General features: G+C 35.7%; 37 protein-coding genes and 1 riboswitch (2 of these 38 cut by a window edge). Of the genes, 5 read left to right on the forward strand and 32 right to left on the reverse strand.

The genetic code is table 11. The features are described from left to right. Window positions 1-439 carry the 3' portion of a hypothetical protein gene (locus tag BLQ56_RS03040; RefSeq protein WP_090849751.1) on the forward strand. It extends 629 nt beyond the left edge of the window, so 439 of the gene's 1,068 nt are visible here — the last part of the coding sequence; the start codon falls outside the window, past its left edge; it ends in the stop codon at window positions 437-439. Between the two features lie 74 nt (window positions 440-513). Here the strand turns inward: BLQ56_RS03040 and BLQ56_RS23310 are convergent, their stop codons facing one another. Beyond that, on the reverse strand, window positions 514-666 hold the full coding sequence (locus BLQ56_RS23310; protein ID WP_175490169.1) for a hypothetical protein: 153 nt from the start codon (window positions 664-666) through the stop codon (window positions 514-516). Window positions 667-868: 202 nt separating this feature from the next. Between BLQ56_RS23310 and BLQ56_RS03045 the strand changes: the two genes are divergently transcribed. Continuing rightward, entirely contained in the window at window positions 869-1,939 is a 1,071-nt protein-coding gene (locus BLQ56_RS03045; RefSeq protein WP_090849753.1) for an AI-2E family transporter, read from the forward strand. A 98-nt stretch (window positions 1,940-2,037) separates the two neighbouring features. On the opposite strand, the gene BLQ56_RS03050 is transcribed toward BLQ56_RS03045, so the two are convergent. From BLQ56_RS03050 to BLQ56_RS03060, 4 genes are all read right to left on the reverse strand, one after another. After that, a complete protein-coding gene (locus tag BLQ56_RS03050; RefSeq protein WP_090849755.1) occupies window positions 2,038-8,043 on the reverse strand; it encodes a lamin tail domain-containing protein in 6,006 nt (2,001 codons plus the stop codon). A gap of 257 nt (window positions 8,044-8,300) precedes the next feature. Continuing rightward, window positions 8,301-8,615, reverse strand: a complete 315-nt coding sequence (gene ppnP, locus BLQ56_RS03055) for a pyrimidine/purine nucleoside phosphorylase (protein ID WP_090849757.1) — start codon at window positions 8,613-8,615, stop codon at window positions 8,301-8,303. Between the two features lie 230 nt (window positions 8,616-8,845). Further along, complete coding sequence (locus BLQ56_RS23315) at window positions 8,846-8,995, reverse strand: hypothetical protein (protein ID WP_175490170.1); 150 nt, start codon at window positions 8,993-8,995, stop codon at window positions 8,846-8,848. Window positions 8,996-9,202: 207 nt separating this feature from the next. Next, window positions 9,203-10,294: a GGDEF domain-containing protein gene (locus BLQ56_RS03060; RefSeq protein WP_090849759.1), complete on the reverse strand. Its 1,092-nt coding sequence runs from the start codon at window positions 10,292-10,294 to the stop codon at window positions 9,203-9,205. Between the two features lie 327 nt (window positions 10,295-10,621). Between BLQ56_RS03060 and BLQ56_RS03065 the strand changes: the two genes are divergently transcribed. From BLQ56_RS03065 to BLQ56_RS03075, 3 genes are all read left to right on the forward strand, one after another. Continuing rightward, a complete protein-coding gene (locus tag BLQ56_RS03065; RefSeq protein WP_090849761.1) occupies window positions 10,622-11,122 on the forward strand; it encodes a hypothetical protein in 501 nt (166 codons plus the stop codon). A gap of 145 nt (window positions 11,123-11,267) precedes the next feature. Continuing rightward, window positions 11,268-11,912: a TetR/AcrR family transcriptional regulator gene (locus BLQ56_RS03070; RefSeq protein ID WP_090849763.1), complete on the forward strand. Its 645-nt coding sequence runs from the start codon at window positions 11,268-11,270 to the stop codon at window positions 11,910-11,912. A gap of 81 nt (window positions 11,913-11,993) precedes the next feature. After that, entirely contained in the window at window positions 11,994-12,683 is a 690-nt protein-coding gene (locus tag BLQ56_RS03075) for a GTP pyrophosphokinase (RefSeq protein WP_090850113.1), read from the forward strand. 132 nt (window positions 12,684-12,815) lie between these two features. On the opposite strand, the gene BLQ56_RS03080 is transcribed toward BLQ56_RS03075, so the two are convergent. The 27 genes from BLQ56_RS03080 to BLQ56_RS03210 form a co-directional block, all read right to left on the reverse strand. Next, window positions 12,816-13,379 (reverse strand): hypothetical protein, encoded by a 564-nt coding sequence (locus BLQ56_RS03080; protein ID WP_090849765.1) that lies wholly within the window; start codon window positions 13,377-13,379, stop codon window positions 12,816-12,818. A 417-nt stretch (window positions 13,380-13,796) separates the two neighbouring features. Continuing rightward, window positions 13,797-17,606: an S-layer protein gene (locus BLQ56_RS03085; protein WP_090849767.1), complete on the reverse strand. Its 3,810-nt coding sequence runs from the start codon at window positions 17,604-17,606 to the stop codon at window positions 13,797-13,799. 406 nt (window positions 17,607-18,012) lie between these two features. Further along, a complete protein-coding gene (locus BLQ56_RS03090; protein ID WP_090849769.1) occupies window positions 18,013-19,851 on the reverse strand; it encodes a heparinase II/III domain-containing protein in 1,839 nt (612 codons plus the stop codon). Between the two features lie 21 nt (window positions 19,852-19,872). Next, window positions 19,873-21,729, reverse strand: a complete 1,857-nt coding sequence (locus BLQ56_RS03095; RefSeq protein WP_090849771.1) for a DUF2264 domain-containing protein — start codon at window positions 21,727-21,729, stop codon at window positions 19,873-19,875. Between the two features lie 28 nt (window positions 21,730-21,757). Next, the gene (locus BLQ56_RS03100) at window positions 21,758-22,882 is read right to left on the reverse strand and encodes a glycoside hydrolase family 88 protein (protein WP_090850115.1); all 1,125 of its coding nucleotides are present in this window, start codon (window positions 22,880-22,882) and stop codon (window positions 21,758-21,760) included. Window positions 22,883-22,913: 31 nt separating this feature from the next. Beyond that, window positions 22,914-24,527 carry a response regulator transcription factor gene (locus tag BLQ56_RS03105; protein ID WP_175490171.1) on the reverse strand — a complete coding sequence of 538 codons (1,614 nt, stop codon included), beginning with the start codon at window positions 24,525-24,527 and terminating at the stop codon, window positions 22,914-22,916. After that, window positions 24,520-26,349 carry a sensor histidine kinase gene (locus BLQ56_RS03110; RefSeq protein ID WP_090849775.1) on the reverse strand — a complete coding sequence of 610 codons (1,830 nt, stop codon included), beginning with the start codon at window positions 26,347-26,349 and terminating at the stop codon, window positions 24,520-24,522. The genes BLQ56_RS03105 and BLQ56_RS03110 overlap by 8 nt, the downstream gene beginning before the upstream one ends. Window positions 26,350-26,505: 156 nt before the next feature. Next, window positions 26,506-27,864, reverse strand: coding sequence for an extracellular solute-binding protein (locus tag BLQ56_RS03115; protein WP_090849776.1), 1,359 nt, complete (start codon window positions 27,862-27,864; stop codon window positions 26,506-26,508). Window positions 27,865-28,002: 138 nt separating this feature from the next. Further along, window positions 28,003-28,836, reverse strand: a complete 834-nt coding sequence (locus BLQ56_RS03120) for a carbohydrate ABC transporter permease (RefSeq protein ID WP_090849778.1) — start codon at window positions 28,834-28,836, stop codon at window positions 28,003-28,005. A 14-nt stretch (window positions 28,837-28,850) separates the two neighbouring features. After that, a complete protein-coding gene (locus BLQ56_RS03125; RefSeq protein ID WP_090849780.1) occupies window positions 28,851-29,792 on the reverse strand; it encodes a carbohydrate ABC transporter permease in 942 nt (313 codons plus the stop codon). Window positions 29,793-30,039: 247 nt separating this feature from the next. Further along, window positions 30,040-32,355 (reverse strand): alpha-xylosidase, encoded by a 2,316-nt coding sequence (yicI, locus tag BLQ56_RS03130; RefSeq protein WP_090849782.1) that lies wholly within the window; start codon window positions 32,353-32,355, stop codon window positions 30,040-30,042. A gap of 29 nt (window positions 32,356-32,384) precedes the next feature. Then, window positions 32,385-34,412 (reverse strand): beta-galactosidase, encoded by a 2,028-nt coding sequence (locus tag BLQ56_RS03135; RefSeq protein ID WP_090849784.1) that lies wholly within the window; start codon window positions 34,410-34,412, stop codon window positions 32,385-32,387. A gap of 354 nt (window positions 34,413-34,766) precedes the next feature. Further along, window positions 34,767-36,440 carry an ABC transporter substrate-binding protein gene (locus BLQ56_RS03140; RefSeq protein ID WP_090849786.1) on the reverse strand — a complete coding sequence of 558 codons (1,674 nt, stop codon included), beginning with the start codon at window positions 36,438-36,440 and terminating at the stop codon, window positions 34,767-34,769. Window positions 36,441-36,493: 53 nt separating this feature from the next. Continuing rightward, the gene (locus BLQ56_RS03145) at window positions 36,494-37,384 is read right to left on the reverse strand and encodes a carbohydrate ABC transporter permease (protein WP_090849788.1); all 891 of its coding nucleotides are present in this window, start codon (window positions 37,382-37,384) and stop codon (window positions 36,494-36,496) included. A 38-nt stretch (window positions 37,385-37,422) separates the two neighbouring features. Next, the gene (locus BLQ56_RS03150) at window positions 37,423-38,433 is read right to left on the reverse strand and encodes an ABC transporter permease (protein WP_090849790.1); all 1,011 of its coding nucleotides are present in this window, start codon (window positions 38,431-38,433) and stop codon (window positions 37,423-37,425) included. A gap of 274 nt (window positions 38,434-38,707) precedes the next feature. Continuing rightward, complete coding sequence (locus BLQ56_RS03155; protein ID WP_090849792.1) at window positions 38,708-40,096, reverse strand: DUF4340 domain-containing protein; 1,389 nt, start codon at window positions 40,094-40,096, stop codon at window positions 38,708-38,710. A 19-nt stretch (window positions 40,097-40,115) separates the two neighbouring features. Then, window positions 40,116-40,790 (reverse strand): YesL family protein, encoded by a 675-nt coding sequence (locus BLQ56_RS03160; protein WP_090849794.1) that lies wholly within the window; start codon window positions 40,788-40,790, stop codon window positions 40,116-40,118. Between the two features lie 81 nt (window positions 40,791-40,871). After that, window positions 40,872-42,386 carry a response regulator transcription factor gene (locus BLQ56_RS03165; protein WP_090849795.1) on the reverse strand — a complete coding sequence of 505 codons (1,515 nt, stop codon included), beginning with the start codon at window positions 42,384-42,386 and terminating at the stop codon, window positions 40,872-40,874. After that, window positions 42,364-44,184 carry a sensor histidine kinase gene (locus tag BLQ56_RS03170; protein WP_090849797.1) on the reverse strand — a complete coding sequence of 607 codons (1,821 nt, stop codon included), beginning with the start codon at window positions 44,182-44,184 and terminating at the stop codon, window positions 42,364-42,366. Before BLQ56_RS03170 ends, BLQ56_RS03165 begins: the two co-directional genes overlap by 23 nt. Window positions 44,185-44,470: 286 nt before the next feature. Next, entirely contained in the window at window positions 44,471-46,783 is a 2,313-nt protein-coding gene (locus BLQ56_RS03175) for a glycosyl hydrolase family 95 catalytic domain-containing protein (protein ID WP_238457171.1), read from the reverse strand. A 23-nt stretch (window positions 46,784-46,806) separates the two neighbouring features. Continuing rightward, complete coding sequence (locus BLQ56_RS03180) at window positions 46,807-49,623, reverse strand: glycoside hydrolase family 3 C-terminal domain-containing protein (protein ID WP_090849801.1); 2,817 nt, start codon at window positions 49,621-49,623, stop codon at window positions 46,807-46,809. A gap of 261 nt (window positions 49,624-49,884) precedes the next feature. Then, window positions 49,885-51,606 carry a cellulase family glycosylhydrolase gene (locus tag BLQ56_RS03185; RefSeq protein ID WP_238457151.1) on the reverse strand — a complete coding sequence of 574 codons (1,722 nt, stop codon included), beginning with the start codon at window positions 51,604-51,606 and terminating at the stop codon, window positions 49,885-49,887. 228 nt (window positions 51,607-51,834) lie between these two features. Further along, the gene (locus tag BLQ56_RS03190; protein WP_090849803.1) at window positions 51,835-52,470 is read right to left on the reverse strand and encodes a pentapeptide repeat-containing protein; all 636 of its coding nucleotides are present in this window, start codon (window positions 52,468-52,470) and stop codon (window positions 51,835-51,837) included. Between the two features lie 321 nt (window positions 52,471-52,791). Continuing rightward, window positions 52,792-55,578, reverse strand: a complete 2,787-nt coding sequence (locus BLQ56_RS03195) for a glycoside hydrolase family 3 protein (protein WP_090849805.1) — start codon at window positions 55,576-55,578, stop codon at window positions 52,792-52,794. Window positions 55,579-55,850: 272 nt separating this feature from the next. After that, complete coding sequence (locus BLQ56_RS03200) at window positions 55,851-56,165, reverse strand: hypothetical protein (RefSeq protein WP_090849807.1); 315 nt, start codon at window positions 56,163-56,165, stop codon at window positions 55,851-55,853. Window positions 56,166-56,208: 43 nt separating this feature from the next. Beyond that, window positions 56,209-56,299: riboswitch (cyclic di-GMP riboswitch) on the reverse strand. Between the two features lie 123 nt (window positions 56,300-56,422). Further along, window positions 56,423-57,079, reverse strand: a complete 657-nt coding sequence (locus BLQ56_RS03205; protein ID WP_090849809.1) for a DUF421 domain-containing protein — start codon at window positions 57,077-57,079, stop codon at window positions 56,423-56,425. A gap of 117 nt (window positions 57,080-57,196) precedes the next feature. Next, on the reverse strand, window positions 57,197-57,671 hold the 3' portion of the coding sequence (locus tag BLQ56_RS03210; RefSeq protein ID WP_090849811.1) for an iron-containing alcohol dehydrogenase. The gene runs 674 nt beyond the window's last position; only the last 475 of its 1,149 coding nucleotides appear in the window; the start codon falls outside the window, past its right edge; its stop codon occupies window positions 57,197-57,199.

The following is a 57,671-nucleotide window of genomic DNA, read 5'->3' on the forward strand; positions in this document are numbered from 1 at the left end:
TTGTTTGCTTGAATCAAACTTCCCTAACTACCTCAGTAAATATAAAAGTAAAATGACTAAAATTAAAAGCAAACTTACAGCTGCTATTAATGAAACACAAAGTAATATAGCGACAATTCAAACAATAGTAGACACTATAAAAAGTACATTTGACTTAGATACACTTCCTTCATCATTTGAGGAACTCGTTGAACAACCTGATACTTTAAGACATTTCTACTATCATTTACTTCATCAAGTGATGGAAAATGGCGATGCAGTAGAATTCTTGGATAATCTTTACGAACTTATATTAGATAACACTTGCAATATAACTAATGAACTTAACCTAAACGAACTCACTCCAGAAGAACAAGGTTATCTTTTCGCTACTCTCCTTGAAAGTCTAAACCAATATCCCATTTTTATCTTACTAGAATATTTACAACTTCAATTGTAAAACACCTATCCCCAACGAATGAAGCACCGTTACTTTGAGGATAGGTCCTGTTAGTAAAGGATGGCCTTTGTTCCTTACTTTAAATCCGAAGAATCATCATAATCATAACGGAAACCATCTTCTTGAACAGTTACACCTTCTTTTGATTCCAGAAGATCTGTATGACCTTGTAAATCTATTCCCTTATACTTCTTTCCACTAACCTGATCCTCAGTTTTCTTACTCATCAAAAATCTCCTCCTTATATTCATTTTGAACTCTTCATTATTATGACAATAAGCAGCATTGGTATTCACTAGGGTGAGGGGACGGTTCTCATGTCTCAAATGAGGCATGAGAACCGTCCCCTTGCACCACCACTACAACATGTTTCCTCTTTCATATATAGGGAAAAGAACTCTATAAGTCTTTTCCTGGGGGGATTATTATATGTGGATTAAGCATCCTTTCTTTAAATACATGTCAGGAATCACATTGGTTCTTTTCACTATCTATCTTTTGAGTAAGGTGCAATTTATTTTTGAACCTATCAATAGTTTTATTACCATTTTGTTTTTTCCTTTAATCTTATCTGGATTTTTATATTATCTTTTAAAACCGGTTGTCAATCTTCTATCTAAAGTGAAATTCATTCCGCGAACATTAGCTGTTGTTTTCGTATTTTTATCAATAATAGGAAGTTTAGTTTTTGGAGGATTTTCTATAGGAGATCAAATTGTTACTCAAGTCCAGCAATTCGAAGAAGATATTCCATCATTAATAGATCAAAACGAAGAAATGACTAAGGAATTAATTAATACTAACAGTTTCGGATTTTATTCATATGACGAAGGGAAGCAAACACTTCTTAACTACATAGAAAATCAAAGTAAACACTTGAGTGAAGATGTGACAAACATCTTAGCTTCACTAGCTAATTTTTTTACCGTACTATTAGTTGTTCCATTTATCTTGTTTTATTTTTTAAAGGATGGACATCAGTTACAGCCTTTTCTTTTACATTTTCTTCCTGATAAGCATAAGGAGGAAGGCAGGAGATTGCTCAATGATATCGATAAAACCTTATCGACTTATATAGGTGGACAAATGATGGTTGCTTTAGTTAATGGATTACTAATGTATATTGGCTATCTCATCATTGGTTTAGATTACGCGTTGGTCCTTGCAATAATTATCACCCTCACAGCAGTGATTCCAATTATTGGACCAGCCTTAGGCATACTTCCTGCAATATTGGTTGCATTAGTGATCGATCCATTCATGATCTTGCAAATATTAATATTATTATTGATTGTCCAACAATTAGAAGGAAACATAATAGCTCCTCTAATCATTGGAAACAAGTTATCTATCCATCCCTTAACCGTAATCCTGTTATTGTTGACTGCAGGAACCCTGTACGGATTTATTGGAATATTAATCGCAGTCCCATTCTACTCTGTAATCAAAGTAACCATTAAAAATATATACCGTTTCTACCACCTTCACTTTGCAGAATAGAACAGGGGACGGTTCTGATGTCTCATTTCTGAGCCCAAAACCATCCCCTTTTTCATATTTTCAGTTTAGGATATATAGAACGCCTTTAGTAGTTTACATCATCCTTTTGACACACGAGAACCGTCCCCACGTCTCATCCAAATTCCAAGGAGTGTGATTATTAACCCTGTTAATAAAAGGTTAAAGGCATTTGTTGCTGTTGTTGGAAGTGTCTTTCCTTTTTCATTTGATTTGTCTTTATGGGCTGTCTCTTCCCTGGTTTGTTCTTTATCTTCTTTTTCCGATGAGTTGTCATTTTCTGGTTTGTCTGCTCCAGAATCCTCACCATCATTTGGTGCTGGTTCAGTTGGTTGTGGATTTTCTCCATCACCTTGCCCAGGATCAGCCGGTTTAGGTTCTTCCCCGTTCCCCTGTCCTGGCTCGACTGGTTTTGGATTTACCTCATCACCTGGTACAGGCTTAGGTTCCACTTCGACATTTGCTCCCTTCACAAAGGACCAAATGTCAGAAACCGTCTTTCCTGTATGACCATCTTCTGAAACGGCATACCATGAATAAGTTTGGCCTTCAGTTAAGCCAGTCCAAGTGACTTCGGCAAAGTCTCCACTAGGAACATTCTCATCCTTACCAATCTCTGTATCTGTGAAAACATTAACGGTAAAATAATCAGTTGCTACACGTTTTTGCTTCGCTTCTAAATCGAGTTCCATTATGAACTCATCTTTTGCACCATACTTATCAGTATCATAATAGTTGTAATCATCCAAATATGGCGAATACGTGTTAACCATTACTCGATTTTGATCAGTATCAAAATGCAGCAATCTCATATATCCTTGTCCACCCTCAGGACCAGCCTGATAATCAGCAAGCATTTGATATACGGCTCTGTCTGGTGTCCCATCACCATTATCATCGATCCTATCAATCAGTGTTTGTGCTTCATGATAATGACCACTTAATACTGCAATGACATTCTCGTTTGGCACAACAATCTCATTATAGAGCTTTTCCCCAAGAGGATGTCTTGTGCCTGTTGATAATAAATATTCATGAAAGCTTAGAATTGCCTTACGATCTGGATGTGCAGCTAAAACTTCATTCATCCATGCAATACCTTCGTCAGTTACACCCCATCCAAGATAGGCCATAATATAATCATTACCATCTACTGAGATCAAATCATAATGTCCACGGTTGTTTAAGTAAGATCCTCCGTAATATGGCTTTTCCTTGAAACGATTTTCCCCAAAATATTGATAATATTGAGTATAATCATTGGTCACTTGATTTACATCATGATTACCCGCTAATACTCCATATGGGATCTCTTGATCATCAAGGACCTTCATGTAGTTATCCGCATGTAACCATTGATACTCCTTATCAGCCTCATCAACTAAATCACCTGTATGGAAAACATATTTAATCTTCATTTCTTCCTGCTTCTCGGCAATCCATTGTGTTTGTCTGTCAAAAATATACGGATAACTTTCAGAGTAGTATTGTGTATCAGACATCCATACAAAGGTGTAATCATACTCATCTGGTGTTGCTGGGATTTCGTCTTGAACAAGCACATTGATTTTTGCATCTTTTACATACTCAGAAACTTCAACCCTACCTTTTAGTTCAAAATCTTCAATTTCTGCAATCTTATAATCAATTAGATTCCAATTGTTCGTCTTGTGGCTCCAAGCGTACATCGATACCTTTCTTCCTTCTAGAGAATTTCCGCTCCACTCTAGTTCAACACGATCATTTTCATCAACAGCCTCATCAATCATTACATCAAATCGATGATAAGGAAATTCTGTCGTTGAATCTGTAATTGAATAGTTCCCATCTTTTTTCGCAACTAACGTCTTATTGTCCGTATTAAAAGATTGCTCACCTTGTGGCACCATCATTCTTGGTGGCTCCGTTTCAGACGTATTTGCGAATGCAGTCACGTTATTTGTAATATCATATTTAAAACCTTGATAAAAGGTAACATCCATATCATCACCAGTAGGGTCTGTCACTTTCACCCTTAGCTTTGGATCACCCGTTTCATCCTGAGAATCTAGTTCAGGATTCAAAGGATTTTCGTTTACAACTGAAAAATAAATGATTGTGTCTGACTGGTTTCCAATTTTATCTGTTGCAACAACAGAAAGTTTATGTTCACCAGGTGCCAAAGCCCCAGAAGAAGTTTGATAAGGAACCTCGATTTTTTTATCATCAAGCATCACTTCAACTGAATCGATCCCAGCGATTTCGTCTGTTGCATCTACCGTAATATCAATCGTACCTTTATACTCTTTACCCTCAACAACATTTGTATCGATGATAGGTGCAGTATTATCGACTAATACCGCTGCTGAGTGTTCTTCATCCTGATCTTGAACGGTAACAATATGCTCCCCGTCCTTATAACTAGACGTATCCCACTTATAAGTTTTAGAACGTGAATGATCTTCTGTGATTTCAAATTGAAAATCAACAAATGGATTAGCATCATTCATTTTGATTACTTGATTGGGGTCACTATATATTGCATCTCTTAGGACCGTTCCATCTGCTAAAATTAAACGCACATTTCGGAGGTCATAGTCATCCCGATTTTCTGCAGATTCTAAATCAAATGGTGAGGCTTTATTTCCTGAACGAACTGTTATCGTGTTGTTTCCAAGGACAATTCGTTCTGGCTCAATCGCCACTTTATACGTTTTCCATTCTGACAACCAATCCTTATCCATTAAGTAAAGAACATCGTCACCCATTGTAATCGCATTTTTAAAATACGTATTCAACCCATTTGCTTCAAGGGCAATATATACTTCATTTTCCACTGATTGATATTGACCTTCTATTAATTCTAACCCATCAATGCTTAGCTTCACATCTCCAGGTAAGCTATCCTTGGACGTACCTTTTAATACTTTCTCACCTTTAACAATTTCTCCATCCTTCACATTTAAACGAAGACTTGAATCATCAATCGTATTCGTAATCGAAATACGCTTTGTATCACTTGTCACTTCATTCTTTCCATCTGACACAACAAAATAATACTCAACATACTCTTTTCCTATTAAATTAGGAGAATAAATCACATGATGGTATAAAGAATCATCATAGTTTTCTTTTAAAATTGCCTCTGAAAATTCTAATCCGTTCGTTTTGTAAAACAAACGAACACTTTTCACTGACATATTGTCATCCGCTTTCGCAACAATCTCAATGTCATCCTCCTGGTCAACTGTTGATACAGTTGTTAAGTCCTGAACCGTTGGTTGTACCGTGTCTTCTTCAACCATAACCGATTTCACAGGCACTTGGTATTCCTCAAGAGATCCTGGTGTTGCTGGTAAAAGACCATTGCTCACCTTCAACATTTTCGTAGACTTATCAGTTGGATACTTATAAACGATTCCCTTATTTGGCATTGAATCGTCTACATTTGTCACATCATTATAGTAAGCGACCGCAACTTCTTTCCCTGTATTTGTTGCTACCACTAATCCACGCATACTTCCATTTGCCATTCCTGCACTGTGAATACGAACAATATCCTGATTTTCAACTAAGCTTGTCCCAAATACCGAGTTGAAATCAGCCACTGTTTGGTTTCCATTTTTAGCATTAATAATCCAAAACACCAAGGTTTCACCTGGTGGAACAATAATGTCATCGGGGACTGAAGCCCAAACAACATCTGAGTTCGGATCATCTCCATAACGGTAATTAATTTTATAGTCTTTAAAATTAATCTCTTTATTTGTGTTGTTAAAAATCTCAATGAACTCATACCCATCTGCACCGTCAACATTCGTAGAATCAGGAAGTACCTCTGTGACTAAAAACGATGGTAGTTGTTGAAAATCTACCTTTGACTGTTCAACTTCAATCTTCAATTCCTCTGTCTGTGCTTCATTTATCCCATCTGTTGCTGCGATATAGTAAACAAGGGTTTTCGTTACTTCAGTACCAGGAATTTCAACAGAATAATTACTCGGATCACTTCCAGCACTCATTGATACCGATTTAAAGCTAGCCGCTCCTTCCTCCTTATAAAACAGAGTGGCAAGTGGCACGGCTACATCATCCGTAATTCTTGCTTCTACTTTGACAGGTGAGAATGCAACAGCTGGATCATGTATAGCTTCATGTTCAATGATTGGTGCAGTTGAATCTGTCGGAGTACCCTCTAATTCAACAGGCTGGATTGGCACTTGGACAGAATCAATTAGCCCTGGGGTAGGAGTTGTTAACACTTGATATTTCAACATTTCTGTTCCTGTTGTAGGATACTTATATGAAATATCTGCACCCGTGTTATCATTTTCCGAACCTAAGTAACTAGCGGAAACAACTTCAGTACCTTCATTGTTTTTAATGACAATGGCACGGTTTCCTCCATTTGCGAAGCCAGGAAAAGCATCTCTATATTCAACCACTTGATCACTTGTTAGATTAGTAGCAAAATGATTGTTAAAGTCTGTTAAGCTTTTATCTCCGTTATTAAACCAAAGTACAAGCGTTTCTTGTGGTTCAATCGTTACCACAGGAATTTGAAACTGAACTTCTTTCCTAGTGTCAGTATACTTATAAACAAAAGCATAGTTTGTTAAAGTAAGAGGTTGATTACTATTATTATAGAGTTCAAAATACTCATAGTAATCTGTTCCACCACCTGCTGAATTTGGTGAAATCTCAGTAACTAATAGGTGTGGATAGGTATTATAATCAATCACCTCTGGGATAACCTGTTCAATTGTTACTTCAATTGTTTCCTCATTATTGCTAGGGTATGTTACACGATGATTCTGATCAGTAACCATAAGAAAGTATTCAACAGTCCCAATAGCTAAACTCTCTTTTGGAAAAACCTTTTGATATGTGGATTCTTCTATTTTCTCCATTGAAACTCTCTGAAACTCAGTCTCTTCATTCATTTTAAAATAAAGACTTACCGCTTCATCCTTGTGATCATCTGTAATAGTTGCAGAGATCACTAAATCATTTTCATTTGTTACAGCTGTAACTGGTGTATGGTCGATCGTTGGCACTTCATTTTTTTCAGAAATTACCGTTTGGGTTGGAACTTGTCCAGGCTTTGTTACTCCAGGTGTAGGCGTTACTTTAGTTTCAAACTTCTGCATTTCTATCCCATCTATTGGATATGAAAAATTAACTACTAATCCATCCCCAATATCCTCTTTAAGATAGTTAGCAAAAACAATATCTTCACTACTGTGGCTTTTAATTACGACTGCACGATTGCCACTATTGTAAAATCCAGGGGCACCACTATATTCTACAACTTGATCTTCTATTAATGATGTTTGGTAGTGAAGATTAAAATCAGATAGTGATTTATTTTTAACATTTAACCAAAATACTAGCGTTTCCTTTGAATCTATCACAACAGGTTCAAATACCATATTCACGTCGGCTTTGTTGCTACTGTCTGTATAGCGAACTGCAAAAGTATGATGGTCTAATACTAGTTGTTGATCTGAGTTATTATAGACCTCAAAGTATTCATATTCGTCTGCACCAAGATTATTTGGCATTATCTCTGTGACTAGTAGTTCTGGTAGATTATTATAATCAATAACAACTTCTTCCTTGGTTGTCTGTTCAGTAGATGGTTTGTCTGGCTCTATGGCAGGATTAATTTCTGATGTCTCTTGAGCCGTTTCAGTTGGTTGTCCTTCCACGGTCTCTTGAGTCGTTTCGGTTAGTGGTATTTCTACAGTCTCTGGAGTCATTTCATTCGTTGGTGGGGTTGTTGAGTCAGTTACATTGGGTTCAGTCTCTAGCTCAGTTTTGTTTTCATCTTCAGTAGGAACTGTGGGTTCAACTAGTTCCCCTTGTGCTTCAGCAGATTTTGTATCCTGCCCCTCTGTTTCTAAATCTATCGATTGTTTTAGTGTGCTACCTTTTCCTTCGGTAACGTTTGCATTTTGTTCTTCAGTGTATGTAATAATTGATTGATCAGAATCCACCCCCTCAGCAAAAATAATCTGTTGAGGTATGACTGAACTAAAGCTTGCAAATAACATACAAAAAACAACAGATATTACACTTAATTTCCTCGTATTGGTTCGTCTCATAACCTGCCTCCTTGAGGTTTCATCATTTTCGAGATTCACGGCAGTAGCTTTTACATTTCTGCTTCAATAAGCATGAAACTTATACATAAATCTACAAAACTACCTAAAAGAAATCCCGAATTTTGTACCTCTGTTCATCGTACAGGTTAATTATTAAGGCTATGTAAAAATATGGTAAACTTTCCTTTAAAAAGAAAAAGGAAAGAAAAAGGGACGGTTCTCATGTCTCAACGAAACATGAAAACCGCCCCCTTATTTTATTCTGCTAAGTATGAACAACAGTAATCAACAACTGAATATACTTTCAATTGAAACTTCTCATTAGCAGGGACATAAAAGACTCCGCTTCCGTTAATCTCTTTCCAATCCTCACCTGGCAATTTATATTCTAAGTGCCCAGCAACAATGTCCATTTCTTCTTTTAAATCAGTAGAAAACTCATATTCTCCAGGTAACATAATTCCTAAAGTCTTTTTTGTTCCATCTTCAAACAAAACCGTTCTACTAGATACTTTTCCATCTTGGTATGTATTTGCTTTTTTAATGATAGATACGTTATTAAATTGTTCCATCTGCGTAATCTCCCCTTCAATTCAAAGTAATCCTACTTTAACATAAATAGTAATCAGAATACATAAATAATTAAAACTATTTATATTATACACATTTATATAATCGTAACCTTAATCTTATTGAAAATAAATAAGAGCGCTAAACTGATAGCACTCTTATTTAACCTTATAAACTTCTTAATGACCTGATTGATTTCCCGTAGAATGAAATACGAGAACCGTCCAACAAGCTATTCTTTTGTTCTACTTTCAAACTTTTCTACTTTCGTTGATTCTAACCCGTAACCTGTCGAGCTAATTTCTAACACTTCCTTATCTTCTCCCATATTCAAACTCACTAAATCTGGCTCTTTTCTACCTCGTTCTTTTTTCTTATCCATATAAACCACCTGCTTTATATTTTTTCTAAAATTAACTTAATTAACATTTTTATTTTGCTCGTTTTTCCCAGATGAATACAAGATTATACTCAGTCAATTGAAATAACAGAAAAAAGGTGCACCTAATGGTACACCTTTTTCTAATCTCTATAGACTGTATCCTTTAACACAAGGGGCGAGCCAAAAATGATATATGAGAACCTCGTTTCATTCATAGATGACTTTATTTTTTCCACTGCGTTTTGCTTGGTAAAGAAGGGCATCTGTTTGTTGGAAAAACTCTACTTTCGTTAGGTTGTGATGATAGTTTTTCAAACCAATACTAATTGTCACTTTCCCATTTTCCATTTCAGCATGTTGTAAATTTTCAACATGTATTCTGATTGCCTCGACAGTATGGTAAGCTGTTTCAATATTTTTGTTAGTTAGTATAATTGTAAATTCTTCTCCACCATATCGAGCAACAATATCTTCCTCTGTAACTCTTTCTCGAATTGCGTCTGCTACACGCTTTAAAACTAGATCCCCTATATTATGTCCATAGGTATCATTAATATTTTTAAAGTTATCAATATCGATTATGGCTAGTTGAAGGGGCATATTGTAGTTCTTACTTTGTCCAACAAGGTGATCTAGATATTCTTGAAATGTTTTATGGTTATATAAATCTGTGAGTGCATCAATCTTCGACATCCGTTCCATCATCGTACTTTTGACAATTAACTCTTTTTCTTTTTCAGAAGATTGTCTAAGGGTTTGAAGTACTTCATTTCCCCTTTGTAGTACAGCTGAATAGATAAAATAACCGGCTAATAACGCAAATAAGTAGGAAATGTAATCATACTCTGTGGCCGCCATTCTTATAGATGGGAACAAATAAATGATTGTTAACGCAAACAAATTAATAGTTAAGCTAAAGCGCAATTTCCTTTTATCAAAATAGATTAATGACACAGCCATCGGAAGCAATAGAATGACTTGCAACCCTTGAACATTAGGGTGTATTAAAATAATAACGAGAGCCACTAATGTACCCGCCATTGTCAAAACCTTAGAACTATATACTTGTTTTACTTTTATAATGTACAAGCACACTAGTATGATAATCAATTGAATACCTGTCGGGAGTACAAGCTGCTTTACTAAAAATCCGCCTACGTATTCAGGATTATAGTAGACTGTTACAATTAGCCCAATAATCTGGCCAATAATCGACACTATAACCATCACCCAATAAAAATATAATATCTTCTCAGACCATAATTTATAATTCATCCTAGATCCATTATGATTTTCCATCGCTGCCTTCAGCTCTCATTCTATATTATTGTCAAAATTCACAAAAAACCTAGTAAATACTATCAAGGAGAGCAAAAAAGCGCCATCTCATAATAAGGTTCCACGACTTTATCTTATCAAATTATAACCCATTCATAATCAGATATTAAGTACCAAATCAAGTAATCTTAATTTTTTTATACCATTTATAAAAGTGACAATGAGAAAGTAAGATAAACTCGTCTGTAGAATTATTGAGTAAAATACTATTAAGTCTCCAACAACATTCTAAATAATGGTATAATTTACATTATAAGGTAATTACATATTGTTTAGGGGGAATAATATTTGAAACAGGTACTTATGGGGTTTATTTTTTTTAGTATGATTTTTTGGGTTTTAGGTTGTTCTACAAGTGACACTGTTGAAAGCAAGTTAACTTTACCTGATGATATACCCTCCTTTGTTAGAGAAAGCGATTTGGAGGCTGTTGATTGGGACCTAAAAGCTGTGACGTTCAATAACAATATTATCGGGAATGAATATAAATCAGGTGTTATTGGCGCTGATATGCCAAGTCTTAACACCAACCAAAAGTGGATGTGGCACCTTTGGGGCATTGAAAATCCGACAGAAACCCAACTAACTGTCGTGGGCCTTCACAAAGAAACGGGAACTATTCATCAACTCATAACAAGAGGTTGGACGATAGGCCTCGGAGGAAAGAATAATGGAGCAGATGCACACGCACCTTCTAGTGTAAACATTCCAAAGGCAGGAGAATGGGGAATATTGCTTTATACTAACGGAAAATTATTTGATACATTAGTTTACGAAATTAATGAATAACGACTAGGTCCAAATTGGACGGTTCTAGTGTTTCTTTTTTATATTTTAAATGAAACACAAGAACCGTCCCCGTACACCAACACAAAACCTGAACCCTATTTCATGTTTTGTGTTTTTATGTTAAAATATGTTAGAGGTGATAAGGATGTCAGAGCATCAAGATGAAAAGGTAATTGGTGAATATCCTTATGTACCTAAGCAACAACGAGCCCAAGCCAAAAGACAGGCTTTGCTTGAAAGTGGACGACTGTTGTTTATTGAACAAGGGTATGAGCAAACGAATGCGAAGGAGATTGCTGCACACGCTGGTGTTGCCACAGGAACTTTCTATCGATATTTTGTCGACAAACGGCAACTGATGATGTCTCTAATGAACGAACAATTAGATAGACTTTTGCCCCCCATACACGACTGGACAACTAACAATCCAGAGAGCTATTTGGCGATCCGATTAGAAGAGCACTATAAACAACTTGATCAACTAAATTTGAACCTTTTATTACCTGAACTACTTGTAAAGGATTCACAACTAGCTGAGCTTTTTGAAGAAATTCGAAGTAAAATGTTAAGAAGGATTATAAGTAATTTAAGAAGCGCCAAAAAACAAGGTTTAGTATGGGATGATTTAAATGTAGAGACTGTTGCATGGTCAATCTTACTATTGTCAGAACAAATACCTGAGGCAATGATTCAAGGCCGAAAGAAAGAAGATTTCCAACATCTAGCTAAAGTTATATGTCGATTAGTGTTTCCTCCAGAAAAATTGGAACAACTAAAAACGAACAAGTAATAATAATCCACTCTAAAGGGGATAAAAAAAGTGATTTCAGAACAAATAGATTTTAAGGACATCAAAAAACTCAAACTTGAGATGACAAGATTCATGATGGCCTATAAATTTGCATTAGATGAAATGAACACAAAATTAAATATATTAAAAGAAGAATTCAATTATATCCATGATTATAACCCAATCGAACATGTGAGCTCTCGTGTAAAATCACCTGAAAGTATTTTCAAAAAGATTCTTAAAAAAGGGTGCCCACTTTCCTTAGATTCGATTAAACATAATATTAGGGATATTGCCGGACTAAGAATTACAGTATCATTTATCTCAGATATTTATAAATTGAAAAATATGCTCGAAAGTCAAAAGGATATTACCATCATTGAAACAAAAGACTATATTAAACACCCAAAGCCAAATGGGTATCAAAGTCTTCACATGATTATAGAAATTCCGATTTTCATGTCAGACCGTGAAGAAAAGGTTTTTGTAGAAGTTCAAATTCGAACGATTGCAATGGATTTTTGGGCTAGCTTAGAACATAAGATCTATTATAAATATAATAAAGAAATTCCAGAGAATTTAGTCCAAGAATTAAAAGAAGCTGCAACAACTGCAAATGCTTTAGACTTAAAAATGGAACGTCTCAATAAAGAAATACTAGAACATAAAGCGGCAGAACAAAAAAAAGAGGAAACATTAATCACTATCAATGAAGATCAATTTCGTCTTCCATTAAACCTACTAGAGTCATTGATTCAAATGAAAAATTAATCAAAAAGTCAGCCCATGCAAGAGGTTTATCATTGCATGAGCTCTTTTGTTTTAGGAAAGTGTCACACCCTCTTCTCTATTACACAAAAAAGCTTGCCTAGAAATATTTCTTCTAAGCAAGCTTTTTATCTATTATTTTTTTAAGTTATCTTCTACAAACTGAATCATATAGTCTCTATTTTGAGAATTTACAGGGATCCCTATCAATTTATCTTGATAAGTAGGTATCTCGCTGAAACGCTCCATATCTGATATCTTTACCCCATATAACTCTTCATTTCCATTATTTATTGGAGAGAAAGCCTTTTGGTCCATTAGTTGGTCAAAAAGTTCTTGATCTACAATCATCATGTCAACGCTTCCTGTAGATAAATGAGCAAACATTTTCTGAACTTGTGCGTAAGAATCACTACTTATATTCTCACTAGAATACATAATATAATCCGCTTGGAATTTTTGATCGGGTGTTTCTTCATTTATTTTGGAGAGTAAGGAATTGAGTTCTTGTGATTGAGCATGATCTACTACCATAATATTTAGAAACGGTTCTTCTTCTTTAAGAAAGCTACTTACTATATACCCTATAAAAAAAATGGAACACAACGTCAGAATAATTGGTAGTTTGTAATATTCCCAAATATAATCAATTCGTTCTTTAGTACTCATTGTTTTAAGTCTATTTAGTAAGTCCGACATTCTTTACACCTTACCTTTACTATTTTCATCATTCATTGAATTTGAAATATCTCTTTTAAGACAAGTATACCATATTGCTATAGGTGTAGGTTTATCAAGATTACTATATATGGAATTACTTTTTATATTTGGCTGTTTTCGTATAGATTGTTGCTTTTAAAAGCCGCAGGCTGAATACACTCCGCGTCCGGCGGGTGACCAGTGAGCCTCCTCGTCGCTAACGCTCCTGTGGGGTCTCACTTTGGCCACTGGTCTGAGCAGGAGTCTACGTGTATTCAGCCTGCTTGTAACTACCATTTCATTTTTATGTCTAAAACAACAAACTTTGAGAAAACAGCCTTATATTTAGATTGTTCGATCATTTACAAAATACGAATAGACAGTTTGCAAATGCAAACTGCCTATCTTCTAAACTATTTAGTTACCTGTCATTTCAGTGAGTTCCTCCAAAGCAGCTTGTAAAGTTATTTTCGCTGAAGCTACCTTCTCTAGAGTGCTTTGCGGATTCTTTAATACTACTTTTGCATCTATTAATGCTTTATGGAAGACCTTCCAGCTTTCCTTCGTGTAGCTTTTGTGATCTTTTTCTTTATTCGCATCATACAATTTCTGTAACTCTTCCTTATTCACTTCTACTTTATTCTTTCCTGTAATAACATCCATCCCATCAAATACATACGTTCCGCCCTTCACTACTACTTTTGCAGTGTGATTTGAATCTTTTAGTCCACGAACATTGTAGGATGTTTGTCTATCACCTTTAGCATAAATTCGATAATTTTCATCGATTAAAATATCATCGATATAGACGTCAATTAACGCATCAGACGTAGCTCCGAATAAATTAAAGCCTGATCCCTTAAAATTGAAGATCATACTACTACTAGGACTATCAAATTTAGGTGTACTATAAATATTCACAGCCCGGAAATCCATAAAGTCTTCTTGCTTCGCATTATCTTTCAGTGAAACCTTCAAGGTGTGTGGTTTCTCTTCAAGCCCTCTAATTGAGTACCTTACACCTGTGCCTGTATCTACAGCAAAGTTCCCCATATCCACTCCATCAAGCTCAAAATTGTATAGAGATTTATCTCCAGTCCCACTAAGATAATCAATACCTGAACCTGTGAAGTTTATATAAATATATGGGGCATCATTAAAATTAGCCCAAGCATTCGAACTATTAGATCCCCAAACATTATTCTTTCTAAATGCATAAACGGTATTTTCGTTATCCCCAATTAAAGCTTCATCGTCCTGTACTTTAACAATTTCATTCGGTCCTATTCTTTTTACTGCTAAAAGAGGGTCTGTTGTTTCTATTTCCGCTCTGCTAAAGCTAGTATACTTGTCTTTTGCTACAACCTTAAGTGTATGTTCTACATCTTCTAGATTCTTTGCATTCCATACCATTTGCTCTATTTGGCTATTGTTTGAATAATTAGCCTCACCAACTAATTCTCCATCTAAATAAACATCTGCTGTTCCATTTGACGGGTTTGTTACCCCAAATAACCTAATTTCTGTTCCCTTAAATGTTATTTCAAAGGAATTCCCAGTTGCTCCCCAGGCATTTGAGCCATTTGATCCCCAACTGCCGGAATAAAACACTTTGTTCAAAGTACCTTGAGTTGTTGTAGTGTCCCTATGCCCCACAGTTACACCATTCCATACCGGTACATTTGTTACTGCTGTCATTTGTGTACGGTTAAAATGTGCGTATCCTGCTTGTGTATAGTTCCATTTTCCAACATACCCTATCGGATTTAATGTGTCAGTATTATTCAAAGCTTCTTCTTCCGTATCGAATATCTTTCCTTGTGCACTATCATATTTATCTGATTCATACGTATATCCTTTAATTGGATCTATACGCAAATTATCGAAAAGTGTTTCATAATAACCAGAACCTATGACAACCCTTCCAGCCATAACTGTTGAATCCCCGTCAATATAGCTGCTGATTTCTGCTCCATCTAGAAAAAGAGTAAATTCATTTTCTTTCGCTTCGAAAGCTAGGTTATGCCATACCTTATTATCAAAATTCTCGATTGTTCCACTATTTACAATATCCCCCAGTTCAAGGATTTCATAGTTTCCATTTGAATATACTCGTGCATTGTATGGTGCATGAGAGTCTGTTCCACCAGCCTTCACTTGTCTTACACCAATTAAAGCATAGTTACTTCTACCTTCTACTTCAGGTGTATGGGTATCTAGTAAAAAGTCATAAGATACTTTATAATTCACCCAACGGAAATCACCTAGAGTTGTGTTTGGATTGCTAGTAGATGCCGAACCGTCTTTTCCTCCACCCCAAACTGCCCAATCTGCTCCAATTATGTCATGAGAGATTTTCTGTTGTAGCATATTCCCATGAGCTTTTGCCTCAGGAATCGTCAAGTCTGTACGTTCTGCACTTCCACTCTTTACAGGCTTGGTCGCTTTCTTCACGACTTCAAATGCGGCTAACTGATCAGTCGTATAACGTGGAGTCCCACCGCGACGATCCACATAATCTCTACCTTTTTCATCTACCGGATACTTTTTATATTCAAAATCATCCTTATATGGTAACGGTAGAATTGTGTCTTTTGATACATCAACTGGTTTTGATTGATACTCAAAATTCTCTGTCTCTGATTCCTTGTCTAATGTTGAAATGGTTACGATTGAATAAGGTTTTACTTCAACTTCATATTCACCATCTGTCGGAGTGATTACGTTTATATTTTTAAACCAATTTTCATCGACATTTTGTCCTTCTTCAGCACCACGAGTTTCCCACACAAAAATTTTTGCATTCTCTTTACCATTTAGATTTTTTGTATTGATTTTATATTTACGTGTTTGTTTTGTATTGTTTGCAAAAACGGTTGTATAATCATCTGTTTCAGGATCTTTTACTGTTAGATAATTATGAGTACTTGTATCAACATCTACCCCACCATCAAAGAAATTCCCATCACTATATGTCGCGTCCTTTACATACATCCATCTTTCATTTTCCGGAGTTGTATGATCGTCATAACCGACAAAATTCATAACATGACGAACCCCTTGCAATCCACCATCCACTTCATAAAAACCAGACCATGGATCAAACGCACTTATCAAATGTTTCGGATTGTAAGATGAACCTTCGTAAAAGGCTGCAACTGAAGGTTGAAAATCGAAAGATACAGCATTTAGTGGATTGCTACTTGCTCCTGTCCAAGAATAAACTGAAATAATTCGAGAAGTGACATCGATAATTCCAGCTTTTCCTCCAAGCCCTTTATAGTGTGGCTCCATATTTTCACGATACCTTGCATTGATCATTGGTGCGATTCCTTCAGACACCCAAATTTCCTTTGGCTTTTTTCCTTCAGCAATCAACTTATTTTGCAATGCAGTCAATTCATTGGATCCGGTCAAACCATAGTGGGAGCTAATCACATCAATTTCATCAATCAAGTCTGGATGATTGAGTAATGTTTGACTAATTGTTTTCGTATCACGATAACCATCCGCTGCTACTAGTTTTATATTTTTGTAGTCTGTATCATAATTGGGTTCTTCTTTTATCTTAGAAGTAAAATACTTCAGCCATTCAAGCTCAATTCTCCCATTATTATTTTGTGCTCTTTCATTTTGCGAGATTCCTACATAATCTAGTTTAAATCCATATTCTTTATAAACTGCGTCAATAGTCTGTTTATACCATTGATACCTGTTTTCATAGTCATTATTGGCAGCACCATTCCATGTGAAACGAGGCTCACCCCACCGTAAGATTTCAGTCGTAATATCAGGGTTGATCGATTTAGCATCTGCGGCAAATTGAAATCCTGCTCCTCTAAGCACGTTTGCTGGTTCATCCATATAACGCATGGTGGCGGGCTCTGTTCCAGAAGATGAATTCACATCAGCACCTAATTCTACTTTTACGTGTGATAGTCCAGCTCCTGTATCTTTATTAAACAGTGAATTCATAATTTCCCAGTATGCCTTTGGATTCTCCTCTTTGTAATCTAACATCAAACGAGATGTATTATTAGCCGTTACCGTTCCAAACCCTTTGAATCGATTATATTCATCCACATTGTTTCCATCAATTGTAATGGATTTGGTAACCTCTTCAGCCTTTGATTCTTTCGTTCCAATAAAGGCAAACGAACCGAAAACCATAGAAGCAACACACAAAGAACTAACCATTTTTTTGAGTTTTTTTCTTTTAACAATCATTTATTATCATCCTTTCTTTCGCCCAAAACACAAACGAGTTGATCGTTTCGTTTACGCGATTCTAGACTTTATTTTGGTGTGATGGTTTCTAAGGAGATAATGTTTCTTCTTGGTGAGGTTCATAGAGGAGTATAAGCTATAGTTAAAAAAGACACTTACTAGTACATCACTCCTTCATCGTCAACTAGATTTGTGTGAGCTGATTCAGTACTAACCTCATGAGTTCTAACCAGTGGAACCTCTTATTATCACAGTTTGAACAAAAGGTTTGTCAGCGCTTTCATTATGTCACATTATTCTTCAAACTCTATAACACTATATTTACTTCATTTACTATTATTTTTACATCTTAACTATTGGGACTAGCTATTTACTAAAAATAAACCTGCTCCAATCGGAACAGGTTCTAACTCTCTATAAAAATAAATCCAAAATCTACTACGACCTCTCTCCTTGGTTCTCTCACTGAAAAATCAATGATAAGTAAAGGCTCATCTTCACCGGCGTGATTGATAAATTCATCTTTTTTTATCTCAAAATTTAGTAGATGATGATCAAATGTTATTTTTAACCTTCGCTCACCTTCCAAGATTATCCCATCATTAGCTTCTTCTATATTTAGTACAGGCGTGATGAAACGTTCTACAATGGAAGTTGGAACTTCACTGAACTGATATGAATCTATTAAGAGTAATTCTTGATTCTTATCTTTTTTCCAGATGAATGTTCTATTAAGTTTTTGTAGAGAATCTATCTCATAGGCTTTTGCCAAGTCCATTTCGATTTTATCTATATCATCTCTAATCGAAACATCTACATTTGTCGCATAGTGAGAGCTTCCTCCACTTTGAGTTTGCTCATTAATAATTGGAACTGAGTGCCCCTGTGAACCATTACATAAAAATGAATATCGCTCATCACCAAAATATCCATCACAATACATACCACTACCTAAATCTCTTAGGAATGTTTCCCCGTTTACTTGAAGGATAAAGTGGCCAATATCATTATGATTATGAGGCTCATTATTATGCCCCCCCTTACACGCAAACACGTATGGCGTATTTCTTGAGATAAACCATTGTGATTCCTCAAGATAATACGATTGATCTCTCCAAGGCTCACCATTCTCATTATGATCAAACCATAATAAATTTCTTAATGCTGGCGCCCATCTACTACAATGGTCCTCAGTATAGGAAGCTCTTAGCTCGCTCTCTGGAACCTCAACATCAGAGTAGAGTTTCTTCAGATAGTGACTTAACCCAAGAAAGACCGTCCCTTTTTGAGTAGAATCACTAAAGTTAACTACTTGATTCTTATGAAGGAAACACTTTTGTTGAAAAAGGGCAATTTGATGAACCTTTCTAGATTGAAATAAATTAATAGAGCCTTCTGTTTTTCTGTATAATAAATCTGCAAAATACGTGTAATAACCAAACCCATACTGCCAATATCCGTAGCCTTCCGTACAAGCACCATCATCCTTGAACCCCGCTAAGTAACAATCCATTGACTTAATTACACGTTCTAATATAATAGAAAGACTCTCTTTATCCTCAATCAGATTTAGCGCAGCTGAACCGATTGATCCCGCGCAAACAGATGCCCAATTATGTGTGGCTGTTTCCCACTCAAAAGGTGACTGATTATAATAAGGTTTCAACACTCTTCGAAAGACTTCATCAACCATTCTTTTCTGAATAAGGGGATCCAGCATATTCTCTGTTAATTTATAAATCTCACTTAGTGTGAAGGCAGTTTCAGCAGCAAATAAATCTATCGTATACTCTTGTTGAATATGTTCGCCCTGAAGGCTTGAGTGCTCTATATAAGTATCCATTTCAGCACTATATTTTATGTGAGCAGATAAACACCATGTATACTCATTGCAGATAGACCAGATTATATTCTGTAACTCTGTTAAAAAAATGGATGAATCAGGCTCTAGTAAAGCCATAATTGCATATGTGTTCAATCTTCTTCTTTTAGCAAAATAAACCGTTTCGTATTCTAAACGTGACCCGGCATCCCGATATAGTACAAACGTTGAAAATGGGATCTCTTCTAAGGGTTCTCTTAGCAATCTATTAGCCTCTATCCTTATTTCCTCTAATAATGGCTGAAAGGTGGGTTCTTTATTAATTGGTGTGAACCAATTATCTTGCTCTTCTTTGGTTGAAAATAAAAGCGAGTGAGTATGATTGTTTAATAATTTTCTAATATCATCAGCTTGGATATCCAAAAAGAAAACACCTCGATGTGATCAAATAGTTTTATATATCACTTCTACAGGTCTACCATTCTTAAAGCAAATCGTGATTTTATCATCGGAAACCGTCACATTGGGAACCTCTTTCCAACTACTGTTCTTACCAATTGGTTCTCCGTAAACAGCACTTACAAGTAAGCTATTTCCAGGATTGATTCTCGTTTTTATCGTTGGAATGACAGTTCGTGAGTTTAGTATATTTGTGTTTGAATGAGGAAATATAAGCTCTGCCTTTCCATTCCCATATATGCTTCTAATCCCGCTAGATCCTGTTCCCATTACTGCTAAGCATTCGTCCTCACCCTGAATTTGTTCAAGAACTCCACTTACGTTTTTACCATCAACTCCTAAGGCAAATCCTCCATCAGCAGTATCCAATAGTCTACTTGATTGTATAGAGTGAATGCGAATATGCCATGGTGTACCTGGTATAAGCCATGTTTTTATTTCAACATCATGCCATGGCTTCCATCTTGTAAAAATATAGTCCTCCTTGACAGAGTATTCCTCACTATACCGTTTTACACGATAAATATTATCTCCTTCGCTTAGCGCCAACATTGAGTCAAACGCTCCTTGTCCAAGGCCCCATTCAGCTCGTGGCACACTAAATCCGAAGACATTTGAATAGACAAACTTCTCGTATTTTGCAGGCGTATGAGTATGCTCATTTGTAGTCAAGTGTCCAGAGTTAAAGGCAAGAATATGATTATTCGCTTCCTCTCTACATAGTATTAAATGCGGTTCCTTTTGAAGCTTCTTGCCCGATAGCTTTGGTAAAGGTTCCTCTTCGGCCTTCCAAAATGGGTGTACATTATCAAATGCTAATGGCAAAAATGTCTTCAATGCCCAGTATGGCGAACCAGGAGAATTATAGTTTTCTGCCATCACAAGATTAGGATAAGCATAACCAATCGTCAAAATTCCATTGTGATTTAGGATAGACTGTTCAAACCACCATCTTAGATTTCGAAGGATGAGTCCTTTCATCACACCTAATGAAAATGGTTTAATACCTGCAAACACGGCCGCACTCCAAAAGGCAGCTTGTGAAAATCGATATGTAAGACTTCTCCCATATGGAAGTGAGGAGCCATCCTCTGAAAACCAATAAATAAATTCTTTCGCGAAAATCTCTGCTCTTTGTTTATATTGTTCAGAACGCTTGGGATCTTCCTTTTCCATAACTTTTGCATAAATGAGTCCATAGAAATGAATTGCGAACGGTACATAGTAATCACTATGACCATCATATCCATCAGAATACCAACCATTGTCTAGATAAAATTGATCTATTCGATCCAGATTTTCGGCTACTTTGCCTTGATCATATGGTAGTCTCACATTTTTTAAGCCTAAATTCACAAGAACCGGAAAGAACAGCCAATTACAGTCCCACACTTTAACTCTATTAATCTGATTTAGCCAATTGCTAAAATGTTGTTTTTCTTCTTCACTTAGAGGCTCCCAAACTTTTTCCGGAATCAGAAGAAGTGCTAAGCCAAAGGCAGCCATTTCAACCGCTTTCTGATCATAGTCACCTATTTCTCCCCAATATTCAGCATGATGGGGATTAGTCCCATTCTTAATTCCTTCAAGATACACCTCCCACATCTCATCGTCCTCATCTGTGCCAGCAAGAAACGGAGCCAATCCCCACAAAATTCGTGAAAAGCCCTCAAACTCAGCCACTGAATCGGGGTACGCTGCGCTCGTGTTCCCTAATTTCAACCGAGCACAGCCTTTACTATAATAAGGCTTTAAGGACGCGCATAATTGTTTGAACAAATTACTAAAGTCATCCCTTGTTTTTAATGGATTGGATGTAGCTGGTGAATGATTGCTAATCATATGGATTCACTTCCTATTCATCATTAACCTACCAAAACAATTCTTTGTCACCTTTTAATGTTGCAAGACCTTCTACAAAATAGTAATCACCATAAATAAGTGGGACATTAATATTTTTACCTTCTGGAAAATGACTCGTTCCACTTAGAATCATGCCATCCTGATTCTCATTATCCCAATCACCATAGTTTTCGTATAAAGATTTAAGGATTTTAGTACCAGCAATCTTATAGATTTTTGATTCGGTTTGGGTAACCTGATTAGCTAATAAGAGTAAACCACATGCTGCAATTGCACCTGCAGAGGAATCTCTATATTTTGTAATGTCATCTGGTAGTCTAAAATCCCAATGTGGTACATAATCTTCTGGTAAATTTACGATAAAATGATGGGAAACTCTTTTTGCTGCTTGGAGATATTTATCTTCATTCGTATGTTTGAATAGTAAGGCTAATCCATATAATGCCCATCCTGCCCCTCTGGACCAGGCCGAATCTGGTGCAAATCCTTGACCACCGATGGCCTCAACTCGTTCACCTGTTTCAGAATCAAACCTAATAATATGATGGACAGAGCCGTCTTCACGGATAAAATTCTCTAATACAGTTTGCCCATGCTTCTTAGCAGCATGACGATACCTAGGATCTCCGGTCACTTCTGTTGCCCAAAATAAAAGAGGTAAATTCATTAAGCAATCTATGATCGCCCAACCTGAATTGTCTTCCCCTTCCGCCCAAGGGTTCCATGCTCTAATATAGTTTCCTTGTGAGTTGAATCTCCCTAATAGTAAATTTGCGACTAAAAGGGCACGTCTCTTTGAATCCTCTTCACCTAACAGCTTATATCTTGCAACACTTGTTAGTGTCCACATAAAACCCATATCGTGGTCAAGCTTATAATAATCTGTGATCACATGATCCAATTTCTCTTCACATTGTTCAGCGATTGTCTTTAAAGATTCATCTTTTGTATCACGGTATATTAACCATAGTAAACCAGGCCAAAATCCGGCAGTCCACCAATATGGTTTTTCTAACTGATAGGTACCATTGACACTGGCATGTGGAAAGTTGGCCCCTATTTTTTTACTCGTTCTCAATACCTTCGCATTCACTTTTGACCAGGCTTCATTTACCCATTGTAAATCACTCATCTTCTCACCTTTTTCTTTTAGAATAATCACATTAGCCAACCCTTTCTCCTCTAAATTCAATTGGGGTGACGCCTACGTAGCTTTTAAATACTTTGATAAAGTAACTTTGATTGTCATATCCTAATCGTTCGCATATTTTCCCAACCGGATCGATGGTTTGTTCTAGCAATTCTTTTGCACGATTCATTTTTGCCTTTGTCACATATTCAACAAATGTTTCTCCAACTTCTTTTTTAAATAAACGGCTGAAATAACTAGAATTCAAGTAGAGTTGGTTCGCTACCTCGTCAAGTGTGATTTTCTTTTCCAGATTGATAGAGACATATTTACAAGCCTCAATCACTTCCTTACGACGTGATTGTGTTCCCATTTCTATCAGTTCAGAAAGTAGAGATTCAAAGTACTTATTTAACCAACATCTCAGCTCGTCTAAAGAATCAATCCCCAATATTTCCTCATGGAGAACTTCATCAGAATAATTAGTACCAAAAAACTGAAGTGCCTTTAATTTAACCTTTAAATCTAGTAAGAGCTTTAACACCCAATCCTTAACATGTTCTGATGAGTAGCCTCTTTCTTTAAATAAATCAGTCCAATTTGTTAAAATAGGAGTCACATTTTTCAAATCTCTCTCAATGATTAATTGTCTAATTTCCACTGATACCTGGTCATATAAAGAGAATAACCCTTCAGTCACCTTTGACTCAGGTTTCTTCTTCTCAATTGAAGACTTTTCCATATAGAAGCGTTGGTTTGTACTTTGTAATAAATGATCTAGTTCTACCCTAAATGATTTCTGTGAATCGAAAACGTCACCAATGATAAATGAAAGTGAAATATTCAACGTGTTTAAAATAACTTTTTGAATTTTTCTCATACAATCAGTGGCTGCTCCATAGCAATCTGATTTAAGGTTTGAGCTATACGGGAATAGAATGAAAGATTCCTTGATCGAATGAGTCATATGAACTGAATGATTATTATACTCCCTAAGGACTTCACCAATCACATTCTGAATTGAAAATACCAATGTATCTTCAGAAATAAAAGAATCCTTTGCCGAACGAGAATTTTGCATAAAGCATAGTGTAGGAATATAAGCCCTACTCCTTAACTCTATCCCCAATGATGCTGCTTCTTCATACCAGTCATCTTCATCATAGATTGGCTGATAAATGGTCTTTCTCAAGAAATCTCGTTTCATTGATTCTCTATTTTGTTCAACGATATGTCTCAACCTAAATTCTTGCACTTTCTTTTCATTCTCTTTATCTAGATTGTCTTTTACCTTTATTAATACAGCAGTTAAGTCTTCTGGGTTAAGGGTATCTTTTAATAAATAATCTTGTACATTAAGCTGTAATGCCTGTCTAGCATACTCAAATTCATTGTGACAGGTTAGCATACTCACTTGTATAGTTGGATTTATTTCTCTCATCCTTCTCGTTAATTCGATCCCATTCATCTTTGGCATTCCTATATCTGTTATTAATATATCTGGCATTTCTATTAAGGCATGCTCAAGTGCGCTAGCTCCATTTTCATGAGTACTTTGAAGCTTCAAGCCTAATTGTTCCCACTTAATTGTTTCAGATAATAATTCTAATACTGGATAATCATCATCAACTAGCATCACTTTATACATTAGGTCTTTTCCCCCCTCTAGAAATATACATACTAACCTTTGTCCCACTACCCTCATTACTATGTACTTCCATGTTAAATGCTTCACCAAATGTCATTCGCATTCTTTCATATACATTAGAAACTCCAAGACTTGAGAAACCCTTTTTGTTTTTACCATCCAGCAAATCGGTTTTAATGGTTAGATTTTTTCTAAGAACACCTAATACTTCTTGATTCATTCCTTGACCATTATCTTCAACAATGATGACAAAATCATTGTTGTTCACATATGCTTCGAGCGAAATGATCCCTGCACTCTGATTTAAACCATGTATCATTGAATTTTCAATAATCGGCTGTAAAATAAAACGTGGAATGATTTCACAATATGCAGCTCGAGATACATTGACTTCTAATTGAACCTTTTCCTTTTGTCGCATATTCATTAATTTCACAAAATCTTTGACAATGTCCACTTCTTCTTGAAATGAAATCATTCCTTTATCCTTGTCAATTGTCATACGTAATAGTTTTGATAAAGAACTAATCATTTCAGCGCTCTCATAATCACCCTTTCTCATTACCTTCATTCGAATAGAATTGAGTACATTGAAAAGAAAATGCGGATTAATTTGTGCTTGTAACATCGCAAACTCTGCTTTACGTTTTCTTGCCTGTGTGTCCGTAATTTCTTTAATCATTTCATTTATTCGATCAAGCATTTGATCAAATGAGTTCGATAGTCTTCCTATTTCATCTTTACTTCTAATATTTGTTCGAACTTCCAGATTCCCCCCCTGTACGGTTGTTGCTACATTCCCCAAGTGAACTAACGGCCTTGTAATCGTTTGCATTATAGATGTTAGCAGTAAGAAAAATAAAATGAATGAGATCACTTGCGCAAAGAAAACTCTGTCAAAGATTGAGTTGATTTTGCTAATCGCTTGTTTATACGGAACAATTGAAATTAATTTCCAACCTGTGTATGGAATAGAGTGTTCTGCGTAGAGATAATTTTCGTTTGATATATCAATGATGTTTGAAAAGCCTTCATTTTGGACTTGTTCTAAGTAGGGGAAAGAATGGCCGATTTGGTCATCTTCTCTATGCGAAATAATATGATTAGAACCGTCAATTAACAACATTTCTCTGTTACCTGGAATACTTTCGAAAGCTTGTTTTATTTTATTCTCCATAATCGTCACAATCACATAACCATATATCTTTAAATTAGAGTCTCGAAGTGTTCGTGCAACAGAAATCTGATAGGGATTAAGTGTTTGTTCAGACTTAAAAACAGTTGGTTGACTACCAATCCAAATGGTTTCATATCCATATACACCATCTAATTCTTTAAACCATGATTCCTGAAATAGCTGCTCAGGCTGATAGTCATCAATCGGATAGTTTGTGTAGTGTTTTCCATTTTTAAGAAGAATCGTTACATATGATTTTTCACCGAGCAAGGTAATATTTTCAATTGTTTTTGCTACCTTGCTATATTCCATATACTCCTGATATTGCTCATTTGGGATCGTAATCTTATCTTGATTGAGGTCTATATTTGCGTTTTTCTTTAGGATCGTACTAATCTCTGAATCAAGTTGAATGTAATTTGCTGCATATAGCATATCTTCAAATAGTTTTGATACATATTCTCCAGCCAATTTTAACTCTCGATCTGCATTTGATATCGCTTGTTCTTTCATCGCATCTTTCGTTAAATAGCTATTTATAAATAAAGTAAGTATAGCGGGAATGACGATGCATATAACAGATGTCAAAATCACTTTAAAACGAAAAGAGTGGGGTGTCAGCTTTTGCTGTATCCAATTCCACATAACCAACCTCCTTTAGCTAGATATACCTAAAGTTAAAAGTGATAACGAAGAATTTCTAGGTTTACCTTATACTACCATCCCTTTACTGTTTGCCGATAGTATAAAAAAAGAAGGGGGCACAGAAATTAGGCCCCTACATTTATATTCATTTATCTTTTATTGATTACTATCAATGATTTCTTGAACACGTTTTTGAGTCGCTGTAATCGTAGCATCAATATCCTGCTTGCCTAAGATTAATTTCTCATACTCATCATTTATAACCTTATATAGCTCAGATTGATATGCTACAGGTGGAATAATCTTAGATGACTTTGCTGATTTTAATACATTTACTAGTGATTCCTTATCTACTTTTTCTGGGCTTACCGTTCCTGCAAGAATTCCATCAATAATTGAACCTAAATCATCTTCACTCACACCATTCCATGAAGGAATATTCTTCCCTTGAACAATTTGGCCTTCAGAGGTGTACCAGCGAATAAATGTATATGCAGCTTCCTTTTGTTCTGAGTTCGCAGCTACAGACATGAAGTCAGTTGTCACAGGCGTATATCCACCTTCTGCCCCCTCTTCATTCTTTGGATATGGAGCTACAGCTACATCAAACTCAAGTGGAAATTGATCTGTGCCTCCTAATTCTGTATTCATCCAGCTTCCGATTAAAACCATGCTTGCATCTTGACCAAAAAATTGGTTGCGATAGTGAAGCTTCTGAGAAATAATATCTGTATAAGGTACTGCTGACTGATCTGTTTTTTCCATTTGAACACGCATTTCTAACGTTTTACGGAATAGTGGGCTTTCAATATTTGATGTTCCATCCGCTTTCACGAATTCAGTATTATCTTCTTCACTGGCTAGAGCAAGTTTCATAAATTCCATCCAACCACCACCCTGTGGGCCATGGAAGTATGTTCCATAATGATCATCCGTCTTTAATGCTTTTGCATATTCCATATACTCATCCCAAGTCCAGTCAGTTGGAACTTCTAGACCAGCCGCGTCTAGGTGACTTTTGTTAAGAAGTACATACCAAGGATTGAACTTTCCTGGAAGTGCATAATAGTTATCATCTATTTTTGTATCTACTTTGTATTCATCTGTTAACGTATATCCATCTTTTTCGATAAACTCATCGATTGGAGCGACCATTCCTAAAGCGACACGTTGGGCGTAACTAGCAGGATCACTAAACATTAATACATCTAATTGTTCTCCAGATGCAGCGGCCAAATCTAATTTTTGAATCGCTTCTTGTGTATCACCCTTCTCACTTAAGATGACTAAATCCACATCAATCTTTGGATACTCATCTTCAAAAGCTGCAATCGTTTCTTGCCAGTTATAACTAGCTTCATTTCCATGTGTATGAAACTTTATCGTTACTGCCTCATCCGTTTTCTCTGTCTCATCATTTGTCCCTGAAGTGCTCTCCCCACCGCCAGTACATCCAACTAAACCACCAAGTAAAATTGTTGATGCAAAAATCGTTGATAACATCTTTTTCTTCATGTTACTTCCCCCTTTTAATGATCAAATAAAAAACTATGAAAACCCTTACACCAAAATTATAGCAAAGGCTCTTCCTAATGAAATGGAAATAATTTTACTACTATTATAAATTATTTGACATTCATCTCCACGTTTTCGTTATCCCTTCACCCCACCAAGAGCGATTCCATCAATTACTTGTTTTTGGCCGATCACAAATATAATGAGTAAAGGCAGAATAGCTGAAACGGCTGCTGCCATGATAAGAGAGTAAAATTCTCCATTTATGGTTGTGAATTTCTGCATCGCTAATTGAATCGTGTAAAGTGAGTCTGTACGTAAGAAAATGAGCGGGTTTTGGTAATCATTCCATGTCCAAATAAATCTCAATATCGCATAAGTAGCAATGGCTGGCCGTACGATTGGTAAGGCAATAAACCAAAAGATTCTCCAATGACCCGCACCATCAATTTTCGCCGCTTCAATATATTCATTATGAATCCCCATGAAAAACTGTCTGAGCATAAATGTACCTAAGACACTAAAGCTACCTAAAAGCACAAGCCCTAAATGACTATCAAATAAACCGATATTACGATAAAGAATAAATTGTGGCACTAAACTTGCTTGTGGTGGAACCATATACGTTGCTAAGACAATAATAAACAACCATTTACCTGCTGGGAAGTTAACCTTTGAAAATCCATATGCGGCCATCGCTGATACAGTACATGAAACGACAGTCGTTGCGACCGCGACCTTTATCGAGTTCCAATAATAAATATAGAATGGAAATTGCCCAAACCACACTTCCTTAAAATTATTGATTCCATTCCATCTTTCAGGAATCCATTGAATTGGAAAAGTAAATACATCTGCTTCGATTTTGAATGAGGTTGATAGCATCCATGCAAATGGTAGTAAAAACAAAAGACTTACGAAAAAAACAAGTATCGTAATGATGATTTTTGATAGGTTGATTTGCTGTAACATTCCTATTCCTCCCCTCAATAATTAACCCATTTCTTTTGGCCGATCCATTGGAATATCGTAATTAAAAAGACAATTAAAAATAAGATGACCGCCATTGCTGATGAATACCCAATATCTAAGTTTACAAAAGCTGTATCATACAAGTGCCAGACAAGTACACTTGTGGAATGTAATGGACCACCTTTTGTCAAAACAGCAATCAAGTCAAATACCTTAAAAGTAGCAATAATTCCTGTTATAAGTAAGAAAAATGATGTCGGAGATACCATTGGGAATGTAATTTTACGAAATCTCTGCCATGAATTTGCTCCATCCATCTCTGCCGCTTCATATAGCTCCCTTGGAATGGATTGAAGACCTGCGATGTAAATAATGAGATTAAATCCTACAGAAATCCAAACCTGTATTAACATAACTGATATCAAAGCAAAGTTTGGATCAGCAATCCATAATGGAGGATTTTCAATTCCAAGTGACATCAATGTTTGATTAATTGGTCCAGCCGAAGGGTGAAACAAAACCTGCCAAACAACTGCGATTGCAACAACACTAGAAATGTAAGGCATAAAAAATGCGACTTTAAAGTAACTTTTCATGTAAACGCTTTTATCTATCACAACAGCTAATACTAATGATATCGCCATACAAATGGGGACTGTGAAAAGAAAGATTCCATTGTTTAAGAGCGATTTCGTAAACACTTTATCTCCAAATAATCCCTTAAAATTTTCAAAGCCTATCCATTTTAACTGATCGATATTCTGTATAAACTTCCAATCGGCAAAGCTTAAAATAAATGTTGCAAAGATTGGTATCAAAACTAAGATTGAAACTCCAATTAACATGGGAGCGACAAATAAAAAACCCGCTAAATTCTCACTTCTTTGAAGTGATGATGTTTTTTTCCTTACACGTCTTACCTTTGAGGAAGTGGATATTTCAATCTTCGTACTCATAGGCTAGCTCCTCTCTCTTCATTTATAAATCTATTATAAAAAATAAAGATGCCCAACCCTTAACGCTATTTTGATGTAAATCGAAATTTTTTTTACCTATTTACAAGAAAAGCGGAAGGCGCCCGCTTATCGGCGACAGGCATAAGACGAATCACTCAGAAAATCATGAGTTCAAACCTTTATAGTTCCTAAACATCAAAAAAGACAGGTAATAGACGACTATCATCTATTACTCTGTCTTTTAAAATTAGTTTAAGATAATTTTGAGTTCATTTGATGATTGGATTGAAATTGTTACCCCCTCTGGTCCACTCGTCCACTGACCACTTGAAGTAGATTGAATAGAATCTTCTCCATGTAGTAGGATAGAAAATGGCTGATTATTCATATCAGCAACAACAGAAATCTCCTTACCCTGACGCTCGATTGTAATTAGACTAACTTGTTCACCATTCACATCATAGATTGGCGTAGAAACTTTCTTTCCATCTTGTAATGCATATACATGAAAACATACATCTTTTGTATAATCATAGTCAGGTCGATCAGTTATTGCACCTCTTGGTAAAACAGTGTTCTGTTTTACAAAAAGTGGTAGACTGAAATAATCATATTTTTCTTTTCTCCATGTTCCACCTTCAACAATTTCTCCTGAAAGAAGATGTGTCCATGTTCCATTTGGTAAGTAATAGGATCCAATTCCTTCTTCATTAAAAATTGGTGATACCAGAATAGACTCTCCAAGCATGTATTGTCTATCCAAGGATTCGCAAAGTGTATCCTCAGGAAATTCTAGTAGCATTGAACGCATAACAGGAATACCTGTTTGACTATTTTCAACAGCCGTTCTATAGAGATAAGGCATTAAGCTATTCTTTAACTCAACAAATTGTCTTGCAACATCCACTGCTTCTTCATCAAATTGCCATGGCACGCGGTATGATGAACTACCATGGAATCGACTATGACTTGATAATAAACCAAATGCTGTCCATCTCTTAAACACATCTGGCGTAGCAGTGTTTTCAAACCCACCAATATCATGACTCCAATAACCAAACCCAGACATTGTTAATGATAGTCCACCACGTAAGCTTTCAGCCATTGCTTCAAATGTTGAATCACAGTCCCCACCCCAATGAACAGGGAATTTCTGACCACCAGTAGTTGCCGAACGAGCAAATACAATTGCCTCTTTTTCACCTTTTTCTTCTTTAAGCAGGTTGTAGACTACCTCATTATATTTATAGGCATAATAGTTATGCATTTTAAATGGATCAGACCCATCATAATAAACCACATCTGTTGGAATACGTTCACCAAAGTCAGTTTTAAATGAATCAACACCCATATCTAGAAGAACTTTTAACTTCTCAGCATACCACTCACAAGCCTTTGGATTACTGAAGTCAACAATTCCCATTCCCGCTTGCCAAAGATCCCATTGCCACACATCACCATTGGCACGTTTTATTAGAAATCCTTGCTCTGCCGCCTCATCAAACAGCTTCGACTTTTGAGCAATGTATGGATTAATCCAGACACAAATCTTTAAGCCTTTATCCTTTAGTCTTTTAAGCATTGACTGTGGATCAGGAAAATTCCTCTCATCCCATACAAAGTTGCTCCATTCAAATTCCTTCATCCAAAAACAATCAAAGTGAAAGACACTTAGAGGAATGCCACGTTCAGCCATACCATCGACAAAGTGATTAACCGTTTCTTCATTGTAATCTGTAGTGAAGGATGTTGATAACCATAGCCCAAATGACCATGCTGGTGGAAGTGCTGGCTTACCAGTTAAGTCTGTGTAACGACTAACTACTTCCTTCGGTGTTGGTCCATTAATCAGGTAGTAATCTAAATACTCTCCTTCTACACTAAATTGTGATTTTGAAACGACTTCTGACCCTAATTCATAACTTACCATTTCTGGATGGTTCACAAAAATACCATATCCACGATTACTTAAATAAAATGGGATATTTTTATACGATTGCTCTGAGCTTGTTCCTCCATCCTCATTCCAAACATCGACCGTTTGGCCATTTTTAACATAAGGAGTAAAACGCTCACCTAGCCCGTATAATTGCTCACCAACCTTTAAGCTATGCTGACCTCTCATATAGGTCTTATTTTCAGGACCAGTAATCCAAGCTAATCCTTTCCCATCTATGATTGTTAATGTTGAAGAACCGTCTATAAGCTCAATTCGAAACGGCTGTTTACTAATCTTAGCAGTTAATGTACCACTAGAAAAAATCAATTCCTTTTCATTTTCTTCCAGTTGATAGCTCGTTTGATTATGACTAACCTCAAAGTTAGGATATCTCTTTGCTCCACCTTTATAATGCCAAGTTTGCACACGAATCACATTTTCTACAGGTGAAGTTAATTTAATCGTTAAAAGAGGTCCATCAAGTGTATCTCCTCTGTGATTAATGTGTTTGCAAGGGGCATATAGAATAACACCCTCATCATCCTTTTCTATGTCATGAATTTCTTTTGGAAAATTAATTGTATATCCTTCTTTAACAAGCCAGTTTCCACTTGTAAATTTCATCTATGTTCCACTCCCTTAAAATAGTAATCTTAGTTTGCTAGAATCATAACTCCTCTACCTTCAATTGTTGTTATGCCGTTAAACGATTCTCCACTAATTAGCTCATTTCTCTGTTCGCTCAATTCGAAGGTAGCTGACTCTGCATTATGATTCATAACAAATAAAAAGGTTTTTCCTTCTTTCACACGCTCTGTAACCTCAATGCCTCTGTCGGCAGCCCTCACAAGAGAATGAATCCCCTTCTCTTCACAAAGATTTGCTAACAACCCATGAAGAAATTGTTGATCAGGACTCGACGCGACATAATAAGCTTCACCAGCACCAAATTTATTTTTCGTTAACACTGGCATTCCTTGATAAAAATCAGATCCATAAGTAGCAAGTACCTCTGCTCCCTCAGAATGAATCAGGTCAAAGAGAATGTTACACTCATAGTCCCCTTTTAGGTTCCCCCAGTCTTCTTTCATAACAATTTGATTGGTTTCCTTTGGATCAAGCGCATCAATTTCCTCTGCCCAAATTCCTAACAATTCTCTTAATTCACCAGGATAGCCACCTAATGTAACTAAATCATTCTCATTGACAACCCCACTGAAGAAGGTCGTAATGAATGTACCGCCATTTTTAACAAAGGTTTCAAGTTTATTTGCATAACCACCTTTAACCATATATAAAACTGGTGCAATCACAATATCGTACTTACTTAGATCCTCATCTACACCAATCATGTCCACCTGAATATGCTGATGGTATAAGGCTTCATAGTATTTATGAACTTCTTTTACATAATCTAATGCAATCGAAGGTCCACTAGATAAATCGATTGCCCAGCGATTCTCCCAGTCAAAAACGATTGCAACTCTAGCATTCATCCTTGCACCAATTATTTGATCGGATAATTGATGAAGCTCTTTTCCTAGCTGAGCACTTTCTCTAAAAACTCGTGTATGCTCATGGCCGACATGTTCTATGACTGCACCATGATACTTTTCTGTTGCTCCTACCGATCTTCGCAATTGGAAAAACATAACCGTGTCTGCTCCATGAGCGACTGCTTGATAGCTCCATAGCCTCATGACACCTGGTCGCTTAAGAGAATTATAGGCTTGCCAGTTTTGTTGACTTGGGGTCTGCTCCATGAGCATAAATGGTTTGCCGCTCTTTAAGCCTCTCATTAGGTCATGTGTCATGGACGTTAGACTCACAGGCGTATCAATAGACGGATAATTATCCCAAGAGACGATATCCATCTCATCAGCCCATTTAAAATAATCTAATTCTGGATATAATCCCATAAGGTTCGTAGTGATTGGAATAGTAGGGGTATGTTTACGGATCGCATCTCTTTCAAGCATATAACATTCTAAAATTCGTTCAGACTGATATCGTCTATAGTCTAAAGAAATTCCTTGAAAATTCGTATTTCGTCCACCTTGCCATTCTTCACTTAATCCATTTGGAGGTACGATCTCTTCCCAGTCCAAAAATGTATGTCCCCAGAAGCGTGTATTCCATGCTTTATTCACAGCGTCTAACGTTACATATCGATCCTTAAGCCACTCGATAAATCCTTTAGCGCAATTTTCACAATAGCAGTACCCACCGTATTCATTGGATATATGCCAAATAAGTACTGCAGGATGATTTTTATACCGCTCTGCTAGTATTTCTGAAATCTTTTTAGCATATTTCCGATAGGTTGGGCTACTTGGACAAGAATTGTGTCTTCCACCGAATTGCCTCTTTCTTCCTTCAAAATCAACTCTTCTTATATCTGGATATTTCTTCGCCATCCACGCAGGGTGTGCTGCTGTACTTGTAGCTAAACAAACATAAACACCATTTTTGTAGAGACGATCGATCGTTTCATCTAACCATGTAAACTCATATGTATCTTCATTTGGCTGATTGAGTGCCCACGAAAATACGTTAATTGTAGCTACATCAATACCTGCCAACTTAAACATTCGATGATCTTCATTCCACGTTTCTTCATCCCATTGTTCAGGATTATAGTCACCACCATACCAAATTTTCGGTAGTTGATCGTTGATCATATAATCATCCCCTTGCTCCTGAGTCTTTTATTATCATCGTTTAGTAGTTTTAGAATGCTTTCATATAGAATGTTGCTTTGAAAGCCGCCGGCTGAATACACTCCGCGTCCGGCGGGTGACCAGTGAGCCTCCTCGTCGCTACTGCTCCTGTGGGGTCTCACTTTGGCCACTGGTCCCGCTGGAGTCTACGTGTATTCAGCCTGCTTGTAATTTACCGTTTTAATGTTTTATGTCTAAATCAACAAACTTGAGAAAACAGTCTAGTTTTAAATAAAACCTTCCATTCTATGACAATCTTAAATGTAGCCTGATTCCTAAATGAGGAACCAGGCTGACCTTATTCATTCATGTAAGTTAGTTCGTTCCCCATAATTCCATTTTATCTTTTGTTAATTTAGTCATCTCTTCATTTGCCTTCTCAATATTCATTTCTTCTAATTCTTTTAACATAGAATTCCATAATTTATCGAAATCAGCAGGTTTACTTAATACAGCTTGAGTAATTCTTTGAGTAACTAAATCATCCGCCTTTTGTTGAATGATTTGTAAGTCACTACCTGGTGGGACAGAATAGTTTGAAGCAGAACCATGCTTAGAAACTCCTAGTTCCTCTGAAGCTGGGAATGCCTCAATCCAGTTTTCCATACCATATTCTTTCAATACTTCTTTTTCTGCTACATTAAAGTTTGCAATAATATCTTGCTCTGTATCTGGAGAAATTGATTGACCATTTGAATCTACCGCACCGTTACCCCATTGTGGGAATGGATAGATATAATACCCTACACCCGTTTCCTTGCCATAATCAGGATCTGTTAGCTTTCGTTGTCTATCATCTTCTTGTACCACACGTTTACCATCAACAATATCGTAATTTTCTCCTTCAATACCCCAGTTAACTAGAATTTGTGCTTCTTCTGAAGCCATCCAGTCTAAGAATTCAAACGCTCTTTCCGGATGTTCACTTGTCGAAGAGATTGCAATTCCCCATCCACCAGCAAATCCATAATCTTTTAAACCAGGTGATTTGTACTCTGGTCCTAATGTTACTGGAAGTGGTGCATATGTTTTCCACTCTTTCCCTTCAGATACAAGTGCCTTATCTGCATCAGCAATATCCCAATCTTGGTCAGCAATTCCTAACACACGACCAGATGATAATTTAGCGATATATGTGTCATAAGTATGAGTAAATGATTCTGGATCTAGTAATCCTTTATCATTCATCCCATTTAACCATTTAAAGTACTCTTTAATTTCAGGCTTTAAGAACTTATAAGTTGCTTCTCCTGTCTCATCATTTATCGCCCATTGGCCATCATCTGGAATCCCTGCAGCAAATCCAGCAGGGTTACCCACTGTAATTAACCATCTCCAATCACTGCCTAATAGTGAAAGTCCTAAGGTTTTTTGCCCATCAACCTCTGGGTATTTTTCTTTATATTTAGTGATAGCGTCTTCAAAATCTTCTAGCGTTTTAATTTCTGGGTAGCCTAACTCTTTTAAGACATCAAGTTGAACTTGGAAAGTCCCACTAGTAGCCCAATACGCATTTTGCACTCCATAAGTACCAACTGTATAAATACTAGGATCATCAAGTGATGTACGTAGTCGATCTAGTTGGTCACCATACATCGCTTTTAAATTTTCTCCCTTTTCTTCAATTAAATCATCTAACTTGATAACACCGCCGGCTTGAATTAGCTTCCCAATATCACCTTTAGCATAAATCATATCCGGATAATCACCACTAGCGATCATCAGTGGAATTGTTTCATCATTTCCACCAACAGGATAATCTAACTCTAAAGTAACTCCTGTTGCTTCTGTAATTTTCTTCGCGACCGGATCATCAAATGTCTTCTCTTCCCCATCAGCGCTATAGAATGTTAGTGTTAATGGTTCGGTAGAAGATGATTCCCCAGAGTTCTCAGATGAATCTTTAGAGGATTTATCTGTACAACCAGCCATAATCACCGTTATGGTGAATAACAAAGATAACGTTAAGAATGATAATTTCTTTTTCATATTTGACCCTCCTGCAAGTTATTTTTTTATATTAATTTTCATTAATACCAAAGTTAGCTTTTAACAGCACCTAAAGTTAAACCAGATACAAAGTATTTTTGTAGAAATGGATAGACTAGCAAGATAGGAACTGTTGCAATAATTGTGATTGCCATTTTAATAGATTGCGGATTTGTTTGATTTGCGATCACTTGACCATTTTGACTTGTAATATCTCCTGCAGAGATGTTCGTCGTATCCAATATCTTCATCAATTCATACTGTAATGTTGTTAGATTCTCATTTGCTCTTGCATATAAATACGTATCAAACCAGCTATTCCATTGACCTACCGCCAGAAAAAGCGCTACTGTTGCAATAACCGGTAAGCAAAGCGGAACAATTATTTTGGAGAATATTGTAAAATCGTTTGCTCCATCAATCTTTGCTGATTCTTCTAATGCTTTTGGTATATTATCCATAAAGGAACGAATGATAATGACGTTAAAGGCAGATAGTAGCATTGGTAAAATATAAACCCAGAAATTATTAATTAAGCCCAGATTTCTAATTAACATGTATTCAGGTATTAAACCCCCACTAATAAACATGGTCAAAATGAGCATCAGTCCGACTATCTTATTAAATACAAAGTCTTTGCGACTTAATGTATAAGCAAGCATCGTACTAGCGATTAAACCTGTAACCGTACCAACAACTGTACGGAGAATTGACATTAAAAATGCTTGGAGTAGTCGATCATTACTACCAAAAATTTGCGTATAGTTTGCAAAGGTGAAATCTCGCGGCCATATGTGAATCCCACCCTTTGCTGTGTCAACTGCATTATTTAGTGAGATGGCCAATATGTTTAGAAATGGATACAAAGTAATCACTAGCACGAACAGCATAAACAATACGAGTGCCATATCAAACAATGTCCATTTTTTTAACTTGTTTTTCATGTTTCTTCTCCTTCCCTACTTCCTTAATCCATCAACGGTTAGAATACTCGTCCCTCACCTATTTTTTTAGCAAATTGGTTACATATTAAGATGAGAATGATACTTATGACCGATTTAAAAATACCGATAGCGGTACCGAATGAATAACGGAACATTCCGATTCCATAATCAAGTGCATATAAATCGATAACTAGTGCTTTCTCAGCAACAATATTATTTCCGAGTAGCATTTGTTTTTCAAAACCAATATTAATCAAATTACCAATACTTAAAATTAACAAGATAATGATTACTGGTCTGATACTTGGTAGTGTAATGTGCCACATTTGTTTAAATCTATTAGCACCATCAACCTTTGCAGCCTCATACAATTGTTGATCAACACCTGCCATTGCAGCTAAGTAAATAATGGCATTCCAGCCTGTTTCTTTCCAAACATCTGAAATCGTAACAATCCCCCAAAATAGATCAGGATCTGACATAAACCCAATCGGTTTATCTATAAACCCAATTCCCATTAGTAAATTATTTACGATACCTTCTTGTGATAGCATGGTGATGACGATATTTGCACAGATAACCCAAGAGACAAAGTGCGGTAAATAAGAAACTGTTTGTGTAAACTTCTTTAGATGTAACAGCCTTAATTCATTTAAGAGTAAAGCAAAGATAATGGCCGAAACTGTCCCAAAGATAATACCAAGAATCCCCATACCGAGAGTGTTCTCCAATGCTCGATAAAACATCGGTTCATTAAAGAGATCTTTAAAGTGTTTAAGTCCCACCCATTCTTGATCAAGTAATCCGTTCTGTGGTTTATAGTCCTGAAATGCCATGACCCAACCACCGATAGGGATATATTTAAATATAATTAACCAGATAACAAATGGGAATGACATTAGAATTAGTGCTTTTTGTTTCTTTGCTTTTTTCCAAATATTCTCTTTTGGTAGTTTAGGAGGTTTTGATAAATCTCCTTTAACAAGAGAACTACCTGGCATCAATGGTGAGCTTGCATGACCACTAGCCTCTCTCAATTGTTTGCTCATATTAATCTCTCCTTACGTGTTAGAAAAAGACTAAGAATGACTTTTTATCCTTGTCTCATTGCTTAACTTAATCTTATACGAAATCGCTTACATTAAATACGCATTAAACTAGACTAAAAATCATGTCATAATTAGATAAAGAATATCCGTAAAATGGAGTGGCACAAATTACTTCTTATACAAATTGAAGAAAAAGTACAATGAGGCTGTCCCAAAAGCTTAAGTGCCAGGCACTTGCGGGACAACCTCATTTTTGTTACTATTTTCAATTCGCTTATTTATTTAATAGCTCTATCATTTCCTGGACTCGCTGCTTTTCAATGATAAAGTCTGCAGACTGATCAATAAAGACCGCATAGTGCCTATCATTATAAGGGACAAACTCTACGATGATTTCCTTTGTATCATTGTTTGCTAGATTTAATGTATACGTAATCGTGGACTCAGCCTGTTTATATTGAGCATCCAAAACCTCACCTGTTACACTTAATCCAGCAATGCTTTTATATAAATCTCTAAACTCTTTATCTTCTATTAATTGATCATTTAGTTGAAATTCTAAATTTTGTTTACTCTCACTAGAAGTTTGCATATTTTTCTGTTTGATCACCATCACTATCTCGTCCTCAGGTGTGTTAACTTTTACCTTACTTAGAACGTCTAATGCCAAAATTTTCACAAATTGATCAACGATATCAAAAGCTTGAAAGCTATATGGCTCTAAAACTTTTTTACTGATTGTAAAAACCTTATTATCACTCTTCATTTTGGCAAAATAACTATGATCATCTACTAGTTTACCAATCAAAATGGTATCCTGTTTCGAATCTGTAGCAATTGTAATAGAATGATTAACATCAGTTAAACCATATTGATGATCACCCTCCACATGTTCCCCAATCACTTCCTCAAATTCTAATTTATCAATTCCATATAACATATCCGCCATTTTATTATATTTAACGCTATATACCCCTTTATACGGTTGATGCATAAACCACCCAGATAAATTCGTACGAACTTCTTCCTCTAAATAAGAAGAACTAGGTAATAATTCAATCGTTTGTTTCCCGTTATCAATCGTTATATGTTTGACGGTATCTGATTTAATATCTGTAATCGCATTATTCGTAAGATCATGACTTTCTAGTGGAAGCTGTTCAATCATTTCTATTGGAACTTGATAAATCACCTTATTAGTTGCTAATGAAACATAATAAAACCTTTTATCTTGACTCAAGCTTCCAATATAAACGTTTTCGAGAGCACCTGTTTCATCTATCAGCTCCAATGTTATAAAGGGCGATTTTAAACCAGTATCGTCTTCAGAAACCTCGTTAACCTTCATTCCTTGCAAAGATAAAATATTTACAATCGTATTATCCACTTTTACCCGATCTTGTTCTCGTTCTAAATCAACACCATCCCAAGCCCCAGTGTCTCTCTTAATAAGAGAAACCTTATCATCTTCATGAAAAACATGAATTTCTTTCAGTGTTTTGGCATTCGAAATTAAATTCTCAACTGTCATTGTTTCTGATGCAATTAATTGGTCTTCTTCCGATGTAGCTTTTTGTGCACCACTATTCGAGAAAAAGAAAAACAATCCTATCACTAATGAAATCGTAATAATTATACTAACTAACATGTTTCGTTTATTCATGTTATTACCCCTTACCTAATTAAGTATGTCTACTTTCAGACATTTCATGTTCCATGCGAAGTAAAGGACCTTGTAAGTTAAACATAATGAAAAAACAAACTAAACTTACTGCAAACAATGAACTAACGCTTGGAAAATGATAAAATATAAATCCAAATGAAACTAAACTTGTCATATTAAACAATGTCGTTTTAAAATATTTAAAATTTGAATAAATAGAGATAATGAATAGGTTTTTAATTTTCACTTCGAATCTAGTTATAATTGGAAATGCATAAATCATCACCAATATAGAGACAAAAAGCAAGATCAAAAAGATTGGAGAGGCTGCGTTTAGATATCGAATCGCATAATAATAATCAATCACTAGAATAAACATAATCGTTAATTGAATAAGCCAATATTTCATTGAAATTCGAAAGTTCTGTTTGTATGCTCTCCAATAATCGATTGTAGGGCTTATCTCTCGCTCTCTAATAAACTTCCCCATCGAACTTAATACTGCCGATATCGCTGGCCCTGCTGGTATTAATGTTAAATAAAAGAGCAAAATATTCTCGAAGGTAAAATCAGCGAGAAAGTAGATTACGATAAACATCGTATTACATATCAAAAAATTAATATTGATTAATAAGAACGCATACATATACTTCATTACTACATAAATGGGTCGTTCCGTAATTAGCTTTGACATACAACATACCTCTTTAGATTCGTAACATACAAAGGAAAAATACCCAACCACTTACTTAGTGGTGGTGATGGAATCCCCTTTCTACTTTACCTTTCTATCTTTCTCAAGACATATTTTTTGATATTCCTTTGGACTAATGCCTACATATTTCTTAAATTTCTTATGGAAGTAATCAATATTGCAATACCCGACATGTTCAGATATTTGATACACTTTGTCCTCTCCCTTTGATAGTGCAACTTTTGCCTTTTCAATCCTTACCTGATCTAGATACGTATGAAAATACTCTCCTGTTTGTTTCTTAAACTTTTTTCCAAGATATGAGCTGTTATAGCTAAATAAATCAGCCAGTAATTTCAAATTCAAGTCTTCATAATAATATTGATCAACATAGTCTTGAATAATTTGAACCGTATCTCGATTCGATGTATTCTTATTAATCTTCTGACATACAGATACTAGTTCTTTATGAATATATTTCAGTAAATCCTGTAAGTTCTGATGCTCTAAAATCTGGTCCACCAACACTTCCTTTGAAGTAAAAATAGAAGAAGAATGATGCTTCTGTAAATACTGAAAAATAGATAAGGTACAATCCAGCACTTCAGCTTTCACTCTATCCCTTGAATAACATACTCTCTGATAGTATGTTTCTATCTGTGATAAGGCTTGCTCAATCTTTTCCAGATCATTAAATTCTATGAACCTACATATATTACTTTCTATTTCCTGGAGAGAATCGTTTGATTCATTCTGTTCTAGCATGTCATAGGTAAGAAAAGATTTATTACTATGACAAAAATAAACATCTTTTAATTGGATAATTTGTTGATAAGAATCTGAAATGTGTTCACTTCCTTTTACTGGACTCCCCAATAAAAAAGTACAATCCTTATTTCCATAATTCACTAGATTTTTAATGAGGTGTTTAATAAATGTCTTAACCTCTATTTCAGCCTTGTTAATAAATAATAGGTGTACTCTCTCGTCCTTGCGAATGGTTTTAATGGTTTCTTCATGTGTATCTAATTCAGTCATTAACCACCGATAACCTGTTTGATTGATTGGGTTTAATAAACTCGTAACCTGAAAACAATCATCCTGCCACACTTCCAATAAGCTTGCATCAACTTCATGATGTCTTCCTTCTATAAGCTTCTTAAGGGATTGCTCTTCATTGATCCGCTTAAATAGGGTTAACTGACTATTAATTTTTTCCTCTTGCGTCAATTCCTCTGTAACCTTTTCTATCGTACTTATGAGTTCCTCTTCATCAATTGGTTTTAACAAATAGGAGACAATACCAAGTTTCATTGACTCTTTTGCATACGTAAAACTAGAGTATCCTGATAGAATAATAAATTTACAATGAATTCCTTCTTCTCTTATCTGTTGAATTATTTCTATCCCTGTAAATCCTGGCATTCGAATATCGATTAATACCAATTCTGGCTTCAGTAGACGAATTTTGTTTAATCCATCTCTCCCATCATTACCAACACCACAAATATAGTACCCATAATCAGACCAAGAAATAATATTTCGCAAACCTTCTCTTACAATAGGCTCATCATCAATGATTAATACTTTTCTCATCGTTATCCAATCCTTTCCTTAAGGGTAAATTCATGGTGACAGTTGTACCTTGAAACCTTGTACTCTCCACCTTCAGACCAAACTCTTCACCATAATGCAGCTTTATTCTTTGGTGAACATTGTATAGTCCAATATGATTGGTACTAGACGGATCCTCTGGTTGGTTAAGTCTTAATCGTAGTTTTTTTAGTACTGAGTCAGTAATACCAATTCCATTGTCATTTATCTCAATCACCAAATATCGGTCATTTTCGCTGACAATGATTTCAACTTCTCCTCTACCTTCCTTATTCTCTAATCCATGAATGACTGAATTCTCAACAATCGGTTGTAGTAATAGTGGAAACACTTTATAAGTTGAAATATCACATGTAATTGAAATATCGTATTCTATCTTTTCACCAAAGCGTAATTTTTGAATTTCAAGATATCTTGTAACAATATCAATCTCTGATTCAAGTGGAACTGGTTGATCCGTTCTTTCCAGACTTGATCTCATCATTTTACTCAATAACTTCACAATATTAGCCACTTCCACATCATTATTCATAAACGCCTTCATCCGAATCATTTCCAGCGTATTATATAGAAAGTGTGGATTGATTTGGCTTGATAACATTTTGAATTCAGACTCTTTTTGCTTTCGTTTCCACTTTTCTTCTTTGATTTTGTGAATATAGACTTCGTTAATAAGCTTCTTTATGCTTTCTGCTGTGATTGAAAGCTCACGATATACTTCTCCAATCTCGTCTTTTCCTTCTATTTGTTTTTTTATCTCAAAGTCACCTTTTGACACTTTATTCATTGCGTGTTTCAAAAGATTTACTCTTCGGTCAAACGTCCTGATAAATAGAACAATCAACGATATTGAAATTAATATACAACCTATTACAACTATAAAGCCCTTTAACAATACTTGATTAGGTTCCTTCATAACGTCTTTCACAGGAATGATTGTAGAGATTTGAATACTATCTTCTAGAGCCTTTACTGGATGAAACGAAAGAACATTAACCTTAACCTCTTCATCATGATAATTTGTATCTAAAACATAATTACCTAGTCTGTCTTTTTCACGACTATCTCTTAAAAAGGTAGGTTCAAATCCGATTAGATCGCGGCTTTTCGTATGAACGATTGTTTCATGGTTTAAAGAAATATAAGCATCATACACTTCATTCTTCGAGATTTCATCTAATACATCAGGTGAAATGTAAACACATAAGACCCCTAGTAAGACATTATTTGAAGAGTAAACAGCTCTGGTTAAAGTTAAATATTTTTGATTCTTCCAATGATCTTTTTTATAAATCCAGCTTATATATCCTTTTTTACTCAATGCTTGTTGGTACCAATTTTCTCTCGTTACTTCATCATCAGCATAAATAAAATACGAGTTGGTAATCATATCCTTTGTCATAAAAAATTGAATATTTTCAATCTCATTGTAATATTTTAAATATTCATCAAAAATTGGATATAAATTATAAGCATTATAGATTTCTAGATTGTTTTCATAAGTTGGTAATAGTAATTTTTCCATATCTTTATTCATATAAATAAGGTCTGCTATATTTGTTGCTCGATTAAAGATCGTATTTAGTCTCATTTCCAATTTTTCAATACTTGCATGTGTTTCATTCAATGACTTATTTACTACTACTTCTCGCATCCCATAGGTAAGGTAGATACTAACTAGCACGATTGGAACTAAGGTGACGACAATGAAAATACCTAATAATTTATGTCTGATTCTTATGTCTGTTAAATTAGTAAATACCTTTTTAAGTATGTTCATGGAAGTTCCCCCAACCGTTCCTAGCAATGTATAAAATTCCTACTAAGATGCTTATTAGAATTATATAGTACGATTCAATTATTAGATAAAAAGCTAACAAAATACTTTTCCTACTCAAATAACTTGTAAAACGCTTTCATTTATATCCAAAAACTCTCAAGACACTTTCAAAAGAGAAGGTTAGACTATGTAATAGTATCTGTTTTACATAGCCTTTCACATACCTTCATTCTACATGACAATTCAAATGTTTACCATTGGATTAGATATACTAGCCTTCTTATATCTAGAGGGTGAAATCTATGAAAGCTTGTATATTCTCGTTTAATTGTAATCTGATTAAATCACAATCTGTGTTTACTTCACATCCTGAGTACTGTTTGATTACTAAATTCTCTGCATGTGGAGCCTTAATGACAACTTGCTGTTCGATAGAAGATGTCAAATATAGCTTTAATGTTCTATCTTCCAAATCCCATAACACTTGATCTGCTATAATTTGTTTTACTAGCCTTACTCCTTCTAGAGTTCCTTTTGAGAGTTGCTTCGGGATGGCACGAAGTAACACAATTTCTCCAGGAACAGCATCTATAATCATTTCATTGATGATTTGCGGGATTGCTCCATTTCCATCAACATTAAATAAATGACGCTGATTATAATGTGAGGTAATTAGCGATGGAAACATCGAATCATTGACCACCATCATCTGCAATATTTCATACACTAAATCACTTTTGTTAAATTGTGTTGCACATAGGGCTGCATGCATTCGGCCATGTGTGGAAGAGGTATCACCATCATCGCTTCTTAACCAAGCATCAAGCCTTTTTTCTAAGGCAACCTTAGAAGCTTCCCATAATAATGGTTCCGTTTGGTCATTAAACTCTCTACTTTGAAAAACAGAATACAAATGGGAAAAATGGCGATGGTTATAGTTTTCACCTTTTCCATCTATACTCCATTCCTTTAGAGCTCCTTCATCATTAATCATGTAACCTGGCAGCTTTGATAACATCGTTTCCCACTTTGTAATCTCTGGTGTATCTATCTTTAATTCCCTGTGGCTGTTTATTAAATTCCGAAGTACTTCTTTGGCTACCGCAATATCTTGGGTTGCATTATCACCACATCCATTTTCTGCTGAGTAGGATGGCGTGAACCGGTTTGTTCCATCAGAATCTTCTATTAGAAAATCCTCATAAAATAGCGCACATTCTTTTAGATACGGAATCGTTTCGTTTTCTAAAAAATTCTTATCTCCTGTAAATAAATAATATTGATAGAACCAGTGCCCTAACCACCCAGCTCCACATGTCCATAGATGTAATGGCCATTCATCATTCCAATGAAACTGTCTCCCACTGTTACTTGAATGAGCAGTTGACATAATTCCCCTTGAACCATAAAAGTATTTCGCATTATCTCGAAACCCAGGTAACAATTCCTTGACTAGTCTAAAATATCCATGTAACCCTTCATCCATGTTACATGATAAAGCAGATGCAATTGATAGCTGTACATTTGTATCAAATGTAAAATCTCCACTCCATGCAGGGGTGAATGTTCCTGTCCAAATTCCTTGTAGATTAGGAGAAAGTTCCCCAGCACTACACATAAACATATACCTTCCAGCATCATACATCTTTTCAATTAAGGCCAAGGGTAAAACCTTTGATTCCTTCGCTTCACTAAATAGATCTTCAATGGCTCTTATTCGTTGTTCATCCGAACATAAATTTAATGCTACTCGATGAAATATCTCTTGATGTAGAGCTTGATGACGATTAAACAGTTGATTATACGTTTCTTCTATTTTTTCTAGTTCTTTTTCAAAAAGCTGATTATCTAGCTGAGTGCTTTTTTGAAACGGAACGATCTTTGCTATTAGTAAAACATGTTCAGCTTGTTCGATATTAATCCTATTATCCTCGAGTTTTATCTTTCCTTGTGGAGCTTCAATTTTGATAATAACTTGAAATCCACCAGGTTCCATCACATAGTTATTTCTTACATGAATATAGTTAATTCCAACCTCACTCTGCTGATTCATTAATTCATGTTGATATTCTTCAAGAAAGAGTGTACACGATACATTTTGCTGACTATTTTCTATTGTATGAACGATGACATCATCTGCTCTAGAAACGAATGTCTTCCGGCTGTGTCTAGTATTTTCAAGGTCCGTAAAGGTTACATGTATCTCACCTGATTCAAAATCAACACTTCTAGAATAATGACTTGCAGATTGAATAGGTAAGTGAATATTCAAATGAAATCCAGGGTGAAACGGATCGCTCATTTGTAACCCTTCATACCCCAACTCTAGTGCTTTCTTATAATAAAACTTGATTGCTTGTTCGTATCCATCTTCTTTTATCATCGATCTGAATCGTTCCAGAAAAGGCGACATATCAGGTAACGGCTTTCCAGTTCCAGTGGGTAAATATAATCTCGCATGGTTCCCAATAATGAGCTCATTTTCTGGATTTCCTAACACCATTACACCTTGAATGCCATTTCCACTTACTAATGATTCTTCCCAGCTGTCCCCATATGTTTTATTCCATGCACCTCTGATTGGCACATTATTTATCATTGTTTTCACTTTTCCACCAGCTTTCAAAAGATCTGTACAGTTGTAATTGAAACCGCTCCCTCAAGGAAGATATACACATCATGAACACCCTTTGAAGTAACAAATGGCAAATCAATATGGTTCCATTGATTTGAATCATTGCTCACTATATCTCCTACTGCTATTACTTCTGAATCAAGATGATCAAACATAACTGATACTTTTCCCGATCGACCATCAACACTAGCTTGTATCTGGATTGTTCCACTTTCCTTGCTAATCTGTACATTTTTAAAGCAAATCCAACCATTACCTGAATTTGTTACACAATTAAGGTTTTGTACACCTTTACTTAAATACACATCATGGTAGTCATTATAATTCTCAGCCTTTGTTACAGTGGTTAACGAACGGTAGGAGAGTTCCTTCCCTTCCATTGTAATCCTCTTAGATAATCTAGATTCATTACTTGAAGGACCCACCGATAAAATGCAAGTCCCTGATTCAAAACAATAGTCATCATTATCTACATCCCAAAATGATAATTGCTCGGCCTTTATGGTAAAATCGACTCTTTGTTTTTGGGAGGGCAATAACACCACTTTATCAAAGTTAACTAACAGTTTTTTTGGCCGTTTCACTTTTGAACCCTGAACCGTGGCATAAATTTGTATCACTTCACTTGCGGTAAACTCACCTGTATTTTCAATATCTAGACTAAGCTTGATTTCTTCCCCATCTTTTATTTTCTGACTAGAAACTTGTATCGAGGAATACTCAAATGTGGTGTAACTAAGTCCATGACCGAATGGATAAAGTACCTCTTCGTCAAAGTACATATATGTTCTATTACCTTTGATAATGTCATAATCAAAAAGGGATGGTAGTTGTGTAATGTCTTTGTACCATGTCATACTTAATCGACCTGATGGTGACTCGTCTCCATAAAGAATGGAAGCGACGCCTTCTCCCAACATTTGTGATCCATGAGAAGAATACAAAATGGCAGGTATTTTTTTATCGATCCAATCTAGTGCAAAAGGATAACTTCCTATAACCACAACGATTGTATTGGGGTTTGCTTCATATACAGCCTCAACTAATTGCTGTTGTCGTTCAGGAAGGATGATATCGGGTCTGTCTTCTATTTCCCTCCCATTAAGCATTGGGTTATTCCCAACAAATACAATGGCTACATCACTTGATTTAGCTAATTTCACTGCTTCCTCTATGCCTGATGTAAGAACTTTCTTTTCAAATAATTCCGCTTGATCAGACATGATTAACTCATCTTGATTTGATACAGATAATGGCTGACCATTCCATCCTGATAAATGATAGATTTGTTCATTTTTACTAATTGGTTGAAAATGAATCTTTTCTTTCACAAACCAGCCAAACGCTTCCTCGTTATTTGCTTCGAAGGTTTCCTTTTTCTCTATTTGACTAATATACTTATTTCCTGCCATATTTTTAAGGAGATTACTATTCCATCCCCATTCCTCTATTTCAAACGTCTCGTGTAAGCCTATTACCGGACTATTCACTTTGATGAGATTTTGATCAGACACAGTTACATATTTGTTTGTCTTCAAAGATTTCAGCGCGATCTGATCATGTCCACTAACATAGTGTATATCTGCATTCTTTAATCTACTTCTCAACCCTTGCATTGGTGTAATTTGATACTTTGAGTATCCTGTATACCAATCCCTGTAGATCACATTCGCAGTTGGTCCAATCACTGCAACCTTTTTTGTTTTCTCTTCATGAAGAGGTAATGTCTTATTTTCATTTTTTAATAACACAATAGATTCTTTTGTTGCTTTTAAACAAACTTCCGCATGTTCCTCTGAGGACATCTTATTTAAATCAACATGATAATAAGGATTTTTCGTAGAATCTAAATCAAAGTGTCCTAATCGGAATCGTACCTTGAGCATATTCCTGATTGCCTGATTAATATCTTCTACTGAAATTAGCTTCTTCTCCAAAGCATCATAAGCTGCCTGTTCAACAAGTTCTTTCCGATCTACAAAACAGTCTATCCCTTTTTTCAGTGAATCTGCTAAGGCTTCTGCATAATTATCATAGTATCGATACTGCTCTACATTTAGTGTTAATGCACCGCCATCACTTACGATAAAGCCATCCATTTCCCACTCTTTTCTAACAATGTCCCTAAGCTCATTGATCTGCATGGAAGGAATACCATTCACCCCGTTGTAAGCAGTCATCATTGATAACGCTTTTCCTTCTTTAAATGCTGGCTCAAACGCCTTCAAGTAATACTCTCTTCGATTTCTGGGATCGATACTATTTGATGTGTATTCCCGTCCATATTCATTATTATTTCCGTAAAAATGCTTAGGCGCTGCGACTAGTTTAATATAAAACTGGTCATCACCTTGCATCCCTTTAATTAATTCAGTAGATAATTGACCCGTTAAATATGGATCTTCACCATACGCTTCTTCTGTTCTTCCCCATCTTGGATCACGTTCCATATCAATGGTTGGAGCCCATAGGGTTAAACCTGTTTTTTTGTCATTTAATTCGTAAAAGATTCGTGCTTCATCACCAATGACATCTCCGACTTCTCTTAAAAGCTTTCTATTCCAAGTACTAGAAAGTCCGATTGGTTGTGGGAATACAGTTGTTTTTCCACCTTTACGATCTACTACACCATGGGCAGCCTCTCCACCAACATGGTATTCTCCAATACCTAATCGAGGAATCTCACTTTGAGACGTCGACAATAAACTAATCTTCTCATCCAAAGATAAATCATTCATTACATCTCTCAATCGCTCTTCTATAGTCAGTTGAGTATTCCAAAATGGAAGAGTACCCTTTGTCATGCATTTTCCTCCCTATTTTAAAAGGTTATTCATATAGTAATAATCTTAAATAAATCCTTATCCAGACTAAATGTAAGCGGTTAAATAATTTTATCATAGGGCATTTTTTTAAAATACATGTCTAATGAGACGTAAAATCAGTCAATAACTAGAGGTTTAAAATAGTATAGAACTACCTAGCAGATTTAGTACAACATCAAATTAAATAGCCCCACCTAAAAAGGGGGGCTATCAACTCCTGTTAATTGAAAGTTAAGATTTCTAGTTTTCGTTACCATTTTCAGTAACGATGTTTCCAATCACTTGATTTCCAGACTTTATTAACTGATAAGATACCTTCTCTCCACTCCAGAAATGGAATGTTAAGAATACATCTCCATCATTAATTTCATTAAAGAAATTCTGTTTTAAGACTACTTGATTATTGTCATAAAGCGGCTCAAAGGTATAACCGAACTCTTTATAAGATGTCCACCCCTGAGGACCTGCATTACTTCCATCTGCATATTTAGCTTCCATTGTAGCTAATTGATCACCATTAAACTGTGTTGGAATCGAAAAATCACTCGTTGTTCCTTCTACACTTTCCACAGTAGGTGTCTCATAAGCTATAACATTTATTTCCCAATCTACACCTTGATTAAAAGTTGCAGTTAAAACAGCAGTTGTGCCAATTTGATTAGAAGCTGTAAGCCTTGTTAGAAGACTCTTTTTTATCGTTAAGATTGATTCGTTCAATTCATAATCTAGTCCAGCCTGGAGGTCTTTCCCATTTAATTTTAGTGAAACAAACTGATTACCATTTAATTGGAGACTAAGCTGTTCGTCTGCAATATCTGCTCCTTTTTTCAAGTAGATAAAATCAGAATCTGCCGTTGCCGAGCGTGTCTTCCAACTGGTTTTCATCATGTTATATAATGCAGGATTTGACCATTTAAAAGATTCACGTCCGAAATGTTGGCCATTATCCCATAACATGTGGATTAGTTCTTTTTCTTGTGCATAATGGGTCATAAACTCAAAAAATTTAAGCTTCTCACCTTGTTGGATTGTACCTAAAGCTGTATCAAAGCCAAGCAAACCATATTCTCCGATAACGACCGGGATTCCTTTGGCAGTAAATGCCTCATGAACGCGGTCAAAAGTGTTGATAATATCATTTTTCGTATCTTCCTCAAAGCGAGTGTAACCTGCTACGTTCACACTAAATGGCCAGAATCCGTAATAATGAACAGTCGAAATAATATTCGGGTCATTCAATTCAGTTATCGTTTCAAGAAGTGCATTTATCTTATGCTCCTCAGAACCTGTATGTAATGTTGGCAGCACAAGTGGACGAACCTTATTTTTCCCACCTGATTTTCTAATGATTTCATGGAAGGAAACATTAAGCTCATGTAAATATTGATCTTGTTCCACAGAAGTTCCAATAAATTGTGGTTCATTTAGACTTTCGAACATTAACTGGTTAGGATATTGTTTGAAACGTTTGGCTAGTTGCTTCCAAATGGCGTTATATCTCTCAACAGTTGCATCATGATCGTTTTTCATTCCATCACTAATCCAAATCCAAGAATCATGGTGAATATTAATCATCACATACATACCCTCATCAATAGACCATTGAACAACTTGCTCTAATCGTTTAAGGAAGTCAGAGTTAATCTTATAATCAGGTCCTGGAGCCATTTTCTGATCAAACGTTACCGGAATTCGAATGCTTTTGTAACCTTGTGCTGCAATTTTTTCAATGAATTTCTTTGTTACATGTGGATTACCCCAGGCAGTCTCATCCGTTCCGACTGCATCAAATGTATTACCCAAATTCCAACCAGGCTGCATATCAGCAGCATATTCCTGGATATCGATATCCTTCTTTTTTTTAGCATTTGAAGCATCGACACTTTGCCCTGGTGAAGTTACGAATGAAGTCATCATCAAAATAGCTACTAACAAAAACATAAATCCTTTTCGACCGAACATAAAAACACTCCTTTTTAGTTGTTTTTGCGTTATTGTAAACGCTTACCAAAATTTATCATAGCTTTATGGACATTCATATACATAAAACTAGATATAAAATAAGGTACAAACAAGAGGTTTATCTTCGGTTTTGGATTACACGCTAAAACTCGAGAGAACTACCAGCAATTGTTTTCAATCAAGGAGGTTTATGCCGGTGGTTCCACGATTGGATTTTAGCGAGTTGATTTAATCAGTAATAACTAATCCTAATAAAGATGAGAATTGAATTGCTTGATGAGTAGATACTTTACAACCATTAAGGTCAGCAATAGAAACTGTAAGTGACTCAAATGTAGAATTACTAATATCAATTCCTTTAAGTGATGTTTTTTCAAAGTTAGCACTGTTAAGATTGCATAATTTGAACTCCACATTCTTAAAGATACAATCATAAAAATCTGAATTAACTAAGGATGCATCTTCAAAACGAACTTTTTCGAATTTAGAATTTCCTAATGATGCTAAGTTCAATACGGATTGATCAAACACAACATTGCCAAAACGAGATTCTGTAAAGTCTACCCCTAGCAATTTGCAGTTCTTAAATTCAACTCTATGGATAGAAGAATTATTCATATTAGCATTAGAGAAATCACAATTTTCAAAGATAACATCGATCATGTCTATATTGCTAAAATCAGTATTGTTAAACTTGCTATTTTTAATGACCATTTTAGATAACCGCACTCTATGTAGTGCTTCATCCGTAAATAAAGAATCATTAATGATACACATTTCAAGTTCTGGATCTTCTTCATAAAAGATATCTTGAAAGTTTTTAACAGGTAAATTGCTTACAATTTTAGGTGAATCAATTTTCATCGAACTACCTCTTTCATCTTATTTAATCGTCCTTAGTCATCATAAGAAATTTCTCATAAAATAAAAAGACTATATTTTTCTTACTAATTGTGTGCAATAGTAGAAAATCTAGTAAATAATTCAAGGACGAATTGCAGAATTAGAAAAAAGCGACCAAAAAAGCTCAGATTATATCTGAGCTTTCATTACTACTTTGCATATGAAATCTATTCATTTATTTTAGCTGTTTTCGTATAGATTGTTACTTATAAAACCGCAGGCTGAATACCATTTCAATGTTTTATATCTAAAACAACAAACTTTTAGAAAACAGCCTTTATTTTAGATCTCCTTAAATTCTATCCAGCCAATCTCTAAACCAGGTTTGATAAAATCTAGCTTTAATTCATATAGTCCTTCTTCCAGATTAATCTTTACCAATTTTTGTTTAATCCATTGTCCTTCTGTACCATTCGTTTGAATAGTAGTCATCAGCTGCTCATTTAAACTAACATTGCAAACCGTTTGAGATAAATTAGTTTCCTCGGATTTTATCTTTACAATAATGCGATAAAAGCCAGGGTTATCAACCTTTATAAAGGTTGATGTTGAAGTATTCGGACTAACTTGTGAATCTCTTGATAGATCATGAACCTCAGCTGGTGCGAGTGACGAATTTGCTTCAAATGTATTTACAAATTCATCAATTACTTGTTTCCTCGAAAAGACAGGTGCATGCATTAAGAATTCACAAATATTAATAGCAGAACGTTGTAATTCACCACGTGTTAAAGTTTCTGCTTTTATTGATTCAATGGTATTGTCATTTGATGCATTTATCTCTGCACCATAGTTATTAACAACCATATATAAATCGTTTTGTGCCCGAATCATAAAGTTCGTGTTCTTTGTATCTGCTGGACCTCCAAAGGCAACATCGTTCATTTTAGCCCACCAATCTGTCATTACAATTCCATTAAATCCCCATTCCTTACGAAGAACAGTTGTGTTCAAATCATAATTTGAAGCTGCCCAATGACCATTGATTGGATTATAGGATGTCATAATCCCCTTTGCTCCACCTTGTCTAACTGCCATTTCGAATCCTTTTAAATAAATTTGTCTCAGAGCACGTTCAGAAACAACTGCATCTACGTTATTACGCTCATGTTCTTGACTATTACAAGCAAAATGCTTAAGTGTAGCATTTGATCCGCCTTTCATAATTCCCTTTGTTGTAGCGGTAGCAAATGCTCCTGTAATGAGTGGATCTTCAGAGAAATATTCGAAGTTACGGCCGTTTAAGGGACTACGTCTAATGTTTAACCCAGGTCCAAGTAACATATCAATGTTATTGCTAATTAACTCTTGTCCTTCCATAACATAGAGTTCTTCAACTAAATCAATATTCCAAGTTGCAGCAAGCAAAGTACCTATAGGAACTTGTGTTGCTTTATGTCCACTATCCATCCGTATACCAGAAGGACCATCTGCAGTACAACCAACTGGAATTCCATAATTAAATAGACTGTCACTAACCCCACCAAAAGCAGAAGCAGTTCCAGGAGTAACTAATGGACTACTCATCCCTTCTCCTCGAACAATTGTTGCAAGGTCTTCATCGCTTAGCTGGGCTATAAATGTCTCCATACTTACATTGTTATCAAATACATCCTTTAATTTATAGCCTTGATTACCAGTTTGTTTAATTGTAGCTGGTAGATTCTTAAGAATACGCTCTTCCAAAGAACTCTTTTGTTTTGGTACATCTTCATATGTTAACTCATAGGATCCATCTGCTTTTTGAACCCCTGGTTTCATTCTTGTGAAATCCTCCGTTGGTGCCAACACCTCAGTTAACTCTTCTATCAGTTGAAGTGTCTCAAGATGTAATCCCTCTTCTGCATCAAACAATACCTTTTTAACATTCTTAACACTGTTTCCTACATAGAAACAGTACACTCCCTCTTCTAACACATATGAGGACGGATGACCTGTGATTCCGCTATCATCATATGAAGCCATGCTGTTCACTGGAAATCTAATTGTAAGTGATTGACTTCCACCAGGTTCTAGTAGACTCGTTTTCTCAAATGCCGCTAACACTTTAGCCGGTTGACCTAACTTACCTTGTGGCGCCTCATAATAGACTTGCACTACTTCTTTACCGGCATATGTTTCCCCAGTATTAGAAACTGTTACATCTATTTCAATGACCTTTTCTCCGTCTATTGTAACTAGTTTTGCATGCACTGGATCAATGAAAAAATCTGTATATGATAACCCAAAACCAAATTCATGTTGAACCTTTTCAGGACAAAACGTCTCAAAATAGCGATAGCCTACATATATGTCCTCCTGATAAAAGTTCCTAACCTTACTTCCATGGTTACTTGTTGAAGGATAATCAGAAATAGAATTAGCGATAGTATCAGGTAATTTCCCGCTTGGTGTTACATCACCAACAAGTACATCAGCTGCGGCATTTCCACCTTCCATCCCGCCTTGCCATGTATAGATAACTCCCTGTATAGGGTATAAGATACCCTCATCATTTATCCAGCTCATATCAATAATATTCGATACATTTAAGACAACTGCTATCTGTTCAAAATGACTACTAACTAATTTAATCATTTCTTTTTCTTCATAGGTTAATAGATAGCTACCTTCAACGGCTGCGTTATCCTGATCTTCTCCAGCTGTTCGACCAATGACAACAACCGCCTTATCAGATCTATTTCGCGCAACGCTTACTAGTTCATTTGTTAATGGCATTTCCTTTTGATGCCAAGGCTCGGCTGCCCAGCCACCACCTCCATCATCAAAGGGATTTTCTTCAATCCAATTTTCATAGACAGATGCTAGCTCCTCGTTTACTACTATTTCTTTCTTACTTCTTAGACCATCTAATAGATTCGTAGTATATTCAACATTTACACTACCACCTGAACCTGTTCCACTACGATAATAATCGATTTGAGTTCTTCCAAAAACGGAAACCTGCTCCCCTCTTTTAATAGGGAGAATTTGTCCCTCATTCTTTAATAAAACTGCCCCTTCTGCAGCAACTTTTCTACTAAATTCTGCAAAACCCTTTAATGGAATACCGATCTGTTGATTACTCATTTTGTAGCCTCCATTTTCTTCTTTATTAACTAAGCACTATCCATAAGAATGTGATCTTTTTAATCCATTTTAACAGTAAGCGGTTACACTAAACACATCATAAAACAGAGTAAAAATCAGATAAAAATTAGCTATGTTTCTCTAATAGGTTAATATGTAGAAATAGAAAAAGACTGCCCTAAGCTCGCTTGAATTTGCGGTTTCCTAGAACAGTCTTCTAAATTATATATATCGATTAAGCGTTCATTTTGTATTTCATAAAATTGGTTAACTTATTCTTGATTAAGGAATAACTCTAACTTTCCCTTAGCATCTTCATAATTCATACTTAGTCCAGTTAGAAATTCTAGGTTATAGTCACCTTTTGATTGTTGTTTTAATAGTTGAAACACCAATGGCTTCTCATTCTTTAAAACGGTCATCATTTCAATTGTTGGTATCATTGTATCCGATCCTCTATTTTTCATGATCAATTGCCTTAAATAGCTCTTGAAATATGGAATGGATTGTGGGATATCTTTATGTTTTTCTAACAATTTGAAAAACAATTGAATCTGCTTACGCACTTCTTCTTTCTTTGTATTCATTATTCTCTTCCCCCCGTAAAATACGGGTTACCAAATAAACCTATGAGGTAACCCGGCTATCATCGCATTAAAATCAATACTTTAGACCCGTGGTTTTGCGTCCTTACCTTTCGATAAGTTTGCCATTTTCTCTACTTTAGATGTTTTTAGCCATCTATTTACCTATTATACACGACAAAATTCGACTTTCATAGTCAAAAGGTAACAAAGAATTGAATCCACGTTATCAGTAATAAGCAGCTTTTAAGCGAGCTTGATTATCTTCTATTTATTTTAAGTTTCTTTGTTTTTTCATTTACATAAGCATAAATAACTTCCTTGCGATCTAGTCCTTGATCGTCTAGATGTTCCAATAACCAACTTTTTGTTTTTCCTAACAATTTAAGATTTTTCACTTGAATTTTCCCATCAATAATTACTGAAATGGGGAACCCTTCATCATCTATTGAGATTTCCAGATGTTTGACTGTAACGGGGGTGTTTTCAGCTTTTACGATGATACTAACCTCTCCAATTGGTTCAAGTATCGCATAGTCAATATCTGAAATCTTAGGAAACCCTTTACTTCGTAATATAGAGAGTAATTGTGCAACAGATAACCTTGATTTTTCAATATTATCTTCAATGATCTTTCCATCTTTAATCAAGATTGTTGGTTCACCTAGAAAAAAACGATTTCCCCACTGATTCAAAGTTAAAAATCCAAACAAGATATGAAGTCCTACTAGGATGGCAAGTGCAAAAATCGTTGGTAAGAACTCTGTACTTATTAAAGGCTCTGAGGCAACAGTTCCAACAATAATGATGGCAACTAAATCATACGGCGTCATTTGAATGATGGTAGACTTGCCCATTAATCTCATAACAGCAATCGTTACGAGATAAATCACTAATATTTTCAAAAGTAACGTCATTGTGAAACCTCACTATTTTTATTAGTATCATTTCCCAATTGCTCGGAACTATTCTATTTAAGTACAGTAGCTCTACAAAAAAACCACCCAACTGCACGGGTGATTTTGACTTAAACTCTAAAGGATCTCTTTATACATCAATACAACTTCTTCTTTAGTAGGCATAAATGGATTTCCAGGTGCACAGGCATCCTTTAAGGCGTTATCAGCTAACTTTTCAAGATCAACATCGGTTACACCTAATTCAGAAAGTTTGCTAGGGATTCCTACCTCTTTTGATAAGGCCTTGATTGCTTCTATAACTTCTCCGGCACACTCCTCATCTGTTTTACCTACCACTTCTAACCCTACTGCTTTAGCAATTGCTCTGAATTTCTTTGGATCTCTTTTTGCATTTTCACGCTCAACAATCGGCAATAGCATCGCATTACAAACACCATGTGGTAAATCATATACTCCTCCAAGCTGGTGTGCCATTGCATGAACAAAACCTAGACCTGCGTTGTTGAAAGCAATTCCAGCTAAGAACATCACATATACCATTTGTTCTCGTGCTTCTATATCATGGCCATCTTTAACTGCCCTTGGGAGA

The organism is Litchfieldia salsa, from assembly GCF_900104555.1.
Classification (GTDB): Bacteria; Bacillota; Bacilli; order Bacillales; family Bacillaceae_L; genus Litchfieldia; species Litchfieldia salsa.

What these genes read in the sequence shown, in the direction of transcription:
- BLQ56_RS23310 (WP_175490169.1), bottom strand. Translation starts at nt 666, where the DNA reads ATGAGTAAGAAAACTGAGGATCAGGTTAGTGGAAAGAAGTATAAGGGA.
- BLQ56_RS03045 (WP_090849753.1), top strand. Translation starts at nt 869, where the DNA reads ATGTGGATTAAGCATCCTTTCTTTAAATACATGTCAGGAATCACATTG.
- BLQ56_RS03050 (WP_090849755.1), bottom strand. Translation starts at nt 8,043, where the DNA reads ATGAGACGAACCAATACGAGGAAATTAAGTGTAATATCTGTTGTTTTT.
- ppnP (WP_090849757.1), bottom strand. Translation starts at nt 8,615, where the DNA reads ATGGAACAATTTAATAACGTATCTATCATTAAAAAAGCAAATACATAC.
- BLQ56_RS23315 (WP_175490170.1), bottom strand. Translation starts at nt 8,995, where the DNA reads ATGGATAAGAAAAAAGAACGAGGTAGAAAAGAGCCAGATTTAGTGAGT.
- BLQ56_RS03060 (WP_090849759.1), bottom strand. Translation starts at nt 10,294, where the DNA reads ATGGAAAATCATAATGGATCTAGGATGAATTATAAATTATGGTCTGAG.
- BLQ56_RS03070 (WP_090849763.1), top strand. Translation starts at nt 11,268, where the DNA reads ATGTCAGAGCATCAAGATGAAAAGGTAATTGGTGAATATCCTTATGTA.
- BLQ56_RS03075 (WP_090850113.1), top strand. Translation starts at nt 11,994, where the DNA reads ATGACAAGATTCATGATGGCCTATAAATTTGCATTAGATGAAATGAAC.
- BLQ56_RS03080 (WP_090849765.1), bottom strand. Translation starts at nt 13,379, where the DNA reads ATGTCGGACTTACTAAATAGACTTAAAACAATGAGTACTAAAGAACGA.
- BLQ56_RS03085 (WP_090849767.1), bottom strand. Translation starts at nt 17,606, where the DNA reads ATGATTGTTAAAAGAAAAAAACTCAAAAAAATGGTTAGTTCTTTGTGT.
- BLQ56_RS03095 (WP_090849771.1), bottom strand. Translation starts at nt 21,729, where the DNA reads ATGATTAGCAATCATTCACCAGCTACATCCAATCCATTAAAAACAAGG.
- BLQ56_RS03100 (WP_090850115.1), bottom strand. Translation starts at nt 22,882, where the DNA reads ATGAGTGATTTACAATGGGTAAATGAAGCCTGGTCAAAAGTGAATGCG.
- BLQ56_RS03105 (WP_175490171.1), bottom strand. Translation starts at nt 24,527, where the DNA reads ATGTATAAAGTGATGCTAGTTGATGATGATTATCCAGTATTAGAATTA.
- BLQ56_RS03110 (WP_090849775.1), bottom strand. Translation starts at nt 26,349, where the DNA reads ATGTGGAATTGGATACAGCAAAAGCTGACACCCCACTCTTTTCGTTTT.
- BLQ56_RS03115 (WP_090849776.1), bottom strand. Translation starts at nt 27,864, where the DNA reads ATGAAGAAAAAGATGTTATCAACGATTTTTGCATCAACAATTTTACTT.
- BLQ56_RS03120 (WP_090849778.1), bottom strand. Translation starts at nt 28,836, where the DNA reads ATGTTACAGCAAATCAACCTATCAAAAATCATCATTACGATACTTGTT.
- BLQ56_RS03125 (WP_090849780.1), bottom strand. Translation starts at nt 29,792, where the DNA reads ATGAGTACGAAGATTGAAATATCCACTTCCTCAAAGGTAAGACGTGTA.
- yicI (WP_090849782.1), bottom strand. Translation starts at nt 32,355, where the DNA reads ATGAAATTTACAAGTGGAAACTGGCTTGTTAAAGAAGGATATACAATT.
- BLQ56_RS03135 (WP_090849784.1), bottom strand. Translation starts at nt 34,412, where the DNA reads ATGATCAACGATCAACTACCGAAAATTTGGTATGGTGGTGACTATAAT.
- BLQ56_RS03140 (WP_090849786.1), bottom strand. Translation starts at nt 36,440, where the DNA reads ATGAAAAAGAAATTATCATTCTTAACGTTATCTTTGTTATTCACCATA.
- BLQ56_RS03145 (WP_090849788.1), bottom strand. Translation starts at nt 37,384, where the DNA reads ATGAAAAACAAGTTAAAAAAATGGACATTGTTTGATATGGCACTCGTA.
- BLQ56_RS03150 (WP_090849790.1), bottom strand. Translation starts at nt 38,433, where the DNA reads ATGAGCAAACAATTGAGAGAGGCTAGTGGTCATGCAAGCTCACCATTG.
- BLQ56_RS03155 (WP_090849792.1), bottom strand. Translation starts at nt 40,096, where the DNA reads ATGAATAAACGAAACATGTTAGTTAGTATAATTATTACGATTTCATTA.
- BLQ56_RS03160 (WP_090849794.1), bottom strand. Translation starts at nt 40,790, where the DNA reads ATGTCAAAGCTAATTACGGAACGACCCATTTATGTAGTAATGAAGTAT.
- BLQ56_RS03165 (WP_090849795.1), bottom strand. Translation starts at nt 42,386, where the DNA reads ATGAGAAAAGTATTAATCATTGATGATGAGCCTATTGTAAGAGAAGGT.
- BLQ56_RS03170 (WP_090849797.1), bottom strand. Translation starts at nt 44,184, where the DNA reads ATGAACATACTTAAAAAGGTATTTACTAATTTAACAGACATAAGAATC.
- BLQ56_RS03175 (WP_238457171.1), bottom strand. Translation starts at nt 46,783, where the DNA reads ATGATAAATAATGTGCCAATCAGAGGTGCATGGAATAAAACATATGGG.
- BLQ56_RS03180 (WP_090849801.1), bottom strand. Translation starts at nt 49,623, where the DNA reads ATGACAAAGGGTACTCTTCCATTTTGGAATACTCAACTGACTATAGAA.
- BLQ56_RS03185 (WP_238457151.1), bottom strand. Translation starts at nt 51,606, where the DNA reads ATGTTCGGTCGAAAAGGATTTATGTTTTTGTTAGTAGCTATTTTGATG.
- BLQ56_RS03190 (WP_090849803.1), bottom strand. Translation starts at nt 52,470, where the DNA reads ATGAAAATTGATTCACCTAAAATTGTAAGCAATTTACCTGTTAAAAAC.
- BLQ56_RS03195 (WP_090849805.1), bottom strand. Translation starts at nt 55,578, where the DNA reads ATGAGTAATCAACAGATCGGTATTCCATTAAAGGGTTTTGCAGAATTT.
- BLQ56_RS03200 (WP_090849807.1), bottom strand. Translation starts at nt 56,165, where the DNA reads ATGAATACAAAGAAAGAAGAAGTGCGTAAGCAGATTCAATTGTTTTTC.
- BLQ56_RS03205 (WP_090849809.1), bottom strand. Translation starts at nt 57,079, where the DNA reads ATGACGTTACTTTTGAAAATATTAGTGATTTATCTCGTAACGATTGCT.